Source organism: Phycisphaerae bacterium (assembly GCA_017999985.1).
Classification (GTDB): Bacteria; Planctomycetota; Phycisphaerae; order UBA1845; family Fen-1342; genus JAGNKU01.
Window position 1 is genome coordinate 230,687 of the sequence record JAGNKU010000005.1, and the last position, 57,671, is coordinate 288,357.

Annotated in this window: 44 protein-coding genes and 1 riboswitch (1 of these 45 cut by a window edge); of the genes, 13 read left to right on the forward strand and 31 right to left on the reverse strand. The window is 68.5% G+C overall.

The features are described from left to right. Together KA383_08840 and KA383_08845 are read right to left on the reverse strand one after the other, a co-directional pair. On the reverse strand, window positions 1-1,069 hold the 5' portion of the coding sequence (locus KA383_08840; protein ID MBP7746227.1) for an amidohydrolase family protein. The gene continues 143 nt to the left of window position 1, outside the view; the window shows 1,069 of its 1,212 coding nt (coding positions 1-1,069); its start codon is at window positions 1,067-1,069; its stop codon lies off the left edge, out of view. Beyond that, window positions 1,066-1,962 carry an MTAP family purine nucleoside phosphorylase gene (locus KA383_08845; GenBank protein MBP7746228.1) on the reverse strand — a complete coding sequence of 299 codons (897 nt, stop codon included), beginning with the start codon at window positions 1,960-1,962 and terminating at the stop codon, window positions 1,066-1,068. Before KA383_08845 ends, KA383_08840 begins: the two co-directional genes overlap by 4 nt. Before the next feature lie 397 nt (window positions 1,963-2,359). Here KA383_08845 and KA383_08850 point away from each other — a divergent pair, with 397 nt between their 5' ends. Beyond that, entirely contained in the window at window positions 2,360-4,045 is a 1,686-nt protein-coding gene (locus KA383_08850) for a VCBS repeat-containing protein (protein ID MBP7746229.1), read from the forward strand. Window positions 4,046-4,221: 176 nt separating this feature from the next. Here KA383_08850 and KA383_08855 read toward each other — a convergent pair whose 3' ends face one another. The 6 genes from KA383_08855 to KA383_08880 form a co-directional block, all read right to left on the reverse strand. Continuing rightward, entirely contained in the window at window positions 4,222-4,824 is a 603-nt protein-coding gene (locus KA383_08855; protein ID MBP7746230.1) for a glutathione peroxidase, read from the reverse strand. Window positions 4,825-4,944: 120 nt separating this feature from the next. Further along, window positions 4,945-6,261 carry a GTPase HflX gene (gene hflX / locus KA383_08860; GenBank protein MBP7746231.1) on the reverse strand — a complete coding sequence of 439 codons (1,317 nt, stop codon included), beginning with the start codon at window positions 6,259-6,261 and terminating at the stop codon, window positions 4,945-4,947. 149 nt (window positions 6,262-6,410) lie between these two features. After that, entirely contained in the window at window positions 6,411-8,009 is a 1,599-nt protein-coding gene (locus tag KA383_08865; protein ID MBP7746232.1) for a hypothetical protein, read from the reverse strand. Between the two features lie 4 nt (window positions 8,010-8,013). Beyond that, window positions 8,014-8,472, reverse strand: coding sequence for a hypothetical protein (locus KA383_08870; protein ID MBP7746233.1), 459 nt, complete (start codon window positions 8,470-8,472; stop codon window positions 8,014-8,016). A 10-nt stretch (window positions 8,473-8,482) separates the two neighbouring features. After that, window positions 8,483-9,421, reverse strand: coding sequence for a DnaJ domain-containing protein (locus KA383_08875; GenBank protein ID MBP7746234.1), 939 nt, complete (start codon window positions 9,419-9,421; stop codon window positions 8,483-8,485). 37 nt (window positions 9,422-9,458) lie between these two features. Continuing rightward, window positions 9,459-10,688 (reverse strand): redoxin domain-containing protein, encoded by a 1,230-nt coding sequence (locus KA383_08880; GenBank protein MBP7746235.1) that lies wholly within the window; start codon window positions 10,686-10,688, stop codon window positions 9,459-9,461. Between the two features lie 155 nt (window positions 10,689-10,843). On the opposite strand from KA383_08880, the gene KA383_08885 reads away from it, so the two are divergent. Further along, window positions 10,844-12,385, forward strand: a complete 1,542-nt coding sequence (locus KA383_08885) for a sugar ABC transporter ATP-binding protein (GenBank protein MBP7746236.1) — start codon at window positions 10,844-10,846, stop codon at window positions 12,383-12,385. A gap of 113 nt (window positions 12,386-12,498) precedes the next feature. Further along, window positions 12,499-14,121 (forward strand): tetratricopeptide repeat protein, encoded by a 1,623-nt coding sequence (locus tag KA383_08890; GenBank protein ID MBP7746237.1) that lies wholly within the window; start codon window positions 12,499-12,501, stop codon window positions 14,119-14,121. A gap of 24 nt (window positions 14,122-14,145) precedes the next feature. Here KA383_08890 and KA383_08895 read toward each other — a convergent pair whose 3' ends face one another. Continuing rightward, window positions 14,146-14,538 carry a (deoxy)nucleoside triphosphate pyrophosphohydrolase gene (locus KA383_08895; protein MBP7746238.1) on the reverse strand — a complete coding sequence of 131 codons (393 nt, stop codon included), beginning with the start codon at window positions 14,536-14,538 and terminating at the stop codon, window positions 14,146-14,148. Between the two features lie 647 nt (window positions 14,539-15,185). Between KA383_08895 and KA383_08900 the strand changes: the two genes are divergently transcribed. After that, complete coding sequence (locus KA383_08900) at window positions 15,186-15,920, forward strand: dihydroorotate dehydrogenase electron transfer subunit (GenBank protein ID MBP7746239.1); 735 nt, start codon at window positions 15,186-15,188, stop codon at window positions 15,918-15,920. Window positions 15,921-15,943: 23 nt separating this feature from the next. Further along, window positions 15,944-16,900 carry a PhnD/SsuA/transferrin family substrate-binding protein gene (locus KA383_08905; GenBank protein MBP7746240.1) on the forward strand — a complete coding sequence of 319 codons (957 nt, stop codon included), beginning with the start codon at window positions 15,944-15,946 and terminating at the stop codon, window positions 16,898-16,900. An 8-nt stretch (window positions 16,901-16,908) separates the two neighbouring features. Here KA383_08905 and KA383_08910 read toward each other — a convergent pair whose 3' ends face one another. The 8 genes from KA383_08910 to rplU are packed head-to-tail and all read right to left on the reverse strand — an operon-like array spanning window position 16,909 to window position 23,615. Further along, complete coding sequence (locus KA383_08910) at window positions 16,909-18,213, reverse strand: metallophosphoesterase (GenBank protein ID MBP7746241.1); 1,305 nt, start codon at window positions 18,211-18,213, stop codon at window positions 16,909-16,911. Continuing rightward, window positions 18,210-18,773: a pantetheine-phosphate adenylyltransferase gene (coaD, locus tag KA383_08915; GenBank protein MBP7746242.1), complete on the reverse strand. Its 564-nt coding sequence runs from the start codon at window positions 18,771-18,773 to the stop codon at window positions 18,210-18,212. The genes KA383_08910 and coaD overlap by 4 nt, the downstream gene beginning before the upstream one ends. Window position 18,774: 1 nt before the next feature. Further along, entirely contained in the window at window positions 18,775-20,379 is a 1,605-nt protein-coding gene (locus KA383_08920) for a hypothetical protein (protein ID MBP7746243.1), read from the reverse strand. A gap of 12 nt (window positions 20,380-20,391) precedes the next feature. Continuing rightward, complete coding sequence (gene rdgB, locus KA383_08925) at window positions 20,392-21,006, reverse strand: RdgB/HAM1 family non-canonical purine NTP pyrophosphatase (GenBank protein MBP7746244.1); 615 nt, start codon at window positions 21,004-21,006, stop codon at window positions 20,392-20,394. 5 nt (window positions 21,007-21,011) lie between these two features. Beyond that, on the reverse strand, window positions 21,012-21,875 hold the full coding sequence (locus tag KA383_08930; GenBank protein ID MBP7746245.1) for a hypothetical protein: 864 nt from the start codon (window positions 21,873-21,875) through the stop codon (window positions 21,012-21,014). Continuing rightward, window positions 21,872-22,606, reverse strand: coding sequence for a ribonuclease PH (gene rph, locus KA383_08935; protein ID MBP7746246.1), 735 nt, complete (start codon window positions 22,604-22,606; stop codon window positions 21,872-21,874). The genes KA383_08930 and rph overlap by 4 nt, the downstream gene beginning before the upstream one ends. A 48-nt stretch (window positions 22,607-22,654) precedes the next feature. After that, the gene (locus tag KA383_08940; protein ID MBP7746247.1) at window positions 22,655-23,266 is read right to left on the reverse strand and encodes a hypothetical protein; all 612 of its coding nucleotides are present in this window, start codon (window positions 23,264-23,266) and stop codon (window positions 22,655-22,657) included. A gap of 34 nt (window positions 23,267-23,300) precedes the next feature. After that, window positions 23,301-23,615, reverse strand: a complete 315-nt coding sequence (rplU, locus tag KA383_08945) for a 50S ribosomal protein L21 (GenBank protein ID MBP7746248.1) — start codon at window positions 23,613-23,615, stop codon at window positions 23,301-23,303. Window positions 23,616-23,794: 179 nt separating this feature from the next. Between rplU and aceE the strand changes: the two genes are divergently transcribed. From aceE to KA383_08960, 3 genes are all read left to right on the forward strand, one after another. Then, the gene (aceE, locus tag KA383_08950; protein ID MBP7746249.1) at window positions 23,795-26,506 is read left to right on the forward strand and encodes a pyruvate dehydrogenase (acetyl-transferring), homodimeric type; all 2,712 of its coding nucleotides are present in this window, start codon (window positions 23,795-23,797) and stop codon (window positions 26,504-26,506) included. Window positions 26,507-26,786: 280 nt separating this feature from the next. Beyond that, window positions 26,787-28,178 (forward strand): hypothetical protein, encoded by a 1,392-nt coding sequence (locus tag KA383_08955; protein ID MBP7746250.1) that lies wholly within the window; start codon window positions 26,787-26,789, stop codon window positions 28,176-28,178. Window positions 28,179-28,512: 334 nt separating this feature from the next. Then, window positions 28,513-30,225, forward strand: a complete 1,713-nt coding sequence (locus KA383_08960; GenBank protein MBP7746251.1) for a nucleoside transporter — start codon at window positions 28,513-28,515, stop codon at window positions 30,223-30,225. A gap of 63 nt (window positions 30,226-30,288) precedes the next feature. Here KA383_08960 and thiC read toward each other — a convergent pair whose 3' ends face one another. The 5 genes from thiC to KA383_08985 form a co-directional block, all read right to left on the reverse strand. Then, the gene (gene thiC / locus KA383_08965; protein MBP7746252.1) at window positions 30,289-31,704 is read right to left on the reverse strand and encodes a phosphomethylpyrimidine synthase ThiC; all 1,416 of its coding nucleotides are present in this window, start codon (window positions 31,702-31,704) and stop codon (window positions 30,289-30,291) included. A gap of 58 nt (window positions 31,705-31,762) precedes the next feature. Then, entirely contained in the window at window positions 31,763-32,962 is a 1,200-nt protein-coding gene (locus tag KA383_08970; protein ID MBP7746253.1) for a rhomboid family intramembrane serine protease, read from the reverse strand. A 329-nt stretch (window positions 32,963-33,291) separates the two neighbouring features. Further along, window positions 33,292-34,329 carry a DinB family protein gene (locus tag KA383_08975; GenBank protein ID MBP7746254.1) on the reverse strand — a complete coding sequence of 346 codons (1,038 nt, stop codon included), beginning with the start codon at window positions 34,327-34,329 and terminating at the stop codon, window positions 33,292-33,294. A 45-nt stretch (window positions 34,330-34,374) separates the two neighbouring features. Beyond that, a riboswitch (TPP riboswitch) is annotated at window positions 34,375-34,520 on the reverse strand. Window positions 34,521-34,607: 87 nt separating this feature from the next. Continuing rightward, a complete protein-coding gene (gene elbB / locus KA383_08980) occupies window positions 34,608-35,264 on the reverse strand; it encodes an isoprenoid biosynthesis glyoxalase ElbB (GenBank protein ID MBP7746255.1) in 657 nt (218 codons plus the stop codon). 34 nt (window positions 35,265-35,298) lie between these two features. Continuing rightward, on the reverse strand, window positions 35,299-37,479 hold the full coding sequence (locus KA383_08985; protein MBP7746256.1) for a hypothetical protein: 2,181 nt from the start codon (window positions 37,477-37,479) through the stop codon (window positions 35,299-35,301). A gap of 176 nt (window positions 37,480-37,655) precedes the next feature. Here KA383_08985 and KA383_08990 point away from each other — a divergent pair, with 176 nt between their 5' ends. Both KA383_08990 and mqnC read left to right on the forward strand, forming a co-directional pair. Further along, the gene (locus KA383_08990; protein MBP7746257.1) at window positions 37,656-38,474 is read left to right on the forward strand and encodes a menaquinone biosynthesis protein; all 819 of its coding nucleotides are present in this window, start codon (window positions 37,656-37,658) and stop codon (window positions 38,472-38,474) included. Window positions 38,475-38,497: 23 nt separating this feature from the next. Further along, window positions 38,498-39,640, forward strand: coding sequence for a dehypoxanthine futalosine cyclase (mqnC, locus tag KA383_08995; GenBank protein MBP7746258.1), 1,143 nt, complete (start codon window positions 38,498-38,500; stop codon window positions 39,638-39,640). Between the two features lie 33 nt (window positions 39,641-39,673). Here the strand turns inward: mqnC and KA383_09000 are convergent, their stop codons facing one another. Beyond that, window positions 39,674-41,083, reverse strand: coding sequence for a DUF2029 domain-containing protein (locus tag KA383_09000; protein MBP7746259.1), 1,410 nt, complete (start codon window positions 41,081-41,083; stop codon window positions 39,674-39,676). Between the two features lie 311 nt (window positions 41,084-41,394). Here KA383_09000 and rocD point away from each other — a divergent pair, with 311 nt between their 5' ends. Together rocD and KA383_09010 are read left to right on the forward strand one after the other, a co-directional pair. Next, window positions 41,395-42,633, forward strand: coding sequence for an ornithine--oxo-acid transaminase (gene rocD, locus KA383_09005; GenBank protein MBP7746260.1), 1,239 nt, complete (start codon window positions 41,395-41,397; stop codon window positions 42,631-42,633). A 48-nt stretch (window positions 42,634-42,681) separates the two neighbouring features. Continuing rightward, the gene (locus KA383_09010; protein MBP7746261.1) at window positions 42,682-43,665 is read left to right on the forward strand and encodes a hypothetical protein; all 984 of its coding nucleotides are present in this window, start codon (window positions 42,682-42,684) and stop codon (window positions 43,663-43,665) included. A gap of 23 nt (window positions 43,666-43,688) precedes the next feature. Here KA383_09010 and KA383_09015 read toward each other — a convergent pair whose 3' ends face one another. Beyond that, window positions 43,689-44,936 carry a hypothetical protein gene (locus tag KA383_09015; protein MBP7746262.1) on the reverse strand — a complete coding sequence of 416 codons (1,248 nt, stop codon included), beginning with the start codon at window positions 44,934-44,936 and terminating at the stop codon, window positions 43,689-43,691. 160 nt (window positions 44,937-45,096) lie between these two features. Between KA383_09015 and KA383_09020 the strand changes: the two genes are divergently transcribed. Continuing rightward, entirely contained in the window at window positions 45,097-46,341 is a 1,245-nt protein-coding gene (locus KA383_09020) for a hypothetical protein (GenBank protein ID MBP7746263.1), read from the forward strand. 101 nt (window positions 46,342-46,442) lie between these two features. On the opposite strand, the gene KA383_09025 is transcribed toward KA383_09020, so the two are convergent. From KA383_09025 to ilvC, 7 genes are all read right to left on the reverse strand, one after another. Beyond that, complete coding sequence (locus KA383_09025; protein ID MBP7746264.1) at window positions 46,443-47,039, reverse strand: hypothetical protein; 597 nt, start codon at window positions 47,037-47,039, stop codon at window positions 46,443-46,445. Between the two features lie 267 nt (window positions 47,040-47,306). Beyond that, complete coding sequence (locus KA383_09030) at window positions 47,307-48,230, reverse strand: NAD(P)H-binding protein (protein ID MBP7746265.1); 924 nt, start codon at window positions 48,228-48,230, stop codon at window positions 47,307-47,309. Window positions 48,231-48,616: 386 nt separating this feature from the next. Then, entirely contained in the window at window positions 48,617-50,029 is a 1,413-nt protein-coding gene (gene gatD / locus KA383_09035; GenBank protein ID MBP7746266.1) for a Glu-tRNA(Gln) amidotransferase subunit GatD, read from the reverse strand. 120 nt (window positions 50,030-50,149) lie between these two features. Further along, window positions 50,150-50,704, reverse strand: coding sequence for a transposase (locus tag KA383_09040; GenBank protein ID MBP7746267.1), 555 nt, complete (start codon window positions 50,702-50,704; stop codon window positions 50,150-50,152). Between the two features lie 63 nt (window positions 50,705-50,767). Continuing rightward, entirely contained in the window at window positions 50,768-52,738 is a 1,971-nt protein-coding gene (gatE, locus tag KA383_09045) for a Glu-tRNA(Gln) amidotransferase subunit GatE (GenBank protein ID MBP7746268.1), read from the reverse strand. A gap of 101 nt (window positions 52,739-52,839) precedes the next feature. Further along, entirely contained in the window at window positions 52,840-56,295 is a 3,456-nt protein-coding gene (locus KA383_09050) for a PAS domain S-box protein (GenBank protein MBP7746269.1), read from the reverse strand. 290 nt (window positions 56,296-56,585) lie between these two features. Next, window positions 56,586-57,596, reverse strand: a complete 1,011-nt coding sequence (ilvC, locus tag KA383_09055) for a ketol-acid reductoisomerase (GenBank protein ID MBP7746270.1) — start codon at window positions 57,594-57,596, stop codon at window positions 56,586-56,588. Between the last annotated feature and the right edge of the window lie 75 nt (window positions 57,597-57,671).

The following is a 57,671-nucleotide window of genomic DNA, read 5'->3' on the forward strand; positions in this document are numbered from 1 at the left end:
GCGTGTGCAGCCCCAGCGCGCGGGCCGCATCCAGCGTCGCCATCCGCAGCAGCGTCTCGGCGCGCGGCGGATCCGGCGCGTTCTGCCAGACGAACCGCGCTTCCTCCAGCAGCGCCAGGTTCTCGTTGCTGGCCGCGCTGTCCGTCGCGAGCGCCACGTTGACCCCCGCACTCAGCAGGGCCCGGAACGGGTGCGGCGCGTGCCCGAAGAAGGCGTGCGACCGCGGACAGTACGCCACGCTGTACCCCGCCTGCGCAAGCCGCTCGGCGTCGCCGGGCTGCGCATAATTGAAGTGCGCCAGCAGCCCCGGTCGCGCGCCGCGCCGGCATTGCTCGAGCAACTCCACGGCCGACAGCCCCGGCGAGCGCAATTGGCCTTGCGCCAGCAGATCGCGCATGTATCCCGGCAGCGCTTGCGTGTCCCCCAGCAGAAACGCCCGCTCCTCACGCGTCTCCATCCAGTGCGTGCACCACGGCCGGCCCAGTTCCTCGGCCAACGCCACCGCCGCCGCGATCTGCTCCATCGGCACCGTGTACGGCGCGTGCGGCGAGAGACCCACCGTCAGCAGTGCGTCCTCCATCACTTCGGCCACACCCGCGCGCAGCTCCTCCGGATTGCGCGGCGGGTCGTCCGCCAGCGAGAGCAGCTCGACGTAGCACACCTTGCGAACGGGGATTGTCCGCAACACCTGCGAGTTCAGGTTGCGCCGCGTGATGTCCCCCACGCACGTGACCCCCGCCCGCAGAGATTGCCAGGCCCCGTCTTGCACGCCCTGCTGCTCGCGCTCCACCTGCCCCCGCGCGCGGCGCAGACGCACCAGCTTCGGGAACCAGTCCCACAGCGGCTCCGGCTTCAACCGCCCTGCATAACACGTCAGCTCCAGATGCGTGTGCGGATTCACCAGCCCCGGCATCAACACCGCAGCCCCCAGATCGGTCACCGCTTCGGACACGGCACCCAACTCGGCTGCGCTGCCCACCGCCACGATCCGGTCGCCCGCGACCTGCACATAGCCGTCGCGGAGCGGCGCCCCGCTGATCGGCAACACCCACGCCGCTTTGAGAATCACAGGGTCTCTTTCTGCGGCGCCCCCGTCGCCGGCGGATTGAACCACGCCCGCCAGTCCAAGCTGAGCTGCCCGGCCGTCATATACGGCGTCATCGCCGACTCGCAACTGCACATCCCGGGCGTGTGCGAGAGTACTTCACAGAACCGTTCGAGCAGGCGCGGCATGCGATCCACCGCCGCGGTCGCGCGCTGCCGCTCCACTTCCTCAGGCAGGACGCGCCCATCCTCGAACGGACGATAGTTCGTGCCGTCCTCCGCGTAGCGCCCCACGTAACACAGGCTCGCGTAGCACATCTGCAGCTCGCGCGCCAGGAACACCTCCGGCGCCAACACCTGCCCCAACAGCTCGCCGCCCTGCGCCGCGTACTTCCGCGTCTCCGCCGGCGTCTCGTGCCGCGGCCCCTCCACGCAGACGTACACGCCCCGCCCGGCGAATTCGCACTTCTCCTCTGTCAACGTCGCGATCAAGGCCTTCCGCAGGCTCGGGCAGAACACCGGCCACTGCCGCAAATGCCCAAAACCCCGATCCTGGAAAAACGTCGACGGCCGTGCCACCGTTTCGTCGACCAGGTCGTCCACCACCACGTACTCGCCGATCTTGAAGTTGTGGCTGATCGCCCGCGTCTCGCTCCACGAGATGATCGACCGCGTCCCCAGGTCCCGCAGCGCGTAGATGTTCGCCCGGTAGTTGACGAACGTCGGCGTCCGCTCGTACCCGGTTTCGCCGTGCCGCGACAGGAACAAGAACCCCCCAAACCGCGACTCACACCGGTAAATCGGCTGGGAATCCCCGAACGGCGTCGCCCGCGGCCCCAGCCGCTCCGCCATCAGCGCCCCTTCGCGCAGCAGGTTGTACGCGTCGCGTCCGCCAATACACGCCAGCGTCACCGTCATCCGCTCACTCCCGCGCTCCGCGCCACTCTCAACCCCGCGCCGCGGCCAAGCCCGAAGTGCCCCAATCAGCCTCAGCCGTCCCTGTGCCAGCCGTCGGCAGTATAAGCGCTGCGCTCGCCGGCCAACAAGCCGACGCGCGCCGCGCTCCCGGTGACGACCACACCGCCACCACGATTCCACACACGCCGTGAGACTCCCCGCTGGCAGCGCGCCGTTTGCGCGGTATGATACCGAAAGCGTTCCCGATATCTTTGTCGAACACGGCCGGAATCGGCTTCGGCCAGACGCGCGACCGCGAACAGCGACCGGTCCCTGCGATCCGTGCCAGTGTGCCCCGTGCGGCGTCCGCCGGGGCGCAGGCGGGAGCGCAGTCTGCACCGCGAGAAAGGAGCCCCCCATGCAACCATCACGTCTCACCTGCCTGGTACTGGCGACGGCGCTGTGTTGCGCCGGAGTCGCCAGCGCGCAACATCAGGAATGCCTGCGCGTCGCGGATATGGGCGCGCTGTTGCCGGGTGCCACCGAAGTTGTTTCGTGGGACGGTGGCTTTCCGCCGGCGCCGCCGCTCGGGCGCGAGCTGGCCCAGATGCCCGGGTTCCCGAAGACCGTGCCCATCAGTTCGTATTTCGCCCCCAACCGCGGTCTGCTCTTCGCCGACCTCGACGCCGACGGCGACCAGGAAATCATCTGCGGCAGCACCGACAAGCAGCTTCACGCCTGGGACTATGAAGGCAATTACATGCCCGGCTTCCCCGTGACGCTGAACAACATGTGCCAGTTCGCCGCCGCCATCGGGGACCTGGACGGCAACGGCTACCCTGAGATCGTCCAGTTCACGCGCGGCCCCACCAGCGGCGGACGCATCTACATCCTCGATCACCTGGGCCAGACCCTGCCGGGATTCCCCCTCAACGTGAACAACAAGAACATTGAAATGTCGCCGGTCCTGTATGACCTCGATCAGGACGGCATGCTCGAAATCATCGCGTGTGAGCGCGCCTACCCGCTCGGCAACGTGCACATCTTCGAGATGGACGGCACCGAGTGGGGCGGCAACTGGCCCTTTGCGATGCAGCACGTCCCGGCGGCCACGCCCGCGGTCGGTGATCTCGACGGCGATGGCGACGTGGAAATCGTCTGCATCGCCTACAACGCGATGTACGTCCTGAATGTCGATGGCACCGTCATGCCCGGCTGGCCCCGCCTGACGGTCGATCAGAACTTCAGCTACCAGTCGCCCGCGCTCGCGGACATCGACGGCGACGGCGACCTCGAGATCGTGATCGGGGCCCACGGCAACCTCCCCCAGACCCACGTCTGGCACCACGACGGCACCGACGCCACCGGCTGGCCCATCAACATGGAATACTGGACTTATTGCCCGCCGACCGTCACCGACCTCGAAGGCGACGGACAGCTCGACATCATCAACGGCCAGGCCGGCGACAATTACCTGCCGAGCAACTGCTTCTTCGCCTGGACCGCCACCGGCGAGCTCAAGCCGAACTTCCCCTACATGATGCCCCTCGGCGGGTCCGAGGGCGCCATCGTGACGGCGGACATCAACGGCGACGGCCAGATGGAGATCTTCACCGACTACCGCGCCGCCGTGGACAATTACGGCTACGTCTTCGGCACGGACGCGCTCGGCAACGATCTGCCCGGCTTCCCGCTGCGACCGCTTGGGCTGACGTATCTGAACGGCCCAACGATCGGCGACATCGACAACGACGGGCACTACGAGCTGGCCGTCACTTCGCGGCACGAGACGTTCATCGACATCAACCTGTACAAGCTGCCGGATACGTACAAGCTGACCAACCGCGATTGGCTCACCTACCACGGCAACAACGCCCGTACCGGGCTTTACCCGGTCGTGCGGCTCCGGCCGGGCGACCTGAACTGCGATGGACGCGTCAACTTCCGCGACATCAACGGGTTCGTGCTGGCCCTGACCGATCCGCCCGCATATGAAGCCATGTACGCGAGCTGCGACATGTACGTGACGGGCGATCTCAACGGCGACGGCGCGGTCAATGAACCTGACGTCAACCGCTTCGTGTCGCTGCTGACCGGTCGGTGACGCCATCCCGCGCCCACCCCGCTCAGGGGACCGGGCGGACATGTGGATAAGCCGCAAGCGGCCGGCGTCGGGCGCACCCGCCCGGCGCCGGCCGACGTCTTGGAGCACGGCGGGGACACCGACCGCCGCTCAGCTCGACCGTGTGCGTCTTCGTGCGCGCCGCGTTTCTGTCATGATCAGTTCTTCTTCCCCGCCGGCTGCGACGTTGGCACCGCCGCGTGCAGCGCCGCCTCGACCGCGCGCGTCACCGCCTCGTCGGTCGGCTTCACTTTGGGCTCGAAGCGCGCCACCACGCGGCCGTCGCGCCCAACGAGGAACTTCGTGAAGTTCCACGCGATCTCGCCGCCGTGGCTGGGATTCGTCTGCTCCGACGTCAGGAACTTGTACAGCGGACAGATGTCGTCCCCCTTCACCGACACCTTCGCGAACATGTCGAACGTGACGCCGAAGTTCTTCTGACAGAACTCCTTGATCTCCGCGTTGCTGCCCGGCTCCTGCGCTTTGAAGTTGTTGGCCGGAAACCCCAGGATGCGCAGGCCGCGCTCGCGGTACCTGTCATACAGCGCCTGCAATTCCTTGTACTGCGGCGTAAACCCGCACTTCGACGCTACGTTGACGAGCAGCACGACGTCCCCCTTGTACTTCGCCAGGGGCACGCTGTGGCCGTCGATGTCGCTGACCGTGAAGTCCAGTGGCCCCGCCGGGGACGAGGGCTGGCTCTCGATGACCTTCCGCCCCGCGGCCTCCGGCTTTTCCTGCGCCACAACCACCGCCACCATCAACGCAAACACCGCCAAAATCGCACACGCTCTCATGGCCGTCGCTCTCCAAAAAGTTTGTCAGCGCATCCACGCTCGGAGCCTGACCTGTCCTGATGATAGCGCCCCCGCGCCGCCCCCCTATTCCGCGTGTCGGATATCCGCCGCAATGCTGTGCAGTTGGTTGAGCGCCCGCGGCGCAATCGCCACCTCCAGGATCGCCCGCCCGTCCTCGAACCGCCGGTCCAGCACCTCGGCAAACCGCTCCAGAAAGCCCAGTGCTTTGCCATCGTGTGCCGGCACCGACAGCACGATCCGGCGTTGCTCGCCGCGCATCCGCCGATCCACCGCGGCCCGCAGCTCATCCAGCCCGTCGCCGGACCGCGCCGACACCAGCAGCGCCTGCGGATGCCGCGTGCGCAGGATCGACAGCGCCGCCAGGTCCCGCACCGCATCCGCCTTGTTCAGCAGCAGCAGCGTCGGCTTGTCCGCTACCTCCAGCTCGGCCAGCACGCGCTCCACCGCCTCCACCTGTTGCTCCGCTTCCGGGTTCGCCGCGTCCACCACGTGCAGCAGCAGGTCCGCGTGAATCGCCTCCTCCAGCGTCGCGCGGAACGACGCCACCAGGTGATGCGGTAAATCCCGAATGAACCCCACCGTGTCCGACAGCAGCAGGTAGCGCCCGCTGCCCAGGTCCCACCGCCGCGTCAGCGTGTCCAGCGTCGCGAACAGCCGGTCCTCGGTCAGCGTGCCGGCGTTGGTGAGCGCGTTCATCAGCGTGCTTTTGCCGGCGTTCGTGTAGCCGACCAGCGACACCGTGAAATGGTCCTGGCGCGCCCGCACCTCGCGCACCTTGCGCCGGTCGATCTCTTCGAGCTGCCGCTTGAGCAGCGCGACGCGTTTGTCGACCAGCCGGCGGTCGATCTCGATCTGGCTTTCGCCCGGCCCGCGCGTGCCGATGCCGCCGACCACGCCGGCGCCCGTCGCGCCGCCCGCGCCGGCGATGCGCTCCAGGTGTGTCCACATGCCGCGCAGCCGTGGCGCCGTGTATTCGAGCTGTGCCAGCTCGACCTGCAGGCGCGCCTCGCGCGTCCGTGCCCGCGACGCGAAGATGTCGAGGATCAACTCGCTGCGATCCAGCACTTTCCGGCCGGTCGCCTTCTCAATCTCGCGGATTTGCGACGGACTGAGGTCGTTGTCGAAGATGACGACGTCGGCCTCGTACACGTCGGCGCGCTGGCGGATTTCTTCGAGCTTCCCCTTCCCCACGCACGACGCCGGGTGGTACGCTGGCCGCCGCTGCACCACGCGGCTCACCACGTTCGCCCCCGCCGAGCGGGCCAGTTCCGCGAGTTCCACCAGAGGATCTTCGATCGGGGCTGCACCCCCCAGGATCACTTTGACCAGCAGCGCATTCTCTCGCCGAACTGAGAGATTCTCGCGCGGATTAACCGACACTCAGCATACCTCGCACGACCTCGCGCAAGCGGCCCATGTCCGCGCCGTCCGGACCGACCTGCCGGCCCCGGGGCGCCCCGCTCACCTCCTATATTGTACCAACCGCCCGACCCAATCCCGCGCGCCCACCGCGAATTTCGCCGCGCACCCTACGGCGGCTCGCTCCCGGCCTCCTCCGCCCCCTCCTGCGGAAGCCCGAGCAGCCCTGACGGGGCCGCGAGCGCATCCAGCTCCTCCGGCGTGAACAGCCGCAGCAGCACGTCGGTCTGCTGCGCCTCGCCGAGGTAGGCGCTGTCGAGCTGAAACGTGATGCGCAGCGCGTCCGCGGCGCGCTCGCGCTGCGAGCGTTTCGCGTGCACGATCGCCAGCAGGAAATGTGCCAGCGGCCGACGCGCGTTGCTCGCCACGGCGCGCGTCAGGCAGTCCAGCGCGGCGTCCAGTTGATCATCATTGATCTCGAGCGAGGCCAGGGCCTCCCACGCCGGCGCCAGGCGCGCCGCGCTCGCCACCGCGTTCTTCAGGTGGGCACGCGCCACGTCCACGCGTCCCACGCGCGCCTCGAGCACGCCGAGGTAGTACTCGGCCTCCGGGCGGCCCGGGTTGCGCGCGGCCGCCTCCCGCAAGGTCTCGCGGGCCGCTTCGTTCTGCTGCGCCAGCATCAGCGTCGCGCCCCGCCACACGTCGATCTCGTGGCGATCCGGGCGCGGCCAGCGCCACCCCCCGGTCGCGCGCGCGTCCGCCGCGGGCTGCTCCGCGCGCAACGCGTCCAGGATCGCGAGGGCTTCAACCGTGCGGGCGGCGTGCGCAATCGATACCGCCATGAGAAAGTTGTGTTCCGCGCTCAGTTCGGCCGGCACGTCGCGGACGGTGCCGAGGACCACGGCCAGCCGCGGCCACTGCTCGAGCGCCAGCAGCACGCGGGCCAGGACGAGCTTGTCATACGTGTCCACCACCACGGGCAGCGGCAGTGCCTCCAGGGTTTCATCCGCCGACGCGGGGTCATCCGCCCCCAGATGCGCGGCCGCCAGCAGGATCCGCGGCGCCGCGGCCAGCGGCTCCTGCGCACACAGCGCCCCGGCAATCGGCAGCGCGTCCCGCGGCCGGCCGCGCGCCAGCAGCGCGCGGGCGGACACTTCGGCATAGCGGGCCAGCGGCTCATGCGCGGCATGGGCCCGCTCCGCAAACGCCTCCGCCGCCACGTCGCGTTCCAGCAGACGCGCCAGGAGCGCGAGCCGCAGCCAGGTGGGCCCGGTCCACGTCGCCTGCCGCAACCACTGCGTCGCAGTGGCCACCAGCACGAGGCCCTCATCCGCGGCGCTGATGTCCAGCGGCGTCACGGGCGCGTCACTCATGATGTTGTCGAGCTGCGCGCGGAGAGCTTCATCGCTGGGGATCGCCGGCGCGGGCGTCGCCACGGGGGGCGTGGCGCGCGGCAGCGGCGCGGCCGGGGGTTCCGGCCGCGGCGGCTCCTCCGGCTCGGTGACCGGCGCCGGCACGGCAGGGACCGGGGCCGCGGGCGGCAGGCGCCGCGCCTGGATGCGCAGGTCGCGGATTTCCTCCTCCAGGGTCGTCACGTGCGTGCTGAGTTCGTTGATGGTCAGCGCCTGCTGTTGCAGCGTGCCGCGCGTCATGATCGCCACGGTGACCGTCACCAGCACCAGCAGCGCCGTGCTCACCAGCCAGTACACGTACAGACGCTCGACGGCGTCAGGCGCGTCGGGCGGCCGGGTCGGTCGGGTACCGGGCATTCGTCTAGCTCCCTGCCGGCTGGTCCGGCGGCTGGGGCGGCGGCGCGGCGGGGCCAGGCCCCGGTCCGCCCGGGTTGCGATCCGGCCTGTCTTCGGACGTCGCGGCGGCGATCTGCTCATCCGTGAGGCGGTACTTCTGCCAGGCGTCCACGTACGCCGTCGGCGTGCCCCCGACGCGCTCGCGGGCCACGAACTGCCCGATCCGGATGATCAGGTAGGCCCCGAGCACGAATAACAGGATCAACAGTGCGGAGATCAGCAGAAGGGTCAGCAGCGTGGCCAGCCAGCGTGCCTCCGACAGCAACTCCGTGGCGTCACCCTCGCTGGCGATGCCGGCCGCGCCGCCGCGTCCGCCGTGGCGGGCCACGAGGATGTACACGGCCGCGCAGATGGTCAGCACCAGCACGCCCAGCACCAGCAGCGTAACGGCGCGACCCGACGATGTATGCGTCTCGCGCGACATCCGTTCGGTCTCACTTCGGCCAGCCCAGCTTCGCCCGCGGCTCCTGATGCAGCTCGCGCTCCAGTTCGGTCAGCAGCTCGCGGCCCCGCGGCGACACCGACTTCGGCGCTGCGATCTGCACGAGAGCATACAGGTCGCCGCATTGCCCGCTGGCATCGCGGACGCCCCGCCCGCGCAGCCGCAGCTTGGCGCCGCTCGACGTGCCCGGCGGAACCTTGACTACTGCCGTCCCGTCGAGCGTGGGAATCTCCACCTGCGTGCCGAGCGCCGCCTCCGCGAAGGTCAGCGGCAGATCAAGCAGAATGTCGCGCCCGTCCCGGCGGAAGTACGGGTGCGGGCGGATCTGGCAGCGGATCAGCAGGTCCCCGCGCCCGCCGGGGCCTTCCTGGCCCTGGCCACGCACGCGAATCCGCTGCCCGTCGCTGACCCCCGGTGGCACGCGAAAGCGGATGCGCTCGCTGGCGCCGCCCGGCCCGCCGGTTGTCAAGACGACCTCGCGCACCGCGCCGTGCAACGCCTCCTCGAATGACAGCTCAATCGCGTAATCCAGGTCGGCGCCGCGCGGCGCGGCCGCGCGCGGCCCGGCGCGGCGCCGCCCGCGCCCGCCCCGGTTGAAAAACTGCTCGAAAATGCTGGTCAGATCGCCCATCCCGCCGAAGTCGAAGGGGATGTCCTCGACGCGGATGCCCGGGCCCCCGGTCGTCCAGGCATGCACGTCGGGCGCCGGGCCGCCGGCGCCAAACCGGTCGTACTGCGCGCGCCGCTCCGGGTCGCCGAGCACTTCGTACGCCGCGTGCACTTCCTTGAAACGTTGCTCCGCCGTCTTGTCGTTCGGATTGCGATCGGGGTGATACTGCTTGGCGAGTCGGCGATACGCCTGCTTGATCTCGGCGGCGGTCGCACTGCGCTGCACGCCCAGGATGTCGTAAGGGTCCTTGTTGCTCGTCATACCGTTTCCGTGGCGCCGCGCGTCCGGCCGCCGTCCGTCAGGGCATGCGCGCCAGCCGCTGGGCGGCCTCGTCGGCGTAGATTGTATCCCCATACTTGTCGAGGATTTCGCGGTACAGCTCGCGGGCCCGGCTGGCGCGGCCCGTGCGCTCGTAGGCGTCGGCCTGGGACAGCAGCGTGCGACAGGCGCGCGACGCCTTGTAGTCGCGCACATACCCCATCACCGCGTCGTTCTGCTGCATCCGCGCGAGCAACGTCTGGGCCTTGGCGGCCGTCTCGGTCGACGCGTACTCCTCGGCAACCTGCTCCAGCGTCTCGTACGCCGGCCCGAACTTGCGCTCCTGGATGCGCTCCATCGCGGCCGCCAGCAGGGACTCGGCCTGCCCCATGTCGGCGTGCGCCTTCATGATCCGCGCGACATCGGGCACCTTCTTCTCCAGTGCCGCGAGCTTCTTGTTGACCGACCGGGCCACGTCCAGGCCGCGATACTCGCGCCGCAGCTCCAGCAGCAACGTGACGGCGTCCTCGTACTTCTTCTCGTCCAGCGCGCGCTCCGCCAGCGCCAGCTTGTCGCGCCCGAGCGCTTCGATCAGATCGAGCAGATCCTGGCAGCGGGTCTTCAGCGCATCGCCGCGCAACGCGTGATCGAACGCGCTGTTCGCCGCGCGATACGCCTCGTTCACCTTGTCCTCGCGCAGCGCCTGCCGCGCCTGTTTGAGATAGGCGTTGGCTTTCTCCGCTTCCTCGGGATGGGTCTTCGTCGGCGGCGTGTCCGCCAGCACTTTGCGGACTTCGGTGAACAGGGCATCGCCCGTCCGGTCCCCGGACCAGCCGGCCCAAGCCACCTTCCCGGCCGGATCGATGATGATCACGCGGGGCAGATCGGTCAGGCCATAGTCCTCGAAGGTCGCCTTCGCCTCCGCCGCCACCGGGAAAAAGGCCTTCTCCTGTTGCAGCACCTCCGCGGCCCGCTTCTGGTCCGCGTCCGTGACGCCGATGATGAACACGCCCGACCGACGCCCGACCACGGAGTTGTTCATCGCGGTCATCATCGGCATGACCGCCTCGCCACCACCCGGCCCGGCCCCCCAGCAAAACAGGACCACCACCATGCCCCGGTATTCCGCCAGCGACAGCGGCTGCCCGTCCGTGTTCATCCAGCTCTTGGCTTCGATGTCGGGCGCATAGCTGCCGATCTTCGGATCGGCGCGGACCACGCTGATCCCCGCCCAACCCAGGCATAGCGCCGCCAGCATCACCGGTCTCATCGTCTTCCTCCGCGCCCCACGGGCGGTGGGCGGGCCCGGACACATATCACCACGGCCCACCGCACGCTCTTATACCCGTCTTTGGCATGAACACAAGCCGCCCCGCCCGCCTTGCCGCACCCCGCCTATCCATGCTACGTTGCCCGCCAGCCCCCATGGACCGACCCTCCGACAGCCCGTTGCTCCAGACGCGGGAAATCCGCAAGGCCTTCTCGGGCGTGACCGTCCTGCACGGTGTCGACTTCGACCTCCGCGCGGGCGAAATCCACGCCCTGGTCGGCGAAAACGGCGCCGGCAAGAGCACCCTGATCAAGATCCTCGCCGGCGCGTACCGTGACTACACCGGCCAGGTGTTCATCGGCGGCCACCCCGTGCGCTGCACGGGGCCGCGGCACGCCGAAGACCTGGGCGTTGCCACCATCCACCAGGAACTGAGCCTGGTCCCGTACTTATCGGTCGCTGAAAACATCTTCCTCGGCCGCGAGCCGGTCCGCGGGTGCGGCTGGCTCGACCGGCGTGCCCTGCAGGCCGCCGCGGACCGCGTGCTGCGCGCCGAGCTGGGCGTGGCGCTGGACGTGGCGCAACCGATCGCCGACTTGCCGATCGCCACCCGCCAGATGGTGGAAATCGCGAAAGCCCTCGCGCGGCACGCCCGCATCCTGATCATGGATGAGCCGACCAGCGCGCTCTCCGAGACCGATGCGCAGCGCCTCTTCGCCACGATGCGCCCGCTGCGCGACCGCGGTGTCGGCATCATCTACATCTCGCACAAGATGAACGAGATCTACGCGCTGGCCGACCGCATCACCGTGCTGCGCGACGGGCGGCACGTCGGCACCGCCCGCACGCCGGACTTGCCGCAAGACCAGCTCGTGCAGTGGATGGTCGGCCGGCAGATCGACCAGTTCTTCCCGCACCACGCGGCGCGCCCCGGCCCGGAGCGGCTGCGCGTCACCGGGCTGCGGGTGCGCGCTCCGACCGGCGACCGCTGGCTGGTCCGCGACGCGAGCTTCCACGTGCGGGCGGGCGAGATCGTCGGTCTCGCGGGACTGGTCGGGTCCGGCGCGAGCGAGATGCTCGGGGCGCTGTATGGGCGGTTTGGCACGCCCCAGCACGGCACCATCCTCCTGGACGGCCAGCCGCTGCGCCGGCCGTCACCACGTGCCGCGCTGCGCCGCGGCCTGGCGCTGCTCACCAACGACCGCAAGGGCAGCGGCCTCGTCCTGCCCATGTCCGTCCTGCACAACCTCAGCCTGGCAACGCTGAACCGCTGTACGCGCGGCGGCCTGCTCAGCGCGCATCGCGAACGCACGCGCTGCACGCCGCAGGTCAACAGGATGAACCTGCGCGCCCCCACCCTCGGGGCCGAGGTGGCCACGCTCTCGGGCGGCAACCAGCAGAAGGTCGTGCTGGCTCGCTGGCTCCTGACCGAACCGAAGGTGCTCCTGCTTGATGAACCCACGCGCGGCATCGACGTGGCCGCCAAGGCCGACATCTACGCGCTGCTGAACGAGCTCACCGCCGCCGGCGTGGCCATCGTGCTGATCACCACCGAGCTGCCCGAGCTACTCGCCCTGGCGGACCGTATTCTCGTCGTGCATGGCGGCGGCATCGTGGCCGAACTCGGCCGCGGCGAGGCCACCCAGGAACGCATCATCCACGCGGCGATGGGCGGCGGCCCCGCACCGGCGTCCTGAGCAACCCCGCCGTGCCGCGGGCGACAACCCGTGGTATACTCCGCCCGTGGATCTGCGCGCGTTATCGATCCGTGGGGTGTGCCGCGCGCCGCCCGCAGCCTTGGAGGACCGCCATGCGCACCATTTTGGCCCTCACCGTCGGCCGGTTCGGCCTTGTGCTGCTGTGCGGCGTGCTGCTCGCTTCGGTCACCGTGCCGTCGCTGGCCCAGCCGGCGACCTCTGCGCCGACCGCTCCCCGGCCGGCGACCGATGCGCGGCCGCGCGTGGCCGTCATCGGTTTCGAGCCCGATCCCGCGGGCGACGCGCGCGACACGTGGATTCCCGTCGCCCTCGAGGAACTGCTCGCCCGGCGTCTGCAGCGCGTGCCGAACCTCGTGATCGTGCCCACGCTGCGTCTGTACCAGGCGCGCAGCGAGCTTGGCGACCCGAACGCGCCGCCGCCGTGGCCCGACATCGTGCGCGGCCTGGGCGCTGGATATATTCTCAGCGGGCGCTGCCAGGGACCAGACAACGCCATCACGCTCGAACTGACGTTGCAGCCGCTCGCGGAGGGCGCGGCGGGCTGGCAGACCACCATCCCGGCCGCGCGTCTGTTCGAGATGCTCGACCTGGCCACGCGCTGGACGCTGGAGCGATTTGAACTCACGCTCGATGATGCCACACGGACGGTCGTGCTGGCGACGCCCAGCCGCACACCCACCGCGGTCGAATACTACGCGCGGGCCCTGATGGCCACGCGTGCCGATCAGTCGCGTGACGCCTTGCGCTTCGCCACGCTGGCGCTCGATCGCGACAAGCGTTTCCGGCCGGCACTCGCCCTGCTGGCGCAACTGGAGATGCCGCTCGGTCCGTCCGGACGCGGCTCGGCGGGGCGGCGCTTTCGCGCCTTGAGCGACCTGGCGCGGCTCGAAAACGACCCGTTTGACCGTGTGCGCGCCGAGATCGGCCAGGCGCTGCTCCTGCAGGCCGATGACGCGTCGGACGCGGCCTACACGCGGGCGGAGACGGCCCTGGCGCTGGCCTACGAGTGCCGTGACGTCTACGGGCAAATGGCCGCCGTCACGGCAATTTGCGACGCGTACCTGCTCCGCGCGCTGCCGATCAACGGCACATCGTCGGAGGCGGACCGCGAGGCCCACACGCGCACCTGCGTGCAGCGCGCCATCGAGTGGCAGATCCTCCTCGTCGATCTGCTCACCGAGCTGGGCGACCAGATCGCCTGCCTGCCCGCCACCAACAAGCTCGCCCTGCTTTACGAGCGCGTCGGCGACACGGCGCGCGCCCTGGAGCTGCATCGCCGCACGCTCGCGCTGGCCGAGCAACTGCAGTCACGCCGCCACCAGGCGACGGCGTGGCTCTACATCGGCGAGTGGCACCGCGTGCAGAAACAATGGCCCGAGGCCCTCGCTGCGATCACCCGCTGCCTCGCCCTCGCCGACGAAGCGGCCAAGCCCCCCGTGCGCATCATTCTCGGCGGCGTGTACCAGGGCATGGGCCAGCGCGAAGAGGCCCTGGCGCAGTTCGAGCTCGCCTACGAACAGGTGCGCAAGACCGATGACCTCGGCAGTCAGTTCGCCTGCCTGCGCCAGATCGCCTCCGCCCACATGCAACTCGGTCGCCGCGATAAGGCGATCGCGGCCCTGCAGGAGGCCATCGACATCGCCCATGTGCTCGAGCTGCGCGAGGAGCAGGATCTGCGGACCGAATTGCACAAATGGCAGGATGGCGGGACCTGATCGACCGCCCCGCGCGCTTCGCGCTCAGTCGGCCGGCACCAGCATCCGGACGATTTCCGCGTTCGCGGCCGGCATTTCCAGCTCCGCCAGCTCCGCCGCCGTCACCCAGCGGCACTCCGTGCTTGCGAGCGCGCGGGCCTCGCCCGTGCGCCAGCGACAAACCACCGGCGTAAGCTGCACGATGCGGTCCGGGTATTCGTACGTGACGGTTGCGAGTGTGCGCAGCGGGTCGGCCAACATGTCACACTCCTCGCGCAATTCGCGGAGCGCGGCGTCGACACTGGTCTCGCCTGCCTGCACTTTGCCGCCCGGAAACTCCCACAGCCGCCCGAGATGCATATGCGGCCGTCGGCGTGCAACCAGCCAACGCTCATCGCGGCACACGAGCGCGAGCGCGATGGCAAACGTCGGCTTCATGCGCAACAGCGTCACTTAATGCAACCGATGCCGCAACGCAAATTCCTCCGGGGCGCAGGCAATGCGCCCCCGTTGCCGGCACAATCCCGTAACCGATCACGGATGCCTCTGCGACGCGCTCCAGTGGGAATCTGACAAACCTAACTGTCTGTAATATAATGAGTTAAAGATATTCTACCCCGCCCCCCAAAACGACTGCTTTAGGTGGACACGCGCCGGGCGATCTGATATAGTCCCGGTGTCGGCGGTTTGATCGCCAGACGTTCATCGAACGGAATTTGCGGCTGTTCTAGCCGTGGCGCGCTTCCGGGATCGGCCCCAGGGTTCGATCCCGGAAGTTTTTTTGACAGACCCATCGTCGTCCGCGTACCGTTCTGGCACGCTGTGCGAAGTTCCTGACTGCAATGAATTCAGTAACGACACTCCAAAGGCAATGCGCGGTCGACGCCGTCGTCGTGGATTGCATCCCGATCTGTCGCGAGCACATCGCGCTGGAGTTGGCGCCCCCTGCTTTTCCTGACAGCACGCCGGGCCAATTCGTACAACTGCTCTGTCGCAGCGCAACGGAGCCGGAAACGGAGGCGCTCGCGTGGCCTGCCGACGGGTTTCCGTCTCTGTCCGCGCACTTCTCCGCCCAGGAACCCTTATTGCGCCGCCCGTTCAGCATCGCGGACCACTGGATCGACGGCACCGGCCAGGCCCGGCTGCGTGTGATCTCGCGCGCGGTCGGTGCTGGTACCCGCTGGCTGGCGCAGCTCCAGGCCGGTGACACGCTCAATCTGACGGGCCCGCTCGGACGTGGTTTTTGCCTGCCGTCGCCAGAAACGCCGGTGGTGCTCGTGGGCGGGGGTGTCGGCATTCCGCCGCTGATGTACTTGGCGCGTCGCCTGTACGACTTGGGGCACCGCGACGTCGTCGCGATCTTCGGCGCCACGACGCGCGACCTGCTGCCCCTGCGGCTTACGGCCGAGCCGCCGCACGCAGCCACGCCGACCGTTTGTGCGGTGCTGCCGGGCGCCGCCGCGTTCCCCGCCATCCTCACGAGCGATGACGGCACGCTGGGATTGCGCGGGCGCGTGACCGACGCATTGGCGGCCTGGCACGCGCGTTACGCGGACCCGCGACGTCCGGCGCTCGTGTGTGCGTGCGGTCCGGACGCCATGCTGCGCGCCGTTGCCGACCTGACTCGCGCGCACGGGCTGGCATGCCAGTTGTGCATCGAACGTCCGATGGGCTGCGGGGTCGGCACCTGCCTGTCGTGCGTGGTGCGGCGCGCTGACGCGGAGCATGCCGCCGGGTGGCGCTGGGCACTGACCTGCACCGACGGACCGGTGTTTGCCCGCGACGATTTGCTCGACTATGGGCCGGTGCGGAGCGCATAATGTAAGTTGAACAGGAGTTGACCATGCGACGGAGCGCGGCGTGTGCGGTAATCATCCTGACCGGCGCGGTTCTGCTGGCCTGCGTCGGTTGTCAGGCGGTGGGGCTGCGGTTCCTCAGCCTCATCGGCCTCCAGAAAGATCCGCTCTCGATCGCCCTCGTCGTCAACCAGCCGGGCGCGGTGGCGGCCGCCGCCGTCAATCCGTTCCCGGATTTCGCCGGGTTGCAGAAGGCGCTGTCGGATGACCTCCGGCGCCCGGTGGCGGTCGACCTGTGTTTTCCGTTTCAAGTTGAATCGGAATTGAGATCGGGCTGGTACGAGCTCGCGATGCTGCCGCCGTTCGCGTATGCGACGCTCAAGGAGACGCCCCCCTTGCCCGTGCTGGCAGTGGCGGTCGACGAGCACGGACAGGCCGCCCGCGGCGCTGTGCTGGTCGTGCCCGCGCGGTCTGACATTCAGGCCATCGCCGACCTGCGCGGCAAAATCGTGGCTTTCGGCCCGGCCGGCGACGACCGCACGCACTATGCGGCGCTGCAATTGCTGCAAAGCGTCGGGCTGCGCGAGACCGACCTGTCGCTGGAACTGCTGCCCGTGCCGCGTTCGCTGAAGCACCTGCCCGACATGCGCAGTGTCGCCCAGACGGTCATCAATAACAGCTCTGACGCCGGCTTCATCGATGAGGCCGCCTGGAACGCCCTGCCCGAACACACGACCAAGGAAAACGAGCCCGCGCGCAGCCAACTGCGCGTCATCGGCCGCACCGTCGCCCTCCCCTGTCGCCTGGTCGTCGCATCGCCCAAGCTGGATTCCGCCACCGTCGCCGAAGTGCGCGAGTTCCTGCTCTCCGCGGACACGAAGCACCCGCAGGCACTGCAGCCGCTGAAATTGTCGGATTTTCAACCCCCCACCGAGGCCATCCTCACCGCATGCCGCGCGCTGCGCCCACCGACCAGCTCGTCGGCCGAGCCGCCTCCACCGTAGGCACGCGCTCAGGGTGCGGGTGACACCGCCTCCGGATCATCCGGCGCGGCGGTGGTTGCTTCCGGTGGCTGGGGCATCGCAGCCTTGGACAGCCGCCATTCGTCCAGCACGCTGCCATCAAGCGCGATCTGCCGTAGGCGCAACTCCCCCTCGTCAATGCTCACGTGCGTGAAGCTCCAGTGCTGATCGTCCAGCGCGGCGACGTAGGCCGGACGCGGCGGGCGCGCTTCATACAGCGTGGCGCCGCCCGCCCCCGTGATGACATAGACGACGCCCTGCCCCGGCTCCACCACTTGCCCGCCCCGCAGCGGCCAGGTGCGCTGATAATTGTGATCGTGTCCGTTGAAGACCAGATCGACGCCCGTGGCCTCCAGCACGGGCACCAGCGTCCGCTGGATGCGCTCGTCCGGCTTGTACTTGCCGCCGGTGTACGGCGGATGGTGGAGCACCACGAACTTCCAGCGCGGCGTCGGGTCCGCCAGTACCGCGTGCAGCCAGGGCGCGACGTGGTCGCGCAGCGTCACCTCGTCCAGATTGCTGTCCACGACGGCGAGGCGCGCGCTGGCGTAATCGAACCAGTAGTTGCCCTCAGCCGGCACGCCCGCTGGACCGTTGTCGGGCAGCTCGAACACCTCGCGGTACGCCGCCGCCGTCCCATCGTCGCCGAGATCGTGATTGCCGAGGCTGGGCCAGATGTTGATGGCCGCGATCAGGTGGCGGTAGGGTGCGAAGAACCGCTCTTCATAGTCCGCGCGCGCCCCGTTGGGGTACACGACGTCGCCGCTCTGCAGCAGGAAATCCGCCGCCGGCACGGTCGTCCGCATGACCGCCGCCAGCAGATACTGGGCCCGTGTGCCGCGCCCGCTGTCGCCGAACACGATGAAGGCGAACGGCTCGTCGGGGTTGCGGCTGGTGCGGAAGGACAAGTCCGTGGTGAGGGACCGCGCGCCCGCGAGGATTTTATATGGATAGTCGCGACCGGGGGCGAGACCCTCCACGCGGGCCATGTGCCGCACGCCGAGGGCCGTGCTCGGCACGCTGCGCATCTCGCCGTCGACGTTGACCTGCAGCGTGCACGCCGTCGGGCGGGTCAGGTACCAGACCAGCGTCACCCCTTCGGCGCCGGTCAGCTGCACCAACGGGCCCTCGTAGATGCGCGGCGGCAGAATCCGCGGCGCAATTGCATAGAGCCCGAGCGCCACGACGATGGCCGCCAGCACGCCCGCCAGCACCGTGCGGGGCGGCACGCGCGCGGCGCGCGTGGTACGGCGGAGGGCCCACCGGCCGTCGAGGGCTGCGCCCGGCCGGGTCACGACAGACATCCGCCGCCGGCGCCGGACGGACGGGGGCGCCGCCGCACGGCTCCAAGCTTCTGGGCGAGTTGCGCGGCGACGTTGGCCGGCACGAGCTGCTCGATCCGGCTGATGTCGCCGCCGCCCATCTCGTAGATCTGCTTAATGTAAGTGCTGGAAGTCAGCGCGTGCTGATCGCTGGTGAGGATGAAGACCGTCTCGACGCCGCCCACCAGCCGGTTGAGGTTGGCCACCTGCACCTCGTGGTTGAGGTCGGCCATGTCGCGGATGCCACGTACCAAAACGTGGGCGCCGCAGTCGCGCACGAAGTCGATGGTCAGGCCGTCATACGTGGCGGCCCGCACGTTCCGCAGGTCGGCGATGTGCGGCAACAACAGCTCGAGCCGCTCCGCGGGCGTGAAGAGCTGCTCCTTGTCCGGGTTGTGGCCGATGCCGACCACCAGCTCGTTGAACAGGCGGGCCGCCCGGCGCACCACGTCCAGGTGTCCGAACGTCACCGGATCGAACGATCCCTGAAATACCGCCACGATGTGCGTGTGCTCGTCTGACATGCGCTTCATGCTACCGATCGTGCGCAGACTTGTCCAAATCGCCCCGCCGGCGCAACAGTTCCATCCCGGCCACGTGCGCCACCGGCTCGTACGCCGCGCACACCCACCGCGCGAAGCCGCTTTCGGCCGCCGCGGCGCGCAGCGCGGCGAGATCGCCCGTGGAGACAATGAACAGCACAGGCGGCGCCCGTTGCAGGTCGGCTTCGGCGCCGTCCAGGATGAAGCGCGCCCACTCGCCGACCTGGCCGCGTTTTTCGAGCGTTGCGTAGCGCGACGCCGCGCGCCGCAGCGCATACCGGTAGGTCCCCGGACTCCAACCCCACACATAGATCGTCTGATCCGGAGTGGTGCGCCGCGCGATCTCGGCCCCCTGCAGTTCACACGGCGTCGGCAGGGCACGCTGCAGCCCGCACCAGTGCGTCTTAGTGTGCCAGCAGCGTCTGGCTTCCACCAGGCTCGCGCGGGCCACGCCGCCCAGCACGGCCGCCACCAGCACCACGACGCACGCCACGCTCGGCCGCGCGGTCACCCGCGCCCACAGGCCGCGCCGACCGGCGAGCGCATGCAGCGGGTACAGCGCGAGCAGGCCCAGCGCCGGCAACACCGGCATCAGGTGGTGCCCGCGCCGTCCGGGCCCGACGCACGCCAGGTAAAACGCCAGCAGGAACCAGATCCAGAACAGCCCCACACCACGCCGCGGCGGAGCCTTCAACCGCACGCCCCCGCGCCGCGACCACAGTGCGCAGAGCAATCCGCCACCGGCCAGGGCAAGCACGCCCGCCAGCAGCTCCAACAGCGGCGCGTACACGCGCAGCACGCGATCCAGCCGCACCCAGGTCGCGTCGCCGGCCGCGAAATACGCCTGGTTGAATCCGCCGACGGCGTACGCCGCCGCCGCCAGCGCACCCTGACTCGCGAGCACGGCTGCGGCCGCGCACGGCGGCACCAGCAGCCCGCCGCCCAGCAGGGCCCACGGCTGCCAGGCGGCGCGCCCGCTTCGCGCCCGCCACTGCACCCACGCCAGGTGCAACGCCAGCGCGACGGCCACCGCCGCCCCGGACTGCTTGAACCACGGCGCTGCCCCCGCGGCCAGTCCCGCCAGGATCAGCCCGCCGCTGCGCCGCCGGCGGCGCCAGCGCAGATACGCCGCCGCCGCGGTCGTCTCGCAGGCCACCACGAATGTCTCGGTCCGGTTGCCCCCACACTCAAACTTGAGGTGCGTCAGCAGCACGGCGGCCACGAGCACCGCCGGCGCCAGCAGCGACCGATGATACGCGGCCCGCGCGGCGGCGACGAAGGCCAGCAGCGTGACCCACAGCGCCGCGCTGCCCAGCAGCAGGTCACTCCCCACGCCCGGCCCGCCCAGCCGGATGGCCGCCGCGTTCAGCCACCAGATGCCCGGCGGCTTGTTGTCCCACACGTCCAGGTACGGCCGGGCGCCCTGCTCCACGCACCAGCCGTAATAGGCGAACAGATCGCTGTCGACGATGTTCTCGCGCCAGTGGACGGCGGATTGATTCAGCAGCACGACGAGTGCGAGCACGGCCAGCGCGGCACCGCACGCCAGCACGCGGCCCGGCCGCCAGGGGCGCAACTTGCTTGGTGCTGATGACAACGCGTCACTCGGCTATGGCCATGCGCCCGCGGCGCGATACCAGGCCTCCAGGCGCACCAGCATCGCGCGCAGCGCCTGCCCGCGGTGACTGCGGGCGTTCTTCTCGTCCGACGGCAGTTCCGCGGCCGTCAGCCCCAGCTCCGGCACCAGAAAGTGCGGATCGTACCCGAAGCCGTTGGTCCCGCGCGCCGCGTCGCAGATCACGCCGGCAAACGTGCCTTCCGTCTCCAGCACGACGCGCCCTGCCTGCGCCAGCGCCAGTGCACAGCGGAACCGCGCGGTGCGTCGCTCCGCCGGCACGCCCGCGAGCAGCCCGATCAGCTTGCGATTGTTCGCCGCGTCGTCGCGCGGCAGCCCGGCAAAGCGCGCCGACTGCACGCCCGGCGCACCGCCCAGCGCATCCACCTCGAGCCCGGAATCGTCCGCCAGCGTGCTCAGCCCCGTCAGCCGCGCGTAGTGCAGCGCCTTCAGCCGCGCGTTCTCGGCAAACGTGGCGCCGCTTTCCACCGCGTCCGGCAGCGGGCCAAGCTCATCCAGCCCGTGCCAGATGATCGGCAGGGCCGCCGCGATCGCGCGGATCTCGCGGACCTTGCCGGCGTTCCGCGTGGCCAGCAGCACTGCGGGCATGGTGCCTACCCCGCCTTCGCCTTGTCGAGTCGGCGTTGCGCCTGCGGGATGACAACCGGAAACGACGCGCTCGGGGCCCGGTCGCGCACGGTGCCGTCGCGGTTGCGGGCCACTTCGTAGACCTTGTGCCCGTTCTGCAGGCTCTCCGGGAAGCGCTGCTGCGCTGCGATCATCTTCGGATCGACGATGCGCAGCGTGGTCTGCACGACGCCGGTCAGCGGGTTCTCCTGCCGGATCTCGCTCACCGCCTCCGCGGGATACACGCCCACGTACACCGAGCTGTGCACCGCGCCGTGATGAAAATAGGCTTCCTCGCCCTGCTTGCGTAGAAGCGCACAGTATTCCTCCGCCGCGGACCGGCGCGTGCGGAAGGTGTCCGTGTTGTAGAACACCGCCACGTGCAGCGCCCAGTGGCCGTCCACTTTCTCCAGGTCCCACTCGGGATGCGCCGACCGATACGTCGGCAGCAGGTCCATCGACGCCAGCATGAACGGCCACACGTCCGCCCCCGCGAACCGCAGCCCGCGAATCGTCTCGAGGTCCGTCAGATGGTTCGGCTTGAACTTGTCCGTCGCCCCCTGCGGCCCGTACTCGCGCTTGTAGCGGCCATAGAAGACCGCCGTCCCGTCCGCGTCGGTCAGGACCTGCACGAGATCGGCCTTCAGACCCGAGACTTTCTTCAACGCGTCGGCGTAGGCCTTCGCGCGCTGCTGGTGATCCGGCATCTGCAGCGTGATGCAGCGAATGGCCCACACTTCCTCGTCCTTGTCCCCCAGCCGCGGCGCCGCCGACGTCGCCCCACCCGTCCCGGGCCACGCGCTCACGACCAGCAGCAGTCCCAACCAGCGTGCGGCGTGCATCGGTCTCATGGGCGTTCTCCGCGCGGGGCCGGTCGCTCGAGCGCGGCGCGCTGCAGCGCGAACAACCGCTCGATGCCCGACCGCCCCAGCTCCAACATGCGGGCGAGTTCCTCCGTCGCGAACGTCGCGTGCTCACCCGTCGCCTGCACTTCCACCCACGCGCCGCGCGTGGTCAGCACCAGGTTGCAGTCCACCTGCGCCGCCACATCCTCATGATAGTCGAGATCGAGCAGCAATTCGCCCTGCACGACACCCACGCTCACCGCCGCCACGCCCGCCGTCAGCACGTCGTCGCCCCACAGGTCACGCTGCGCACCCGCCCGCAGCGCATCGCACAACGCCACGTACGCCCCCGTGATCGCGGCGGTCCGCGTGCCCCCGTCGGCCTGCAACACGTCGCAGTCCAGCGTGATCGTCCGCGGTCCCAGCCGGCCCAGCTCCGCCACGCTGCGCAGCGCGCGCCCGATCAGCCGCTGGATCTCCTGCGTCCGCCCATCGATTTTCAGTCGATTGCGCGGCCGGCGCTTGGCCGTCGCGCCCGGCAGCATGTCGTATTCCGCGGTGATCCACCCCGCCCCGCTCGCGACGCGCCATTCCGGCACGCCGTCGTCAATGCTCGCCGTGCACAGCACGTGCGTGTTGCCCGCCCGGATCAGCACCGCCCCGGGCGCCGCGCCCGTGAAGCCGCGCACGATCTCCACCGCCCGCAGTTCGTCCGGCTGCCGCCCGTCGTGCCGCATGACGACCTTCCTAGCACAGCCGCGCCACCAACGCAACGCGGCCCGCGCTTACTTCTCCTCGCCGGGCAACGCTACCGCCTCGGCCGCGTCCACCAGCGCCTGCACCAGATTGCCCCCCAGCACCGTCGCCCGCTCGCCGCGCATGCGCACCACCACGCACGCCGCCTCCCGCAGCCAGCCCGGCACCCGCGCTTCCGGCGCCGGCTGAAACACCACCGCCCAATCCTGCGGCAACATCCACGTCGCCACCCCGGGAAATTCCGCGCGCAGCTCGCGCGGCGTCCTCACCGCCACGACCGCACTCGGCAGCCGGCCAACTTCCAGCGGCTGGAGAAAACCAATCTGCCGCTCGAGCGCCGCCAGCAGCAGCGGTCGCTCCGGCGGATCGGGCAACTCCCCTGCGAGTGGGAGGGGCTGGTACCCCACGGCATCGACCACGCGCAGCGCCTGCGTCGCGTCCTTCCGCCCCACCGCCAGCGCGAAGTCCAGCGCCGCCAGCAGCGCGTGATCACGCGGCGCCCGCTCGCGCGGTTGCACCCGCGCCAGCCGCTGCCGCACCGCCGCCAGCGGCTCATCCGCCGGCGCGCTCGCCGGCTGCGACGCCGGCAGGCTCTGCCCCCGCGCTGCGCCGGCGCAGAAAAACGCGACGGCCAGCAGCACCGACCGTCGCGTCCTTCGAAACCCGCACCCGCCGCTAGGCATTGATCGTGCCGATTTCGACCTTCAGCATCTTCTGGCGGTGCCCCCAGGTCTTCATGTAACCCTTCCGCCGGCGGAACTTCACGCCGCGGACCTTGGGGGTCTTCAGCCGCTGCACCACCTTGGCACTGACGGTCGCGCCGTTGACCCACGGCGTGCCGATCTTGGCATCGGCGCCCTCGCCCAGCATGAGCACCTTGTCAAAAGTGATGTCCGTCTGGCCTTCCGGGAGTTCCTTCAGCTCGATGAGGAGCATGTCGCCCGTGCTCACCTTGTACTGCTTGCCGCCATCTTCAATAATCGCGTACACGTTCGCTCCTTCACCGCGGGCCTCAGCCTGCCTCGACACTGGAACCCAGTAGTCTACGAGATCGTCACTGGCCATGCAATCCCCGCCGCCCGCCAAACGCAACTGCTTTTCCACTGGCAACTTGCGCCCCGGCCCCGCCCGCGGGTTGACGCTGCCCCATCCGCGACTACCCTAGGTTTATGGCCGACATCGATCTCGATCCAACCGTACAACCGGACCCCCACGATACCGACCCCCTGGAAACCGCCGAGTGGCTCGCGTCGCTCGAAGCGGTTCACCGCCACGGCGGCACCCGGCGCTCGCAGTACCTTCTGGACCAGCTGCACCGCTGGGCGCTGAAGCGGCAGGTCCCCATCCCCGTCGCCGCCAACACCCCCTACATCAACACCATCCCGCGCGCCGAGCAGCCGCCGTTCCCGGGCGACCGCGAAATCGAACGTCGCATCAAGAGCTTCGCCCGCTGGAACGCGATGGCCATGGTCGTCCGCGCCAATCGCGTGTCCAGCGGCATCGGCGGACACATCTCCACCTTCGCCTCCTGCGCCACGCTCTACGAAATCGGCTTCAACCACTTCTTCCGCGCGAAGACGGAGAACTCTTCCGGCGACCAGATCTTCTTCCAGGGCCATGCCTCACCCGGCATCTACGCCCGTGCCTATCTCGAACGCCGGATCGACGCGGCGCACCTGAACAACTTCCGCCGCGAACTCGCCGCCGGCGGCGGCCTGTCGTCGTATCCGCACCCCTGGCTCATGCCCGACTTCTGGGAATTCCCCACCGTCTCGATGGGGCTCGCCCCCATCAGCTCGATCTACCAGGCCCGCTTCAACCGCTACCTGGAAGACCGCGGCCTGGCCCGCACCAGCGCCGCGCGCGTCTGGGCGTTCCTCGGCGACGGCGAAATGGACGAGCCGGAGAGCCTGGGCGCGATCACCCTCGCCGCCCGCGAGAAGCTCGACAACCTGACGTGGGTCATCAACTGCAACCTCCAGCGCCTCGATGGCCCGGTCCGCGGCAACGGCAGCATCATCCAGGAACTCGAAGCGGCCTTCCGCGGCGCCGGCTGGAACGTCATCAAGGTCATCTGGGGCCGCGACTGGGATCCGCTCTTCGCCGCCGACACCGAAGGACTGCTGATCGAGCACCTCGGCCAGGTCGTCGACGGCGAGTATCAGCGCTTCGTGGTCGAGCCCGGCTCGTATTCGCGCGAGCACTTCTTCGGCCGCGACCCGCGCATGCTGCGGCTCGTCGACCACCTCACCGACGAACAGATCCGCAACCTGCGCCTCGGCGGCCACGACCCCGAGAAGGTCTACGCCGCCTACGCCGCCGCCACCACGCACTCCGGCCAGCCCACTGTCATCCTCGTGCGGACGATCAAGGGCTACGGGCTGGGCGAGGCCGGCGAAGGCCGCAACATCACGCATCAGCAGAAGAAGCTCAACGAGGACGAGCTGCGGGCGTTCCGCGACCGCTTCGATATCCCGATCAGCGACGACGAGATCGACGAGGCGCCGTTCTGCCGCTTCGCCGAAGACAGCCGCGAGTTCAACTATTTGATGGAACGCCGCCGCGCCCTCGGCGGCTCCGTCCCGCACCGCAAGGTCCGCGCGCAGCCCCTCGCAGCGCCCACGGTCGAGTTTTTCGACGAGTTCCTGCGCGGCAGCGGCGACCGCCCCGTCGCCACCACCATGGCCGTCGTCCGCATGCTCGCCCGCCTGCTCGCTGAACCGCAACTCGGCAAGCTGATCGTGCCCATCGTCCCCGACGAGGCCCGCACGTTCGGCATGGAAGCCCTGTTTCGCACGTACGGCATCTACTCGCACGTCGGGCAGCTCTATGAGCCGGTCGATTCGCACCTGCTCATGCGCTACGAGGAGCGCAAGAACGGGCAGATCCTCGAAGAGGGCATCACCGAAGCCGGTGCCATGGCGTCCTTCACCGCCGCGGGCAGCGCCTATGCCACGCACGGCGTGTCCACCATCCCGTTCTTCCTGTTCTATTCGATGTTCGGCTTCCAGCGCGTCGGCGACCTGATCTGGGCCGCCGGCGACATCCGCACCCGCGGCTTCCTCGTCGGCGCCACCGCCGGCCGGACGACGCTCAACGGCGAAGGGCTCCAGCACCAGGACGGCCACAGCCTGCTGCACGCCAGCACCGTGCCCAACTGCGTGTCGTACGATTGCGCCTTCGCCTACGAGCTGGCGTTCGTCATCCAGGATGGCATTCGCCGGATGTACGAGGCCGGCGAAAGCGTCTTCTACTACCTGACCGTCTACAACGAGACGTACCACATGCCCGGGCTGCCGGAGGACGTGCCGGGCCGCGTGCCGGTGCGCGAGGGTGTCCTCAGGGGCCTCTACAAGCTGAAGCCCGCGGACAACCCCGGGGACGCGCCGCGCGTGCATCTGTTCGGCAGTGGGCCGCTGCTCAACGAGGCCCTTCGCGCGCAGACGCTGCTGCGCGAAAAGTACGGCGTCGCGGCGGATGTCTGGAGCGTCACGAGCTACAACGAGCTGTATCGGGACGCGCTGAGCTGCGAGCGCTGGAACCGCCTGCATCCCGGCGGGGCGCCGCGCCGGCCGCACATCGCCACCTCGCTTGCGGACGAGCCATGGCCGGTGGTGGCTACATCGGACTACATCAGCTCAGTCCCGGAACGGCTCTGCCCCTGGACGCCGGCGGGTCTGCACGCGCTGGGCACGGACGGCTTCGGCCGGAGTGAAACGCGTGAGAACCTCCGCCGGCATTTCCAGATCGACGCGGAGCACGTCACGCTGGCCGCGCTGACGGCGCTGGCCCGTCGCCAGCAATTCGACGCCAACCGCCTGCCGCAGGTCATCGAGGAGCTGGGCCTGAATCCCGAAGCCCCCGACCCCGCAACGGCGTAGGCGTAGGGTGGGCACCGCCCACCAGTGTACTCGTAGAGCGAAGCTCCAGCTTCGCTCCCGGTGGGGAGCGCAAAGCTCCGGCTTCGCTCGCGGTGGGGAGAGCAAAACTCCACTTTGATGCCAAGCGGTATCGGCCTCTCGCCGGCGGTGAAGCGCGGGTCCCGCCGCGAGATGTTACTCAGCCTTTACACATCACCCCGTCGGCGCGCGTTATCCTCTCAGTAGTGGTCTGTCAGCACAACATGGCACGGTCGGAACGCCAAATCAAACGAGGCACGCTATGTCATTGGCAGCCCTGCTCATTTGTACCGCGGCGCTGGCGGACTGTGCCACGCAGCCGAGTTCGCCGCCGCCGTGGAAGAGCATCGACCTGGGTAGCGTGGGCGACGTTGTGCTGCGTCTGAGCGTGCTCCCCGCCGCTTCCCTGGTCGATGAAGAATGGCTCGGAATCGAGTTTGAGAACACAAGCAGCGTGCCCGCACGCGTCGAGAACGCCTACTACCACATCGAGCGCACGAGCCGCGACCCGCAGTCCCGACGCATCGTCTCCTCGGGCAGTCTCGCCTCCGGAAACACCTGCGATCTCTTCCCGGAGGCGTGGCAGACAACGCCCGTTGCCGCGGTCGTGATCCCTGCGGGCAGCCACCGCGTCATCAGGCAACCGAGCGAGTACTCGTCGGCACTCCTCGGGCTGGCACCGCCCGGTGGCCTGATCGTGGAGGCACGTTTCCATATCACGCTCGAACTCACTGGCGATCAACGCTACACCACTCCGGAGACCGGGGTCGCGTTCACGTTTGAATGGCAACCCGTGGCGGCGTCCCAATTTGATCTGTTGCGCGCCCGGCTGCGCCGACTGCTGCAGGAACCCCGCCGGGATGCGTCGCAGGTCTACATCCTGCAGGCCCTCCTCAAGGTCCCGGATGTCAGCGCGGCGCTCACTGCCAGAGAACTGCTAGACAGCTTGGCGGAACGCGATGGCGGGCTCAACGGACGCCATGCTCTTGTCGCGGAGATCGCGCAGCGCTACCCGCGTGACCCGGCGGTGCTCGCGTACTACGCCGCAGGCGTGCGCGCCGGCGACCGCCGGGCGGCCGAGGACCTCGCCCGCGAGCCGCGCATCTGGGATCCGACCTTCCTCGAGCCGCTGCTGAGCTGGTTTGAGCACGCGTCTGCGCCAGGGCTGCAAACCGCGCTGGCCGTGCTCTCGGCACACCGCGCCGACTGGCCGGCCGACGCGCACATACCGGCCCGCCTGTCCCGCCGGCTGATCGCACAATCCCGCGTGCTGAGCAAGGCAGCCACGGAATTGGACGGCGACGACCTGACGATCTGCTGGGTCGCCGACGCGCGCGACCTGGCCATCACTCACGACCCGCAGGTCATTCCGCTGCTGCGGCCATTCCTGGACCGGAGGGAGCGCATCGTCGACCTCACGAGGTGGGGGCCACCCGTGACCTACCCTGGCCCCGCGCTGCGCGTTTGCGATGTCGCGCTCGAAGCGATCCTCACACTGCGCGGCGACGATCTGGCCGCCGCCTATGCGCGTGCCGGCCGAAACACCAGCATCGCTACCCAGCCAGCAACACGCCCCACGGATACGTTCGAGCGCACCATGGACCAGATACGCGACGGCATGATCGTGGACCTGCGCAGCACGCTGAGCAAGTAAGCTGTACACCGCCCGTCGCGTGGTATGGGCGCCCCGCCGGTGACGTAGCACCGGCCCCCCGCGACCGACGGTCGCAGCCGACCCCCGAATCGGCCGTGTAAGGAAGTCGGCACGGCAGCGGCCGGGCTCTGCCGGCCCAGCAGGAGCTTCGCCCGTCCGGACCGCGCTCACGCCCCCACGCACCTCCTCTGTTCTCTGTTCCCTGTTCCCCGTTCCCTGTTCCCCGCTCCTCGTTCCCACGCCTCAGTTGCAGCCCCGCTCCCGCGCGCCTAGACTCGCCGTCCAAATGGCGCCGGCCGCACTACCGCGACCCGCCACAGACCGAGGATGGCGCATGGCGAGCACACCCACCCACGGCGAAAGCCGCATCGTTCAAGCCCTCGACAAATTGCACGAATTCGAGCGGGCCCCGGTTCCGCGTGGGCGGCTGCAACCCTGGTGGCACTTTGCCGCCCTGCTGGCCGGCGAGCACGTCGCCGGCACGGAGTTCGTCATCGGCGCCCTGTTCGTCAGTTGGGGCGTCGGCACCCGCGACGTCCTCGTCGGCCTGCTGCTGGGCAACCTGCTCGCGGTGCTGACCTGGACCTTTGTCTGCGTGCCCATCGCCGTGCAGACGCGCCTGACGCTCTACTGGTACCTGCGGCAGATCGGCGGGCCCATCACGGCGCTGGTCTACAACGTGCTGAACGCAGTGCTGTTCTGCATCCTCGCCGGCTGCATGATCACCGTCTCCGCCTCCTCCGTCCGCATGCTCTTCGGCATTCCGCCGCAGACCAACTGGTACCCGGAGGACATCCGGTTCGTGATCCTCGTGCTGGTTTTGGGCGCGGTCGTCGTCACACTGGCGATCCTGGGCTTCAAGCGCCTGGCGCAGTTCGCCGAGGTCTGCTCGCCGTGGATGTTCTTCATGTTCCTCGCCGGCGCGTTGTTCATGCTGCCCGCCCTCGCGCTGCATACCGGGCACGGCCCCATCAACAGCTTCGCCGCATTCCTGAAGCTGGCCGACGAGTCCATCTGGACCGGCGTCCGCCCCGACGGCCGGCCGCCGATCTCGTTCTGGCATGTGACCGCGTTCGCGTGGATCTGCAACCTGGCGATGCACGGCGGCCTGTCGGACATGGCGCTGTTCCGCTACGCGAAGACGATCCGCTGCGGGCTGACATCGGCGTGCGGCATGTTCTTCGGCCACTACGTCGCGTGGATCTGTGCCGGAATCATGGGCGCGGGCACGGCGGTCCTGCTGAAGAAGACCATGGCCGAGCTCGACGCCGGCGCGATCGCGATGCAATCGCTGGGCATCGCCGGCGCGATCACGGTCGTGCTCGCGGGCTGGACCACTTCGAACCCGACGCTGTATCGCGCGGGGTTGGCGTTCCAGGCGGTGACGCCGGGCTGGCCGCGCTGGCTGGTCACGCTGCTGGCCGGGGCCGCGACGACGATCGTGGCGTGTTTCCCGTTCGTGTTCACGAAACTGCTGGATTTTGTGGGCTGGTACGGGCTGCTGCTGATGCCGGTCGGGGCGATCGTGTTCGCCGAGCACTGGCTGTTCCCGCTCATCGGCCTGACGCGGTGCTGGGTGAGCCGGCGAGGACTGATCGTCAACTGGCCGGCACTGGCGAGCTGGGCGATCGGGATTGCGGTGGCGCTCTACCTGGAACGCACCGGCACGCTGCACCTGTTCTTCCTGTTCCTGCCGATCTGGGCATTGACGATCGTCCTCTACATCATCCTGGCGTCGCTGGCCGGGGCGCGCGGGGTCAGCGCGGCACCGCAACCCGCAGCGCCGCCCACGCCGGCGCAGCCTGCGACGAGTGCCGCACCGCCGCCACCTGCGCGGCGCAGCCCATTGGGCATCGGCTTCGGCTTGCTGACGCTCGTCGCGCTGTGCGCGTGCCTGGGCATCGCCGTGTGGATGTTCGTGTCCGGTCCGGATGGATACGAGCAGCGGGTCGCCGCCGCGAAGACGTGGCTGCTCATCTGCAGCCTGGTCTACCTGGTGAGCGCCGCGGTGTACTCGTTGCAGCGCAAAGAGCCGGCGGCGGAGTGAGCGGCATGATCCGGGGGGCAGCCCTCTGCCTGTCATTGACCGACCGGAGGTTGGTGCCCCAACCTATGGGCCGGGCTTGACCGCGGCGCGCAGCTCCTTGCTGATCCGCTGGCTGCACCACTCGCGGCCGCACATGGAGCAGTAGTCCGCGTCTTCCGTCAGGCACTTGTCGCGCAGCTTGCACGCCGCCTCGCCGTCGAACGCCAGGTCGAACTGCCGCGGCCAATCCAGCTCGGCGCGCGCCCGTGCCATCGCGTCGTCCCACTGCCGCGCCCCAACCACCCCGCGCGCCACGTCGCCTGCGTGCGCCGCGATCTTGTACGCGATGCAGCCAAGCTTCACATCGTCGAGCTGTGGCAGACCCACGTGCTCCTTCGGCGTCACGTAGCACAGCATCGCCGCACCCGCCCGCGCCGCCTCCGTCGCGCCGATCGCGCTGGTGATGTGGTCGTGTCCGGGGAATACATCCGTGACGACCGGCCCCAGCACGTAGAACGGCGCGTCGTCGCACACGCGCCGTTGCGTCTCCATGTTGAACGCGACCTCGTTGAGCGGGATGTGTCCCGGCCCTTCGACCATCACCTGCACGCCCGCTGACCGGGCCCGCTGCACCAGCTCGCCCAGTACGTGCAGCTCCGCGAATTGCGCCGGGTCGCTCGCGTCCGCCAGGCATCCTGGCCGCACGCCGTCGCCCAGCGAATACGTGACGTCATACTGCCGCATGATCGCGCTAAGCTCGTCGAACAGCTCGTAAAACGGGTTCTGCCGGTTGTGGTGCAGCATCCACTTCGCCAGCAGCGACCCGCCGCGGCTCACCAAACCCTGCGTCCGGCGGTGAATCAGCGGTAGATGCTCGCGCAGGATGCCGGCGTGGATGGTGAAGAAGTCCACGCCCTGCTGCGCCTGGTGCTCCACGGTGCGCAGGATCGTCGCGTGATCGAGCTCCTCGATGCTGCGTCCGATGATCATGCTGTAGATCGGCACGGTCCCGACCGCGACGGTGCTGTGGTCGATCATGAGCTGCCGGCACTCGTCGAGGTCGCCGCCGGTGGACAGGTCCATGACCGTGTCGGCGCCGTAGAGGACCGCGCAGCGGAGCTTGGCGAGCTCGCCGGCCGTGTTGCTCGACACCGGCGACGCGCCGAGATTCGCGTTGATCTTCGTGCTGAGCGGTCGGCCGATGCCGGCGGGATCGAGGCGCTTGGGGGCCGTGAGGCCGCGGCAGTGCTGCGGATCGTCGAGCCACGCGTGACGCTGGGCGACGGTCTGGTTGACCCACAGGCCGGCGGGGGAAGTCGGAGGTGTGAAGTCAGAAGTCGGAAGTGACAAGTCAGAAGTCAGAAGTGCGCCATCCGGCACAGGCTTGCCGCCGGTGCCGGCGAGATGCCGCACGTTGGCGGGAATGACGACCCGCCCGGCGGCGACGTGCTCGAGGATGGCCGCGGGCGTGAGGTTCTCGCGCCCGGCGACGCGCCGCATTTCGCTCGTGATGATGCCCTGGCGGGCGGCTTCAAGTTGAGTCATGTACTCCTCGCGATTACCACAGCGACCACCGGCGCTCATTCGGCTTGCCGATGAGCTTCCAGGCATGCCGGCCGAGCACGGCGGTCACAAGATCGCCCCCGCGAGCATTGACGAGACGCGTGAACAGCAGCAACAGGGCGATGGCCGCCCCGGCGAAGAACCCGCCGAGGTGTGCCCAATGCGCCACATCGTCCTGGACCCGCAGCGCGGTGAACACGATGTCGAACGCGATGTAAAACAGGACGACCCAGAACCCGCGGACGGCGAACAGCGACATGTTCAGCTTGAACATGAAGGCGAGTCCCCAGCGCCACCACGCCACCAGGTGAACCTTGTGGATCGGAAACAGGACCAGGTACATCCCTGCCAAGCCCATGATGGCGCCGGACGCGCCGAGCATCGATTGCGGCACGTCCGCGGGCAATGTCGCCAAATGCGCCACGGCCGCCACGACCGCAAGCAACGGGTAAAGCAGCAGCGTCAGAATGTTCCCGATCAACGCATTCACGCGGGTGCCCAGCACCAGCAGGAACAACATGTTGCTGGCCAGGTGCAGCCACCCGCCGTGCAGGAACGCGTGCGTGATCAACTGGTATGGGTGGTGCGACGGCATACGCATGTCCAGGTCGAGCTCGCCTTCAGCGACCGCTTCATCAATCTCGGCGTCGCTAAACCCGCGCGAGTGCAGAATACCGCGGACGTCAACCTGCCCATCACCATTCCACAGCATCAAGCTCAAATCGTCCGGGGTCGGCTCAGGGTCGTATTCCACGGCGAAAATGAACCAGACACTCAGAGCGATCGTCAGCGCCGCGATGGCGCGCGTCACCCAGGGCGCGCGAAGGCCGAACGCCTCGGACGCGACGGGATACACGCCAACGGGAATCAACCAACTCAGCCAGCGAATCGTGCCCTCTGCGTACGAGTATGCCTGGTCGACGGTGCCGTCGTCGGTGGTAATGAGCGCGCGGCCGGTCTTGACGTCGATGCCACATTCCACGCAGATCCGCGCACCCGGCAGCCGCTTGCCACAGCTCGGGCAGGTGCGCGACGCCCCCATGTATTCGTGCGGCGTGCCTTCCGACGGCGCGGCCGGTGCGACGGGAAGTACTCCCTCGCTGCCATCGGCCAAGGGCAACTGTGGAGTCGCGACGGTCTCGCCAGTGGCGAGCGCGTCAAACAAAGCGCCGGCATCGGCCTGCGGTGCGGCCACAGGAGCGGAGCCAACCGGGGCAGCGATCATGAGCGCGACGCCGCATTTGGGGCACTTCACGCGCCGCCCGGCCGAACGCACCGGCGCGTACAGGGATGCACCACACGCACAGCGCACTCGAATACGTGCGCTGGAATCCAGCGCGGGCGGCCGTGGCGGATGTTCCGCCGGCGTGCGCACGACGAGCACGGACCGGCATTTCGGACAATGCGTCTGCCGCCCAACCGCACTGGACGGCGCGCTGATCTTCGCGCCACAGGCGCAGTTCACACGAATGCGTTGTGGTTCTCCATCGGTCATGTCCCGTTCCCCGTGGTTCCCAATCGTCTTCAGTTCCGCATCGCACCGGCGGCGTGCGCCAGTTCGCGCAGCCGGGTTATGTAGTCCAGAGCCGGCACGACGCCGCCGACGTGGCGCAGCATGTTCGCCGCCTGCGCGCGGTGGTGTGTGCCGTGGCAGCAGAGCTGCAGCATCGTCACACCCAGCGGAAACGACATCGTCACGCCCGCACGCGGCGTCGCACTCATTGGCCGCTGCAGATCGGCATCCGTCGACTTCGCCAGCAGCTCGTTTCGCCGGGCGACGGTTTCGTCGAAACGGTGCGTGAGTTCCGCGATCGAGCTGCGCGCGTCCGCGCGCGGGAACAGCCGGCCGGCGCCCTGCGTCCAGTTGTCATACCACCACTGCTCCGCATCCCGGATGTGCACCAGCGTGGCCCGCAGCGACCCGGCGCCTATATCAAACGGACGATCGAGCTGCTCGTCGCTGAGCTGCGCGGCGGCGGCATGCACGGTCTGGCGCGCCCAGTCGGCATACGCGTAGTACGTCTGCAGCGTGCCGACATCCAGCGCCGGCGGCGGCGCGTCGCCCTGCTCCCGCTTCATGAACACATAATCCAAGCCCGGCTGCGGCGGCGGCACGCCCAGCTGCCGCAGCATGTTCATGGCCTGCGCGCGGTGGTGCAGGCCGTGGTTGCACACGTGCAACAGGATGTCGTCCAGCGCGTGCGTCCACGTGGCACCGCGAATGTCCGTGTAGGTGACCAGCCGTCGCAGGTCGTCCGCCCGCCAGCCGGTGAGTTCTTCGTTACGCGTGGTCGACAGCGCGACCCAGACTTTGCGCAGCTCCGCCAGTGCGGCGACTTCGTGCGCGTGAGGAAGCTCCGACTGATCCGCCCCGCGCCAGCGCGTCAGCCAGATGCGCTCGGCGCCGTAAAGGTGGCGCAGCGTCGCGCCCAGCGAGCCCGCACCCATCTCGAACGGCCGACCGAGTTGCCCGGCGGACAGACCCGCGGCGCACGCCAGGAGCTTGTCGCGCGCCCAGTCATTGTGCGCGAAAAGCTCGCGAAGCGCGGGCAGGCCGATCATGAGCACACCTCCGCGAAACGGGCTGTGAAGGAGTGGGCGAGTCCAATGTGCATGCTGTCGCTTCCCTTCGCAGCCGAAGACCGCCGCCGAGCACGCGGCGGCCGCTGGTCGCTGATCAGGTTCGGAGGGTCTCCAGGCCGATCGTGCCCGGATCTCATGTCCGTCGCGCCGGACCACCCCTAGCTACATTCATCAGTCTAGCCGAATGTCGGCGGCGCGACAACGCGGTACCCCCTCCCGGCCCTCTCCGGGGCAGCGGAGGGGTTCAGATCCCGCCTCTAGATCAACGCCAGAACCTTGTCCACGAGCTTGCGGATGCCTTCGTACACCGCCGCCGGGCCGGGGCCGAGCATGTACGCCGGCGTGGTCACGAGCTTATGGTCGGCGTCGACGGTGATCTCGGTGACCGGGCGGTTCTCGTGCTGGCAGCCGAGCGCGATAATCTGGCCCGCCACGCCCGGGTCATTGCCGATCGTCACTTTCGCGGATATGCCGCGCTGGCCGGCGATGCAGGCCAGCACCGCCGGCGCGATGCAGATCGCCCCGACCGGTTTGCGCTGCGCGAGGCAGTCGCCGACGAGCCGGGCAACGTCCGGATGCACCGTGCCCTGCGGGCCTTTTTCCGCCAGATTGCTGAGGTTCTTCACGGCGCCGAAGCCGCCCGGCAGGATGAGCGCATCCAGGTCGGCCGCCCGGACCGTCGCCAGATCGCGAATCTCGCCGCGGGCGATGCGCGCGGACTCCTGCAGCACGTTGCGTTTGCGCCCGGTCGGTTTCTGCGTCCGATGATCGACCTCGTCGAACTCGATGTTCGGCGCACAGCAGACGATCGTCGCCTGGTGCTGATCGAGCGCCAGCAGCGTCAGCACGGCCTCGTGAATCTCGGCGCCGTCGAAGACGCCACAGCCGGATAACAAAACTCCCACCTTGGGCATCAGTCGCTCCTTGCTGGATGTATACGGCGGTCAGTTACTCGCGGAACTCGGCGGACAGCTCGTCCTCGCGCTCCAGCCGCCGATAGGTCTCGCGCAACACCCGCTTGAACTCCTGCAGTTTCATCCACTCCACGTGGCCGTCGACGAAGAGCACGTTCGTGCCCTCATCGTCGAACACGCGCTCGTAGGCCAGCACGTTGCGCGGATCGCTCGCGGCGGTCTGCCCGGAAATGTACACGTATGACACGGCGTCCTCGTCGTCGTCCGGGTCACGCGGCGAGTGCAGCACCTTCGGCGTGACCAGGCCAGCCGCAATCAACGGCGCAGAGTCGTCCGGGAACTTGTCCTGGTTGTCATTCGCATAGATGTGACACGCCTGCCCGATCGCGCGCAAGTTGGACGCACTGACCGCCCGCTTCGCGACCTCCCGGGCCCGCGCGAGCGAGGGCAGCGCGATCGAGACGCCGAAGCTCGCAGCGCTCGCCGCCATCATCAGCGAACCACCATCGCCGCTGCTGGCGTACAGAATGCCGTCCACATCCACACTGGACGTGCTGACATTGTTCGTCACCTTCGCCACGGTCTCCGGCAGCGGCGGCAGCAAGGCGAAGTCGATCTCCACGCCGTGCGGGGCGAGCACGGACGCCCCCGCGATCAGCGCCAGCTTCGCCACCGGGTAGAACAGGCGCGTCAGGTACTGCACGTCGAAGTAGCCGATGCCCTGCGCATCCTTGGGCAGCCTGGCCCGCCCGGCTTGGAAGTCGGGATTGTCGAGCAGGCTTTCGCCGCGCGTCTTCGGGTCCACCTGCCGCAGCGCGGTCGCCACGGTCTGGGGGAACAACCCGAACACCCACCGGTTGTCGGCGAAACCCCACGCCGGCGCGACCGGTGACGGTACGCCGCCGATCAACAGGTAGTGGATGTCGTGCGCGCCGTGCTTCATCTGGCAGAGCTTGAGCGTGGCCTCGCCCTCGTGCGCCAGCGGCGTGGCGAACTGCACGACCCGCGCGAGCATGCCCTGCAGGGCCTCGGCGTCCTTCACGTCGGCGACCAGCACTGTGCCAGTCAGCAGGATGCCGCCGTGCGCGGGCGCGTCGAACAGCGCCCAGGTGTCGCCAAGCGCGGGCAGCAGGTCCTCCGTGATCGAGAACCCCAGCATCCGCGCCGACATCGCCAGCGGCCCGTCGAGCAGGCCGACCTTCTCCGGCGCGAGCTCCTCGAACACGCGTCGCACTTCCGCCCAGACGCCCACCAGGTCCAGGTTGTTGACCTCAGCCCAGTACACGTCTTTCGGGACAATCTTCAGATCATCATCCGTGAGCGGCTTCTGGTCCCAGAGCTTCAACAGCCCCCGCCGCGGCCCGTCCACGTGCGCGAACGCCATCATGTGCGGCCGGTCATCGTGGCGATCGGCGTGCAGATACTTGGAGCGCACGGAGGTCACGCCCAACTCGGTCAGCGCCTGATCAACGATCGGCGGTAGCTCGCCCATAATTTCGGTGGCAACCGCCTTCCCGCGCGTGACGATCCGCTGCACGTCGGCATAGAAGCAGAAGTACTGCTTCTCGACCCGCGCCTGCACCTTGTTGCGGTCAAACGTGAACTCAGGCGCCGCCGCCAGGTTTGCGGCCGAACTCTTCATGCAGTCCAGCACCTTGCCCGCGGCAGTGTCGCCCAGGGCAAGCAACAAATACGGCTCGTGCACGCCCCACATGAGGTACATTGGCGTATCACCCAGGCGCACGCGACTGAACGGCACGTCCCGCACGGTGTGCGGCTCAATCTGCGCCGCGTCGACCACGGCACCGATCAGCTTGCCTACCGAAGCGGCTACCGCCGCCACATCCGTCGTCTCGACGACCAGGGCGGCCTGGATGTCGGGCTGTTTGTCAACCAGCGTGACATCGAACAGTCCCAGCCCGACCGAGCCGGTCTGCAGCGGGGGCAGGAGTTCCAGGAAGTGCGGGAACCACGGCGGCGGCGCCTCCTGGCCACTTTGGCGGGCCACGAAGTCCAGCAGGCCATGCATGAATTGCTGTTGCACACGCAGCTCTGGCGCATCCTGCTCCATCAATTGCGACCAGCCGACGTACAGCGCGGTATCGGCGGGCATCACGCGGGCGATGTCACCAGCCCTGGCCGGCAACGCGAGCGCCAGCAGTGCAGCCACCGCGCAGAAGAACGTGATCGGATTGAGGCACCGCATGTTACGCATGGGCAAGCTCCTGTCTGAGGCCCGGCCGGCGCTCCGCCGGCGAGTACGCCCCCCCTCACCGGCGTTTCACCGCTTTTGAAACTTCCAAAACAACTGCCGCACAAATTGGGAACCCGATCCCGACAGGATTATACTCCAGTGGCGCGCGATGAAAACTGCGCCGGGAGGTAGCGACCGTGCTTCGGCTCGGTGTGGTGTCATTCCTGAATTCCCGGCCGCTGATTGCCGGCCTCGAGTCTGACGCGGACATCCAGCTCGTCCTGGACGTTCCCGCGGCCCTGCCGGGGCGCCTGGAGCGCGGCGAGGTGGACGTCAGCCTCATCCCCGTCCTCGATGTGCTGCGCGGTCACGGCCAGTACCGGGTCGTGTCCGACGCCTGCATCGGCTGCGACGGCGAGACGATGACCGTGCGTATCTTCTCGCAGGTCCCGCCGGACCGTATCCGCACGCTGTGGGTGGACACCGACTCGCACACGTCGGTGGCGCTGGCGCGGGTCTTGTGGCGTGAGCTGTACGTGCGCGACCTGGAGTCGCGGACCATCGACACGCGCCGCGAAGATCTCCGCGCATGCGAGGCCGTGCTGCTCATCGGCGATAAGGTCGTCAGTCCGCAGCGCGGCAGCTTCGCGTACGAGGTCGACCTCGGCGGGGCCTGGCGCCAGCACACCGGTCTGCCATTCGTCTTCGCGGTCTGGGCCATGCGAACGGCGATGCCCAACGGCGGCAACGTCGCCGCGCTGCTCGAGGCCGCCCGCGACCGGGGCGTCGCCCGCGCCGCGGAGATCGCCGACACGGAGGGTCCGTCCCACGGCTGGCCGGCCGAGCTGGCGCGCCGCTACCTGATGCGCTGCCTCAAGTTTCGCCTCGATGATCGCAGCCGCGCGGGCGTGGCGCGCTTCGCCCATTACTGCCTGGCCGCCGACATCGTGCCGCCGGACGCGCTGGACACGTGGATGGCACAGTGGACGCCGCGTCCGGTTCCGGTGACCCCGTGAGCGCGAAGTCGCCCGCGCCGGCGATGCCGTGCGTGGCGCGCCTCACCGACTCCGAGGCGCTCGACCTGTACAACGACGTCTCGATCCACGAGCTAGGCCGCCGGGCGTGGGCCCGCACCGTGGCGCTGCATCCCGAGCCCTACCGTACGTACGTCGTCGATCGCAACATCAACTACGCCAACGTCTGCACCGCCCGTTGCATCTTCTGCAACTTCTATCGCCAGCCCGGCGACGGCGAGGCGTACATCCTCAGCTATGAGCAGATTGGGCGCAAGATCGAGGAGCTGCTCGCGATCGGCGGCACGCAGATCCTGATGCAGGGCGGCCTGGTACCCGACGCTGATCACCCCAGCGGCCACGGCCTGCCGCTATCGTGGTATCTCGACCTGCTCCGCTTCATCAAGCAGCACTACCCGACCATCCACATCCACGCGTTCAGCCCGCCGGAAATCTGGGCGTTCCATCAGATTTTCGATCTGCCGCTGCGCGACGTGCTCCTGCGTCTGCGCGATGCCGGCCTGGACACGATCCCGGGCGGCGGCGGCGAGATCCTGGTCGATCGCGTCCGGCGGAAGATCGGTCAGGGCAAGACGATGACCGACGAGTGGCTGGCGGTCATGCGCGCCGCGCATCAGATCGGCATGCGGACGAGCTGCACGATGATGTTCGGCCACATTGAGACGGTGCCCGAGCGGATCGAGCACCTGCGCCGGCTGCGCGACTTACAGGACGAGACCGGCGGCTTCCTAGCGTTCATCCATTGGCCGTTCCAGCCGGAGGGCACGCCGCTGGGCCGTTGGAAACGCCCGCCGACGGATTACGACGGGCCGCCGGACGGAGCGCACCTGTTCCTCGCGGATGCGCACGAGTACCTGCGGATGCTGGCGCTGGCGCGGCTGTATCTCGACAACATCCCGAACATTCAGTCGAGCTGGGTGACGATGGGACCGAAGATCGGCCAGTTGGCGCTGTTCTTCGGCGCCAACGACATGGGGTCCGTGATGATGGAGGAGAATGTCGTTTCGGCCGCGGGCACGACGTTCCGGCTGAGCGAGGATGAGATTCGCCGGCTGATCAGCGACGCCGGTTGGACGCCACAACAGCGCGACCAGTACTACCGGCCGGTCAATTCGCCACGCTCGCGGACCCCGCTGCCGATCGTGTAGGGTGGGCACCGACCACCACCAGGCCGTCAGCCTTCAGCTCTCAGCCCGAAGCTTCTCGGGTTCGTGCGAAGCACGCCACGCTGTCGCCGTTGCGGCTGTGAGCAAGGCGAGCGCGGCGAGATGCACGCCGTACCAGCGCGGAATGGTCGCCCCAAGGCACGCCACGCCAATCAGCCAAGCGACGCACGCGGCCACCGCGAGCCAATGATCGGCCCATCGGGTGGGCACGGCCCATCCCGGCCCCTGACTCTCCCCCTGCCCCCTCCCTGGAAGGGAGGGGCGTTCACGTAGGGTGGGCATCGCCCACCACCACTGCCACACGACCACCAGCGCCGGAAACGCCCACGCCAGGTAGTAATGCCGCGTCATCGGCGACGGCCAGAACATCGCCAACAGCCACAGCGCTGCACACGGCGTCCAGCCCGCCGCTTCGTCGCCTCGCGTACGCCATGTGAACCATGCGAGCGCGGCGAAACCGAGCGCGAGCGGCGTGAACCACAGCCACCACACGACACCCGGTGGCCAATCGGCGATGTGAAACCGCGGCACCCAGTCAATGTCGACGCGCTTCTCAGCCCAGACGCCCTCACGCGGGGGCATCGGATCGAGCGTCAGAACCTCATCTGGCGCCAGGGCCGCGCGATAACGCTCAACAACGTCTGCCGGCGGATCGCCGTAGAGGATCACTTGTCGCTTGGTGTCCGGGATCGCGCGCAGCCAGCGGGTCAGCACGGCGGCCAGCGACGCGTTAGTCCCGTGGCGATGCACGCGCAGCAGCGGCTGCTCGATCATCACGCGGTTGGAGTGCCATCCCGCCCGGCGCATCCAGGCCTGATGCTCGGCAACGGCACCCTGCCAGCCGAAGAACGCGACGCTCGGCACGACATCAATAACGATCGCCGCGATGATCACGCCGACCAGCGCCCGCCAGCGCCGGCAAAGCAGCAGATACACGACAAGCACGCCGGGCACGGTCTTCACGAGCGCGGCAAGGCCGAGCACCACTCCGCCCGCCAGCTCGCGCCGCTGGTTCACCAGCGTCAATCCGCCGACGCACAGCACGAGCGTCCAGAGCGTGAGTTGGTTCGATTGCAGCGCATGCTGGAAGTTCGCGCAGACCAGCAGCACCGGCCAGATGAACCCACCCGTGTCCGGCGCTCGCCACCAATAGCGATAGACGATCCACACGCTCGCCGCGAGCGCCGCCAGGTTGGACAGCACATAGAGCACAAGCCCCACTGGCTCCGGCAGCCACGTCGTGAACGGCCAGAGCGCAAACGTCGCGGTCGGCAGGTAGCCGAACATGGCGGTGCCGGGCGCGGTGTGACCGTGCGCCCACACATACCGCGACTCGGTCTGCAGGTCACCCCAGTCGGGCTTGTGTTGCACGCCGCGGCGGACTGCGGCCACGACGCCGCTGAGGACAACGATTGCGACGACCACCCAGGCGACGCGCTGCCAGACGACCCGGCGGGGGGTGGCTCGGGATGGCTCGGGATCGGCCGTGATCGCACGCTCCTGTCGAGATTATCGGCCGGCGAACGCCCGGCCGTGGCCCAGTGTAGGAAGGGCGCGCAGCCGCGGGCAAGCCCCCGTCGGGTTGAACACCGCTACTGGCCGGGTATAGTGAAGCCGCAGGTCGGTCCGGGTCGTGCAGCTCCCCGGGCTGGCGGGGCGGGGCCTGGCGCGGTGGACGACCCCCCGGATGAGAGCGCGCAACGCAGCGTCGGCGAACGCCACGAAAGGAAAGCGCGATGACCACGACCACGACCAAAGCCCAGAACCGCACCGGCAAGCTGACCGGCGCCCAGCACATCGAGCTCGTCGAGCAGTATGCGGCCCACAACTACCACCCGCTGCCGGTGGTCGTCGCCAAGGCCGAAGGCGTGTGGGTCGAGGACGCCGACGGCAAGCGCTACATGGACATGCTCGCAGCCTACTCAGCGGTGAACTTTGGGCACTGCAACGCGGAGCTGATCGCGGCGGCGCGCGCGCAGCTCGACAGCGTGACGCTGACCTCGCGAGCGTTCCACAACGACCAGCTCGGCCCGTTCTGCCGGGAGCTGGCGGCCCTGTGCAAGATGGAAATGGTGCTGCCGATGAACACCGGCGCGGAGGGCGTCGAAACGGCGTTGAAGACCGCCCGCCGCTGGGGCTACCAGAAAAAGGGCGTGCCGGACGGCAAGGCCAAGATCATCTGCTGTGCCGAGAACTTCCACGGCCGGACGACGACCATCATCAGCTTCAGCACGGACCCGGACTGCCGGAAGGGCTTCGGACCATTCACGCCGGGATTTGAGACAATCCCATACGGCGACATCGAAGCACTGAAACGCGCGATCGACGACCACACGGTCGCGTTCCTGGTGGAGCCGATCCAGGGCGAGGCCGGCATCATCATTCCGCCGGACGGGTACTTGCGGCAGGTGCGCGAAGTCTGCAGCGCGAAGAAGGTGCTGTTCATCGCGGACGAGATTCAGTCCGGGCTGGGGCGGACCGGCGCGACGTTCGCGTGCGATCATGAAGGCGTGCAGCCCGACATGTACATCCTGGGCAAGGCGCTGGGCGGCGGCATCGTGCCGATTTCGGCGGTCGTCTCGAAGCGCGACATCCTTGGCGTGTTCACGCCCGGCAGTCACGGCAGCACGTTTGGCGGCAATCCGCTGGCCTGCGCGGTAGCCCGCAAGGTAATCGAAATCCTGGAGACGAATCGGTACCAGGAAAACGCCCGGCAGCTCGGCCAGTACCTGGCGGCGCAACTGCGGGCCATCCAGACGAACAAGGTCAAGGAATATCGCTGCCGCGGGCTGTGGGTCGGCGTGGAGTTCAAGAAGGAAGCCGGCGTGGCGCGGCAGTACTGCGAAGCCCTCATGCGCGAGGGCATGCTGTGCAAGGACACGCACGCCCAGACGATGCGGCTGGCCCCGCCACTGTGCATCACCAAGGACGAGCTCGACTGGGCGCTCGCGCGACTGCGGAAGGTGCTGGCGTAGCGCCAGGCGCGACGCCGGAGACAGATCACTTCGCCAGAGGAGAGCGTGATGGGACGGCGTAATCAGAAGCGCGCCCAGAAGAAGCGCGAGCAATCGCGCGCCCGCTCCGGCAGCCCGTATCGCTTGATTGGTGCGAGCGGTGACCTCATGGCGTGCTACATCAACCGCGGCTGGAAAGAAGACGGCAAGGCGTCGATCTACGTCGTCCGGCGCGTCCCGGGCGGCGGCTACGCACTGGGCGCGTATCTCGTCGATCTGTGGTGCATGGGGCTGAAGGAGGCCTGTGGCCGTCTTGACCTGGACTACGACGAATTCCTGGCCCAAACGCAGGGACCAGATGCACCGCTCGAGATCGAACGCATTGACCTGGACACGGTGCGGCGGCTCGTGGCCGGCGGCATCCGCTTCGCCGGGCAGAACGGGTTTCGTCTGCCGCCGCGCCTGGAGCGCTGGACGGCGCTGCTCGGTGGCGTGGGCGACCCGGCGACCGCGGACCTGAGTGGTTTTGGCTTGGAAGGAAAACTGCACTACGAGGGCAGCCTCGAAGATCTGCGCAAGCGGCTCATCGGCAGCAAGCCGGAGGAGTTTCTGGCCCGGCCGGATGTGGAATTCGTGCTCGACGATACGGATTTCACGTTGGTGGACGATGACGAACTGGTCCTGAACGAGACGATCGACGACGCGCAGGCAAAGTTGCTGGCCAGCGTCCGCCAGTGGTGCTTCGCCAACAAACTGCTTCCGCATCCGCGCCTCGCGGACGCGATCGACCTGACCATGGAATCGGCCTGGCAGCTCCAAGTCGGCTGGGGCGACGACGAGGACGCGGAGGTGGAACCTGAGGCGATCGACGCAAGCCGGCAACTGAACGACTTGCTGGCGATCGAGTCCGAGACGGATCGCGCGCAGTTGATCGCAGCGCTGGATCAGCTCCAGAAGTTCGCTGCGCAGTATGAGACGCCGCAGGCGATGTTTGCGGCGTGCGGCCTGGGTTACCTACCCGCCGAGCTGGACCACAACAGCGAGGAGGGTTGAGCACCCCGCCATGCACCACCCAGCTAGCCGCTCAGCAGCAATTCCAGGTAGCGCCGGAGTACGCGCAGGCCCAGGTAGTCGGGGTCCAGGATGAGCAGCACGCCGATGCTGAACCAGTGGAAGGTGAGCAGGCGCGCGCAGACGCTGCCAATGGCGTGCGCGACTGGATGGTGCGTATCTCCTGGCCGCGCACGTTTGACGCGACCGCGAATCCACGTGTAGAGCGCGAGCGTACCGCCGGTCCACAGCCCCCACGCCAGGCAGCGCGGTTGCAGGCCGTGCAGCAGACTGCAATAGACGAACACGAGGAGCACGTTGAGTGGCTGGTGGCGGCGATTGCCGCCGAGCGGGATGTACACGTAGTCGCGCAGCCAACCGGAGAACGTGATATTCCAGCGATGCCACAGTTCGCGCGGGTTGGGCGCCAGCAGCGGCCAGCGGAAGTTTTCGGTGCCGCGGACACCAAACGCGCGGCTGACGCCGAGCTGCACGCTCGCGAAGCCGCTTTCCAGCAAGTAGAGGATCACAGCCGGGGCGTGCATGAACACCAGCAGCGGCCCGAGCGTGAGCTGCTCCGGGTCGGCGAGCGCGGCCAGGGGTGCGTCCCGCAGCGCCGGCGGCATCGCGCTGTGCACGGCCCGCAAGACCGGCACGATGGCGAGCAGCGTGACCAATCCGACGACGACGCGCGCCAGCCCCGTGGCGATGTCGCGGACGGTCCAACCCTCACGCGCCGCGCGGAGCTTTGGCACGAAATCCTTGGCGCGCTCGATGGGACCGTGCAGGAATTGTGGAAAGAAGAATATGTGGGCGAGGTAGTCGCCCAGCGTCAGTTGCGACGTCGTGCCGCGCACGCGTTCGATGAAGTAGCTCAGTAGCCGCAGAAACGTCAACCCGATACCGCTGAAGAAGATGAATACGCCGGCCTGATCCGTGGCCCGCAAGCCATGCGCTGTGAACGCCGGCGGCAACGGCAAATAGAAGCAGCCGAAATACGCCAGATGCAGCAGCCCGACGCCGGCCACCAGTCCCGCCCGGCGGCCCGTGTGCAGCCGCGCGACAGACTCCGCCAGGAGGTAGCCGAGGACGATCGTCGCCGCGATCCCCGCCGTGAAGATCGGCCCGGCCACGACCAGCAGCGTTGCGAGGCCGGCGATGACAAAGAACCGCATGGCGTGCCGCGCCGGCAGCACGGCGAAGACCGGCAGCCACGCGAGAAAGAGCAGCGCGGGCAGCGCGGTCGTTCGAAACGGATCGAGCCAGGGGATCATGCCGTGCATCCACAGCCCGCGTTTCGCGCGAGCGGCGAGCAGCGTAGGCGGGCAGGCGGCGTTTGCCAAACGGAAGCCGGTAGGGTCGGCACCGCCCGCCGCTCAAGCCCTGAGGGAATGCACTTGTGATTCGTGGGCGCGATTGGATAGGATGGACAGCATGAGGGCGGAAAAACAAAACGCCACATCGCTCGTTTGTATTCTCATCGCACTGGCGCTCGCCTGGTCGAGTCGCGCGACTGAGCCACCGACGACGCAACCAGCCTCCAGCCCGGCGGTCGCGGAGGGGCCTGCCAGAGGAGAGATAGCACGCTGGCTGCGTAGCCCGCCGCCGGATGCACCACAACCGAAGCTCGAGTGCACGCGGCCGAAGATCGAGGGCTTGAGCACCGTCGCCGGTGACACGCTCGAATGGAGTTGGGAGATCGCGAACGCCGGGACGGCGGAGCTGCGACTGTGGCTCACGGCGCGGTGGGACGACGGGGCCGTGTTGCAGGGACCGCGCTGGCGGGTCATACCGCCGGGCGAACGCGCGACGATTGCCGTGTCGTACGCGGCGCCGCCAGAGCACTGCGGAACGCTGAACGTCTGGTGGAGCGCGTCGACGAACGATGCCGCCACGCGCGTCTTGGACCTGCGTGCGGTGGCGGAAGTGCGGCCACGCGGGTCGGTGGAGGAGCACGAGGCGACGTACGGCCCGTGCGGCGACGTGGAACGCTGGCTGGCACCGCCGCCCGACACGGCCCCGCAGCCGCGGCTCGTCTGCGCGCAGACCACAGCGGATCTCGGGGATGTCTGGCCGGGCACGGGGCTCAAGCCCGCGTGGACGTTTGAGAACGTCGGCGCGGCACCGCTGCGCATCCTGCTGCAGGTGGATTGCTGCACCGGGGTCAAGCCAGGCACGCTGATCATCGCGCCCGGGCAGCGCACGACGGCGGCGGCGTGTTTCGTGTGCCGACGGCCCGGCGAGATTTCGCGCAAGGCCAAGGCGCGGATCAACGACGCCACGCAGCCGGAGATCACGCTGGGCCTGAAGGCCGTACACCACGAGGCCCTGCGCATGGCCGCCGAGGGCCGGCCGAGCCGCGGCGTCAGCTTTGACAAAGTGCCGCGCGACGCGGGTCCGCAAACCAAGACCATGCTGCTGACGCGGGGGGACGGCGGACCGTTGTGCCCGCGCGTGCGCAAGATCACATCGGACGAGGAGTCGCGTACTCCGCCGCCAAACGTCACGGCCGAGCTGCGTGAACTCGAGCCCGGCCAGCGCTACGAGCTGGACGTCACCGTGAGCCCGCCGTGGCCCGAAGACAAACAGTGGGCACATGCCACGGTAGAACTCGAGACGGGCGTCCCCGAAGATCCAACAGCCAAAGTGTCGGTGGGAGTGGGGGGCGAGACCCCGTAGGCCCCGCGCGGCGGCGAACGTGGGAACGTGAGCATGTGGGAACGGCAGCGGGACGGCCGACTCGGGGGTCGGCCGCTACGCGTCGGCTACGGGGGCCGACGCTACTTCTGAGGCGGCGTCCGCCGCAGTACCGCGCGCTGGACTGTGTTCGGCACGCGAGCCTGCACGGCGGGCGTGTCGTTCTGGCCGCCGGTCGGCGTCGGTTCACCGGAGAAGGCCGTGATTTCGACCGTGATGCGTTCGTCCGGCGTGCCGCGGCCTTCGAGCCGTTCGACCGTGTGCAGCGTGGTGCCCTCGATCTCGAACGCGCCGTAAAACGCGTCGCCGAGGAGGACTTGCGGCAGGACGATCGAGTTGCCCTCATCCACCGCGTACTGGCCGTGGGCGGCGTCCTGCACGATCAGCACGTAGGGCCGCTCCTGTCGCTGCTCGCCTTCGCCGTAGACGATGGTCCAGGTGTAGCGGTCGGACTCGGCGAGCGGGGCGATGTGCAGCTCCATGTGAAACGGTCGCGGCGGACGGCCGGGGGCGAGCAGCTCCGCGGCGCCGGCCCAGTCGCCGACCCACGCGGCCGGCAGTGTCGCGGGCGCGGACGACGTGGCGGGGGCGGTGGTCGGCTGCGACGTGGCGGGCTGCAACGCGGCCGGTTGCGAAGTCGCGGGGCGATCCTGGGCGACGAGAAGCACGAGCAAGCCCATCAGCACTCCTCCCCCAACGAGAGGGAGTGCGGGGAGAGGGTACGGCGCCCAGCACTTCACCCCTCCCCCTCTCAGGGGGAGGGTAGGGAGAGGGTACGGCGCGCGGCGATTCGATCCTCCCCCCACCGCCACTTCGGATGTGCGGGGAGTAACTTCCTGCGTTCTCGGAGTGATGGGCACGCAGCGGCGAAGCAAGGTTGAGACCCTCACGATTCACACCTCCAGAAGTACAAGCCGTCCGCCTCACGCCGCGGCTGCCGCGTGAGCCTACCGCCGGAAATGCCGGCGCAGCTCGGATGCGTACGTGCGTCCCAGTCCGGCGGCATTGTCGGCGAGCCACGCACTCAAACGCGTCGGGCACGTCGGGGCCGACGCCGACACGAGCAGATTCGCCCTGAGGCCGGCCAGCTCGTCATGCGTTAGCAGGACGTCGCCGACCGCCCAGCCGACGACGCGCGCGACCGCGAGCGCGAGCCACGGCGGGACATGCACAGTGCGGGCGCGACTGCCGATCGTCCGCGCGATGAGCCGCACGAGCGCTTCGAAAGTGAACACTTCCGGTCCGACCGCGTCAAGCACGACGTTGTCGCTGCGTCCGCCGGCGTCCACCGCGAGGGCCGCGAGGTCCTCGACGTACACCGGCTGAAGTCGGTAATCGCCGCGGCCGGGAATTGCGAACACGGGGCTCGTGCGCAGCAGCCACGCGATGTTGTTGATCAGAATGTCCTCGCGGCCGAAGACGACCGTCGGGCGGATGATCGCGTGCGACAGGCGGCTCTGCTGGATAAAGTCCTCCAGCTCGGCCTTGCCGCGGAAATACGGCAACGACGAAGCGAGCGTCGGGTTCGTGATGCTGATATGTACGATCCGGCGAACGCCGGCGGCTTCGGCGGCGCGAACGAGCGTTTTCGTGTTCGCGATCGCCTGCGCGAAGGTCGTCGCGCCATGAGCGAAGCGGACCCAATACGTGTTGTAGAGCCTCGCCGCTCCGGCGAGTCGCGCCGTGAGTTCGTCCGGCCGGTCGAAGCCGAACGGCGCGACGCGCACGCGGGCGCCGAAGGGGTTGGGGCGTTCGGGATGGCCGGTGAGCGTCAGCACGTCGCGCCCGCGTTCAAGCAATTGCGCAGCGATGTACCGTCCGGTGTAGCCGAACGCCCCCGTGACCACGTCGAATTCGCACGACGCCGGCATGTTGCATCTCCGGTCGCAAGACCGATGTCATCATATATGCCAGAAGTTTTCGTTGCTTTTGAAAATTAAGAAAACACAGCCGATGCTGCCCCACCGGTCGTCTTTGTACCCGGTCCGCTGACTACCCAATCGGCGGTGCGCTGAAGGAACAGAACCTCGAGCACCAGCGAGCGGGTTTCCGCAGCGAGAGCCACCACGGCCAGAAAAGGGCCCTCGCTCGCGCTTCGGGCTCGGATGCGATGACGCTGGTTCCACACGGAGCGAAGCCGGAGCTTCGCTCTACCGGGCCGGGTTCGGGCATCGGTGCCGCGCCTCTGGCTGAATGCTGACCGCTGATCGCTGAGTGCTTCCAGTCCAGCTTAGAGCTTATGGCTGACGGCCTCCGCCTACCGCTTGATCGACCGCAGGAACTCCTGCACCTCCGGAATGCCACCCTGGTAGCAGAGGTACCCGTTGTACGGCTCGCGGTCCGTGATCTCGTCGCTCACCGGCGTCAGCATCAGGCGCTGCACCTCGGCGCGGTCGTCCGTCTGGCCGAGCACCCAGCAGAGCTTCATGTACGCCACCTCGGGCAGCATGTTGCTCGCCGGCACAATGCCCAGCGTCATCAGGTCGCGGCCGGTGTCGTAGACGTACATGCCGCAGTAGCCCCACAGCGTCTGCACGGTCATGTAGATGTGCACGCCGGCCTCGACCGCCCGCCGGATCGCCGGATAGAGCGGCTTGTTGATGTGGCCCAGGCCCGTGCCGGCGATGACGATTCCGCGATAGCCCTTTTCGATGATCGCGTCGACGAGGTCGGGCCGCATGTTCGGGTAGTAATAGAGGATCGTGACCTTCTCTTCGAAAGCCGTGTTGACTTTCACCTCGCGATCGGTCCGGCGACGCTTGTAGTCCTGGCGGAGCGGGATAATCTCGCGCGGCGAGATCATGGCGACGGGGATTTCGGAGAGCGTGCGGAAGGTCGAGCGATAGCTGCTGTGCATCTTGCGGACGCGCGTGCCGCGGTGCAGGAGGTTGTACTCGTCCGACGTGGGGCCGAACATGCAGACCAGCACCTCGGCGATATCGCCCTCGGCGGCGGCCTTCACGGCACATTGCAGATTGATCGCGGCGTCGGACGACGGCCGGTCGCTGGAGCGCTGGCTGCCGACCATGATGATCGGCACCGGCGTGTTCTGCACCATGAAGGTCAGGATGGCCGCGGTGTGGTGCATGGTGTCGGTGCCGTGGCCGATGACGACGCCGGCCGTGCCCGCGCGGATTTCCTCGCCGATGCGCTGGGCGAGCTTGATGTACTGCTCTGGCCCCATGTTCTCGCTGAAGACGCCGAAGAGCTTCTCGGTGCGCAGGTTGCAGATGTCGGCCAGCTCGGGGACCGAGCCGTAGAGCTCGCCGGGGCTGAACGCGGGGATGACCGCGCCGGTGCGGTAGTCGAGCCGGCTGGCGATGGTGCCGCCGGTGCCGAAGAGCATGACGTTGGGTTTCTTCGGGTCGTAGGGGAATTCCTTTTCGGGAATCTTGTAGTGGGCTTCGCGGCGGCCGTGCTCGACCATTTTGGTGATCGAGGCGGCGTGGATGCCGACGTTGTAGCCGCTGGCGAGCTTGAGCACGATGTGCTGGTCATCGGCGGTCTCGGAGCGCGGGAGGATCAGGCCGCGGAAGTTGCCGCGGGCGGACTCCAGCTCGACGTCGCTCCAGACGCCGACGTTGAAGCGTTCCAGGACGCTGCGGCCGAGGCCGCGATAGCCTTTGGTCTTGTCCGATGCGGGGGCAGCGGGTGTTGGTGCGGTGCTCATATCACGTGCATCCAGTACGTCTTTGTGCCACTGCTCCTGAGCAGTGCAGAACTCCATGTGTCCCACTGCTCTCGAACAGTGTAAGACTCACATTGTGGCACTGCTCTTGAGCAGTGAAGTTCACTCAATCGGGTCCATCCGAATCGGTACATCGTGACGTCCATCCCAGAAGCGGGCGCTCGACCACGGCCAATCGAGCGGGTGATCGACGAGCCCGCGCCGAACCGGGTTCTGATGGACGTAGTCAACGACAACCCGGAGCGGCTTGTCATGCCAGATGTTGTGGTCGAACCCGCCGCCAGCCTCCCAGAAGCGAAACACGGTGCGGGACGGGTAGCGCACGGTCAGTCGCCTGAGCCAGTCCGTCTGGTTCGTCTGTCGCAGCCACTCGTGGGCGGCCGTCGCCACCGAGTGCTTCAGGTTCGCCAGGACTCTGGCCATCGCGCAATCTGGCGGAGGCAGCAGCACCACGTGCACATGCTCCGGCATGATCACATACGCCCAGAGTTGCAGGTGCAGGTGCTGGCGCGCCGACTCCAGGGCCTGGACCACCCACTGCCGACTGCGATCACGGCTCAGCAGGGGCCAGCGATGCACGCACGAGTACGTCAAGAAGTGCGCGTGTCCGGGTTCATCCCAGGCTCGACGCGTCTTGCACGGCTTCGTCACGAACATCGGTCCACCAGAGCACTGCTCAAGAGCAGTGGCACACGACGTACTCCACATCGCGACACTGCTCTAGAGCAGTGCCACACTGGGCGGCACGTGCAGCCGGGCGTTGATCCGCTGCACGACCTGCGCGCCGGCGACGCGGCCGACGAAGTCGTCCATGATCTGCCCGCACAGGTGCCGGGCCTTCTGCTGCGGCGTGCGGAACTTGCTGCCGTCCAGCCGCGCCAGGCGATGCGAGATCGCCTCGTCCAGGTCCGCATCGCTCAGCGGCGAGAAGTTGTGCTCAGCAAACACCGCCGCCACCCGGGCGGGCCCGGTGCCACCTTCAACCTGGGTATGCTCCGCCACCAGCCGCAGCACCGGCACGACGCCCTCGCGGCTCAACATCCCGCGCGCGTGGGCCTCGAAGACCGCGAAAATCTCGTCGTCCGTCAGCGCGTCCACCGGCACGCCCGACCGCCGCAGGTGCTTGTACTGCTCCATCAGCACGACGGCGGCGAACTTCGGCCGCACCTTGAGCTGGCCCACGATCCGGTCGAACACGTCGGCCCGGCGGAGCGCGATTAGTCCCTGCACGACGTCCGCCGACAGGCCGAGCTGGCGATAGCGCGCCGCGCGGTCCCAGATGTACTCGGGCAGATGGGCGCGCAAGCGGTCGAGCCGCTCCTGCTCGATCGCCAGCGGCGGCAGGTCGGTGTCGGGGTACATGCGCTCGGCGCCGGGCAGCACGCGCTCGAAGCCGTTGGTGCCGTCCTTCAACGCCTGGCGTGTGTCGTTGGGAATGCCGATCGTGGCTTCCTTCGCGCGCAGCGCAATCTCGCTGCACGCCATCGCCGTGTCGGCCTCGCTGCCCCACACCACGACCAGCGCGTCGCCATGTTCGGCCCGCAGCTTGCGGCGCAGGTTCTTCCACTCGCGGCCGGCGAGCGTCTCGGAGGCCATGTCGGAGTGGATGATGTTCGGCAGGCTGGTGAGGCAGGCGACGACGCGGACGCGGTCGGAGAACTCCTTGGCGAAATTCGTGTGCTCCTGCGTCTGCTCGTTCAGCAGGTCGGCAAAGCCGCGCAGCACGACGCAGCGGACCACGTGACCGGCGTGCACCGCCTGCCGCAGCGGTTCGTAGTTCGTCTTCGCGACCAGCGCGGTGACTTCCTGATCGGCCCACTGGAATGTCTCGGCACGCACGCCGCGCTCCCAGAGCAACTGGCGGATGTGCAGCAGGCTGCACTGCCGGCGGGCCTCGTTGTAGATCAGGCGCGGGTTGCGCCAGATCTGCGGCGTGCCCTTGATCTCGACGCGCGTGCCGCCGGTGACGCTGACATTCACGTCCTGTCGGCCGGCGCCGTAGCCGGTGCGGACCTTGCCGGTGCTGCGGACGAGCTGGCGCAGGAGCTGGCCGACTTCGGCGGCTTCCTGCGGCGTATGCATGTCGGGCTCGGTGACGGTCTCGATCAGCGGCATGCCCAGCCGATCGGTCAGGTACACGCGATCGTGGCCGATGTCCGAGACTTCGCGGCAGGCGTCCTCTTCGATCGAGAGCTGGCGGATGCGGACGGTGCGGTCCTTGAACGGGATGACGCCGTCGACGCCGAGGATGCCGGTGCGCTGAAAGCCGGTCGGGATCGAGCCATCGAGGTACTGCTTGCGCGCGATGTGCAGTTCGCCGACCAGGTTGAGCCGCAAAAGCAGGCAGATCTCTAGGGCGATGTCGAGCGCTTCGTCGTCGATGAAGAACGGGGGCGTGTCGTCGAACTCGTAGGTGCAGACCGTATCGTGATGGATGCGGTAGTAGATGTTCTTCCTGGTCTTCTTTTCCATCAGCGCCGTGCCGTCGTACTCGCCGAGCTCGGACAGCGTCGGCCGCATGTGACGGAGGATTTCGGCGTCGTATTCCTGGCTGTAGCGCCCCGCCGGACAGCGGCAGAACAGCTTGCGGCGGGTCAGGAGCTGCTGATGGACCTCGAGGCCGACCTTCAGGCCGATGTTGAGATAGTCCGCTTCGGTCATCTGGTCGAACGGCTTGAACGACAAAGCCATGTGCGCCGAGCCTCCTTCAGGGGACAGAATCAGGATTGTACACCTTGGCGGGCTGGCGGGGCAAAGGGGGGTCCGGCGGCCCTGGCCGGTGGAAAGGTGGTTCAGCGCCGTGCGTCGGCGACTGACGCCGTGTGCGCCGGCGCGCCGCGGCGCGGCGGCGGCTCTTCCAGGATGGCGCGCACCTTGCCGGCCAGGATGCTGCGGGTGAAGGGCTTGGCCAGGAACGCCACGCCCTCCCCAAGTTGACCGTGCGTGCTCAGGAAGCTGGCCGCGTACCCGGAAATGTATAGGACCTTCATCCCGGGGCGCGTCGCCACCAGGCGCTCGGCGAGTTCGCGGCCGCTCATGCCGGGCATGACCACGTCCGAGACCAGCAGATCGATGCGACCGTCAAAGTTGTGAGCGAGTTCCAGGGCCGCCGGCGCGTGGCTCGCCGTCAGCACGGCGTAGCCCTCGGCCACAAGGATGTCGCGGATCACGGTGCGCACTTCTTCCTCATCCTCGGCCAGCAGGATCGTGGCGCCCGCCCGGCGCGCTTCATCCGGCGCTGCCCCCGGCGTCGTGGGCTCGAGACGGTCGCCGTGGCGCGGCAGGTACACCCGGAAGGTCGTACCCTGGCCGGGCACGCTGTGCACCACGATGCGCCCGCCGTGCTGCTGCACGATGCTGTGCACGGTCGCCAGCCCCAGGCCGGCGTTCTGGGCGGCATCGTGGGTCAAAAAGAACGGCTCGAAGAGGTGCGCACGCGTCTCGGCGTCCATGCCCGGGCCGGTGTCGCGCACGGCCAGGGTCACGTAACGGCCGGGGGCGACGGATTCGAGTTCGTCGGCCGCGCCGTCGTCGAGCGTGACAGACGTCGTTTCGATGGTCAGCTTGCCGCCGCGCGGCATCGCTTCGCGGGCATGCATGCTCAGGTTGGTGAGCATGAGTTCCATCTGGCCCGGGTCCGCGCGCACCAGCCCGAGCCCTGGGTCGAGAAGCGTCTCGATCTGGATGTGCTCGCCGAGCGCGGGGCGCAGCTTGCGCAGCGTGTCGCTCACGACCTGGTTCAGGCACAGGCTGCGGGGCTGCACGACCTCCCTGCGGCCCAGAGCGAGCAGTTGCCGCACGAGCTGGGCCGCCCGCTCGGTGGCACGCTTGATGCGGGCCGCGTGCTCGGCGACCGGGTGCTCCGGCGCAACGTCCGCGGCGATGATCTCGCTGTAGCCGAGGATCGCGGTCAGGACGTTGTTGAACTCGTGCGCCACGCCGCCCGCCAGTCGCCCGACCGCATCCAGCGTCTGGGACTCCCGGAGCTGCGCCTCGAGCGTCACCTCGCGCGTCACGTCGCGCTTTACGGCAACGTAGTGCGTGATCCTGCCGCTCACGTCGCGCACCGGCGAAATGGTCGCATCCTCGTGGTAGAGCGTGCCGTCCTTGCGGCGGTTCTGGAACCGGCCCGTCCAGGTCTCTCCGCGGCCGAGCGTGTCCCACAGCCCGCGGTAGAAGGCCGCATCGTGCTGACCGCTGCGGAGCAGGCTGGGGCTGCGACCGAGGACCTCCGCGCAGGTGTAGCCCGTGATGCGCTCGAAGGCCGGGTTGGCGTATTCGATGCGCCCGTCGAGGTCCGTCACGATGATCGTCTCGGCGGCTTGCTCCACGGCGGCGGCCAGGCGCAAGCGTTCGGTTTCCGAGCGCAGCCGGACGAGCGCGCTGCCGGTCTGCGCGGCGATGGTCTCCAGAGCGTGCCGGGCGCTGGGCGGAATGGATTCGAAGCGCCGCGAAACCAGGTCCAACGTCGCCATGACGCGACCTTCATGGCGGATCGGGATCATGGCGAAGGCGCTCAGCTCCGCATCCGGGATCGAGTGGTCCAGCGCGGCGACCAGCGCCGCGTAAGTCGTGTAGACCGGCTCGGCGGCCAAGGCAAGCTGTGCCCCCGGCGAGCCGGCCTCGAACCGGCGAATCTGCGCCACGAACTCAGGCGGCATACCCGTGTGGAACGCAAGCTCGAAGCCGCCGCGGAGGGAGTCGCAGAGATACACACCGCCTGCGTCCATGTCGGCCACGCGCAGCGCCGTCTCGGTGCACAGGCGCAGAGCCGTGTCCAGGTCATGGGTGCCGCACAAGGCCAGGGCCAGGTCGCGTTGCGCGCGGGCCAGCTCATCGCTCTGGCACTGCGCGGTCACGTCGCGGGCAAACAGCACGAACCCGGTGAGCACAGCGTCCTCGTCGTGCATGGGCATGACGACCGCGTGCACAAATGGCGTCTGGCCGTCGGGACGCCGCAAGGGAAAGGTCGCTTCCCACTTGCCGTCCACCATGACGGTGGCGATGGCCGCGTCCAGGCGGCGCCCGTCAACGCCCGCGACCGCGTGGATTTCGCGCAGTGTCCTGCCGACCACCGCCTCGACCGGATAGCCGAACAACTGCGCCGCCGCCGGGTTGAAGTGCAGCACGCGGTAGTCCCGGTCGACGGCGGCGATCGCGTATTCGCTGGCCGAGCGGAGAATGCCGTGCAGCGTGCTGGTCGTCTCGCGCAGCGCAGTCCGCGCCTGGTCCAACTCGGCGATTTGCCGTTCCAGCGCCAGGTTGCTGCGGCGCAGTTCGGCAGTCCGGTCCGTTACCCGCGTTTCCAACTCCGCGTGGGCTCGGCGCAGCGCACGGGTGGCCCCGTCGCGTTCGGCCACAGCCGCGGCAAGCATGAGCGCGGCCAGCGTGAAGACGGAAGTGAAGCCCAGCGCCAGTGCGAGTTGCTCCTGGAGCAGGACCCGCCCGTCACCACCGAAACCCTCGACCACTCCGGTGATCGCCGCGGCCGAGACGATCAGCGCGGTCGTGGCCGACCCGGTCGGGCCGTAACGGAACGCGGCGACGACAAAGAACGGCAGCAGCAGATACGAGTGCAGCAGGCGCGGATCGCCACCCAGCGGCAGCAAGCCAAACACGGCCCCACTGACCACCACGAGCAAACCAAGAAACGCCACCGCCTCGGGCGCGCGGCGCAGCAGCCCGGCGCGCGCCTGCGGGTGCGCGGTCCAGGTCAGCAGCATCGGCGCCACCAGCAGGACGCCCATCGCATCCCCCAGCCACCAGGACGCCGCAAGCTGGCCGAAACGCGCCCAGGGCGCAAGGCCGAAAAGACACAGCCCGCTGACACCCAGCGCGGCGCCCACCGCCGCCCCCAGCGGCGCCGCGACACACGCGAGGCTGAATACGTCGCGCACGCGATCCAGCGCCGCATGGAAATCCAGCCAGCGCCGCAGCAGCGCGGCCGCCGCGAACGCTGCCAGGGGATTGCCGATGGCAGTCGCCAGCGCGAACAGCGGCGTGACACCGGTCGATGCCGTGGCGAGGTACGCGCCCAGCGCGACGCCGGGCAGCACGCGATAGCCGCGCAAGAGCACGGCGGCCAGCGCGATGCCGGTCGGCGGCCAGACCAGCGTCACGTTGCCGTGAACGAGCCCGAACAGCAGCCCCCAGCGGGCCGCGAGGTAATACGACGTCGCGACCGTGGCCGTGAGCAGCACGAGGCGGCCGATGTTCAGCAGGCGAGTTGAGTGGTGCAGTGCCTTCATTCGGAAATCCGGCGCTCTAGGAACGTTCGCGGCCAGGAGCCGCCCGCCCGGCACCGTAAGCCATGGGCGAGAATGCCATTGCGAACCTTTCACACCCAGGCGGCCGTGCGGCGCGGCCCACGTCGCGGCACGCTGACCCGTTCCACGCATTCTTTATCGGCAGTGCATACCCACTGTGACGCCCTCCCGTCTTGAATTCGCTTTTGAAACAGCGCTTGCAGCGCAAGGCTTGCGCGATTTTCGCGCAAGAAAAGCAGCCCCCTCTTAAGCCGGAATCCAGGCGGAATGGGTCATTGGGCCGCACCCGCCCTACCCGGCTGCAGCCAGGGCATCAGGGCGCGCAGGCAGCGACCGACCTCCTCGATGGGATGCGCTTGCGCCTGCTGCGCGGCCGCGGCCAGGCGCGGCTGACCGGCGCGGTGCTCCGCCATCCACTCGTCCGCGAAGGCCCCAGACTGGATCTCCTGGAGCAGTTCACGCATCGCCGCGCGCGTCGGCTGGCCAATCACGCGCTGGCCGCGCGACACGTCGCCGTAGGCCGCGGTGCGGCTGATGGCGGCGCGCATGCCGTCGATGCCGCGCGCGTGGATCAGGTCGGCGATCAGCTTGACCTCGTGCAGGCATTCGAAGTACGCGAGCTCCGGTGCGTAGCCCGCGTCGACGAGCGTCTCGAAGCCGGCGCGGATCAGCTCCGTCAGGCCGCCACAGAGCACAGCCTGCTCGCCAAAGAGGTCGGTCTCGGCTTCGTCACGAAACGTCGTCTCAATGATCCCCGCGCGGCCGCAGCCGAGCCCGCAGGCGCAGGCGAGGGCCACGTCGCGCGTGTCGCCGGCCGGGTCCTGGTGCACGGCGATCAACGCGGGCACGCCGCCGCCCTGCTCGAACTGCTGGCGGACCATCGGGCCGATGCCCTTCGGCGCGACGAGGAACACGTTGGTGTCCGGCGTCGGAACGAGCTTGCGGAAGTGGATCGCGAAGCCGTGGGCGAAGCCGAGATACAGCCCGCGCCGGCCGAGCGGCGCGATGTCCTGCGCGTACACGTCCGGCTGGCGCTCGTCGGGAATGAGCATGAGCACTACGTCGGCACGGCGGAGAGCATCGGCGACGGCACACACGGTGAGGCCGGCTTGCTCGGCGGTGGTCCGCGATGGGCTGCCGGGCCGCAAGCCGACGATCACGTCGCAACCGCTGTCGCGCAGGTTGAGGGCTTGCGCCCGGCCCTGCGAGCCGAAGCCCAGCACGGCGATACGCCGGTTCGTCAGCGCTGCGGTGCGGACATCCTGTTCGCGCCAGACCTTCACGGGACACCTCGCTCTCGCCGGCCGTCGCGGCTGTACAATTCACGCGCCCGCGGCGCGGCCGGCAGGCGCGTATGC

What these genes read in the sequence shown, in the direction of transcription:
- gatE (MBP7746268.1), bottom strand. Translation starts at nt 52,738, where the DNA reads ATGGCTTTGTCGTTCAAGCCGTTCGACCAGATGACCGAAGCGGACTAT.
- aceE (MBP7746249.1), top strand. Translation starts at nt 23,795, where the DNA reads ATGGCCGACATCGATCTCGATCCAACCGTACAACCGGACCCCCACGAT.
- KA383_09030 (MBP7746265.1), bottom strand. Translation starts at nt 48,230, where the DNA reads ATGCCGGCGTCGTGCGAATTCGACGTGGTCACGGGGGCGTTCGGCTAC.
- elbB (MBP7746255.1), bottom strand. Translation starts at nt 35,264, where the DNA reads ATGCCCAAGGTGGGAGTTTTGTTATCCGGCTGTGGCGTCTTCGACGGC.
- rdgB (MBP7746244.1), bottom strand. Translation starts at nt 21,006, where the DNA reads ATGCCCGCAGTGCTGCTGGCCACGCGGAACGCCGGCAAGGTCCGCGAG.
- KA383_09025 (MBP7746264.1), bottom strand. Translation starts at nt 47,039, where the DNA reads ATGGGCTTGCTCGTGCTTCTCGTCGCCCAGGATCGCCCCGCGACTTCG.
- gatD (MBP7746266.1), bottom strand. Translation starts at nt 50,029, where the DNA reads ATGAGCACCGCACCAACACCCGCTGCCCCCGCATCGGACAAGACCAAA.
- KA383_09040 (MBP7746267.1), bottom strand. Translation starts at nt 50,704, where the DNA reads ATGTTCGTGACGAAGCCGTGCAAGACGCGTCGAGCCTGGGATGAACCC.
- KA383_08905 (MBP7746240.1), top strand. Translation starts at nt 15,944, where the DNA reads ATGCGACGGAGCGCGGCGTGTGCGGTAATCATCCTGACCGGCGCGGTT.
- KA383_08865 (MBP7746232.1), bottom strand. Translation starts at nt 8,009, where the DNA reads ATGCCCGGTACCCGACCGACCCGGCCGCCCGACGCGCCTGACGCCGTC.
- KA383_08875 (MBP7746234.1), bottom strand. Translation starts at nt 9,421, where the DNA reads ATGACGAGCAACAAGGACCCTTACGACATCCTGGGCGTGCAGCGCAGT.
- KA383_08985 (MBP7746256.1), bottom strand. Translation starts at nt 37,479, where the DNA reads ATGCGTAACATGCGGTGCCTCAATCCGATCACGTTCTTCTGCGCGGTG.
- KA383_08885 (MBP7746236.1), top strand. Translation starts at nt 10,844, where the DNA reads ATGGACCGACCCTCCGACAGCCCGTTGCTCCAGACGCGGGAAATCCGC.
- KA383_08890 (MBP7746237.1), top strand. Translation starts at nt 12,499, where the DNA reads ATGCGCACCATTTTGGCCCTCACCGTCGGCCGGTTCGGCCTTGTGCTG.
- mqnC (MBP7746258.1), top strand. Translation starts at nt 38,498, where the DNA reads ATGCCGTGCGTGGCGCGCCTCACCGACTCCGAGGCGCTCGACCTGTAC.
- thiC (MBP7746252.1), bottom strand. Translation starts at nt 31,704, where the DNA reads ATGCGGCGCGTCGCCGGGCGCGAGAACCTCACGCCCGCGGCCATCCTC.
- KA383_08855 (MBP7746230.1), bottom strand. Translation starts at nt 4,824, where the DNA reads ATGGTGGCGGTGGTTGTGGCGCAGGAAAAGCCGGAGGCCGCGGGGCGG.
- rocD (MBP7746260.1), top strand. Translation starts at nt 41,395, where the DNA reads ATGACCACGACCACGACCAAAGCCCAGAACCGCACCGGCAAGCTGACC.
- KA383_08975 (MBP7746254.1), bottom strand. Translation starts at nt 34,329, where the DNA reads ATGATCGGCCTGCCCGCGCTTCGCGAGCTTTTCGCGCACAATGACTGG.
- KA383_09050 (MBP7746269.1), bottom strand. Translation starts at nt 56,295, where the DNA reads ATGAAGGCACTGCACCACTCAACTCGCCTGCTGAACATCGGCCGCCTC.
- KA383_08955 (MBP7746250.1), top strand. Translation starts at nt 26,787, where the DNA reads ATGTCATTGGCAGCCCTGCTCATTTGTACCGCGGCGCTGGCGGACTGT.
- KA383_09010 (MBP7746261.1), top strand. Translation starts at nt 42,682, where the DNA reads ATGGGACGGCGTAATCAGAAGCGCGCCCAGAAGAAGCGCGAGCAATCG.
- KA383_09015 (MBP7746262.1), bottom strand. Translation starts at nt 44,936, where the DNA reads ATGATCCCCTGGCTCGATCCGTTTCGAACGACCGCGCTGCCCGCGCTG.
- KA383_08870 (MBP7746233.1), bottom strand. Translation starts at nt 8,472, where the DNA reads ATGTCGCGCGAGACGCATACATCGTCGGGTCGCGCCGTTACGCTGCTG.
- KA383_08850 (MBP7746229.1), top strand. Translation starts at nt 2,360, where the DNA reads ATGCAACCATCACGTCTCACCTGCCTGGTACTGGCGACGGCGCTGTGT.
- KA383_08895 (MBP7746238.1), bottom strand. Translation starts at nt 14,538, where the DNA reads ATGAAGCCGACGTTTGCCATCGCGCTCGCGCTCGTGTGCCGCGATGAG.
- KA383_09020 (MBP7746263.1), top strand. Translation starts at nt 45,097, where the DNA reads ATGAGGGCGGAAAAACAAAACGCCACATCGCTCGTTTGTATTCTCATC.
- KA383_08845 (MBP7746228.1), bottom strand. Translation starts at nt 1,962, where the DNA reads ATGACGGTGACGCTGGCGTGTATTGGCGGACGCGACGCGTACAACCTG.
- KA383_08930 (MBP7746245.1), bottom strand. Translation starts at nt 21,875, where the DNA reads ATGAGACCGATGCACGCCGCACGCTGGTTGGGACTGCTGCTGGTCGTG.
- KA383_08880 (MBP7746235.1), bottom strand. Translation starts at nt 10,688, where the DNA reads ATGAGACCGGTGATGCTGGCGGCGCTATGCCTGGGTTGGGCGGGGATC.
- coaD (MBP7746242.1), bottom strand. Translation starts at nt 18,773, where the DNA reads ATGAAGCGCATGTCAGACGAGCACACGCACATCGTGGCGGTATTTCAG.
- KA383_08960 (MBP7746251.1), top strand. Translation starts at nt 28,513, where the DNA reads ATGGCGAGCACACCCACCCACGGCGAAAGCCGCATCGTTCAAGCCCTC.
- rph (MBP7746246.1), bottom strand. Translation starts at nt 22,606, where the DNA reads ATGCGGCACGACGGGCGGCAGCCGGACGAACTGCGGGCGGTGGAGATC.